This window comes from Chryseobacterium sp. SN22 (assembly GCF_008329705.1).
GTDB lineage: Bacteria > Bacteroidota > Bacteroidia > Flavobacteriales > Weeksellaceae > Chryseobacterium.
In genome coordinates this window covers 1-57,671 of record NZ_VTSX01000016.1, presented here as the reverse complement: position 1 = coordinate 57,671, position 57,671 = coordinate 1, and the positions used below count along the sequence as shown (strand labels likewise).

53 protein-coding genes, 2 pseudogenes and 1 riboswitch (1 of these 56 running past the window's edge) are annotated in these 57,671 nt (G+C 41.3%); of the genes and pseudogenes, 24 read left to right on the top strand and 31 right to left on the bottom strand.

Going from position 1 to position 57,671, the window contains the following annotated elements:
* Positions 1–422 carry the 3' portion of a hypothetical protein gene (locus tag FY557_RS12145; protein ID WP_149247515.1) on the top strand. It extends 37 nt beyond the left edge of the window, so only the last 422 of its 459 coding nucleotides appear in the window; its start codon lies off the left edge, out of view; it ends in the stop codon at positions 420–422.
* A gap of 374 nt (positions 423–796) precedes the next feature.
* Here FY557_RS12145 and FY557_RS12140 read toward each other — a convergent pair whose 3' ends face one another.
* Both FY557_RS12140 and cphA read right to left on the bottom strand, forming a co-directional pair.
* Positions 797–1,216: a hypothetical protein gene (locus FY557_RS12140; protein ID WP_149247514.1), complete on the bottom strand. Its 420-nt coding sequence runs from the start codon at positions 1,214–1,216 to the stop codon at positions 797–799.
* 75 nt (positions 1,217–1,291) lie between these two features.
* Positions 1,292–3,922, bottom strand: a complete 2,631-nt coding sequence (gene cphA / locus FY557_RS12135) for a cyanophycin synthetase (RefSeq protein ID WP_149247513.1) — start codon at positions 3,920–3,922, stop codon at positions 1,292–1,294.
* 197 nt (positions 3,923–4,119) lie between these two features.
* Between cphA and FY557_RS12130 the strand changes: the two genes are divergently transcribed.
* The 3 genes from FY557_RS12130 (at position 4,120) to FY557_RS20370 (ending at position 6,328) form a co-directional block, all read left to right on the top strand.
* The gene (locus tag FY557_RS12130; protein WP_149247512.1) at positions 4,120–5,010 is read left to right on the top strand and encodes a cyanophycinase; all 891 of its coding nucleotides are present in this window, start codon (positions 4,120–4,122) and stop codon (positions 5,008–5,010) included.
* Positions 5,011–5,084: 74 nt separating this feature from the next.
* Positions 5,085–5,927, top strand: coding sequence for an isoaspartyl peptidase/L-asparaginase (locus tag FY557_RS12125; protein ID WP_149247511.1), 843 nt, complete (start codon positions 5,085–5,087; stop codon positions 5,925–5,927).
* Positions 5,928–6,025: 98 nt separating this feature from the next.
* The gene (locus FY557_RS20370; RefSeq protein ID WP_228451783.1) at positions 6,026–6,328 is read left to right on the top strand and encodes a YtxH domain-containing protein; all 303 of its coding nucleotides are present in this window, start codon (positions 6,026–6,028) and stop codon (positions 6,326–6,328) included.
* A 47-nt stretch (positions 6,329–6,375) separates the two neighbouring features.
* Here FY557_RS20370 and FY557_RS12115 read toward each other — a convergent pair whose 3' ends face one another.
* From FY557_RS12115 to FY557_RS12085, 7 genes are all read right to left on the bottom strand, one after another.
* On the bottom strand, positions 6,376–7,173 hold the full coding sequence (locus tag FY557_RS12115; RefSeq protein WP_149247510.1) for a class I SAM-dependent methyltransferase: 798 nt from the start codon (positions 7,171–7,173) through the stop codon (positions 6,376–6,378).
* A 15-nt stretch (positions 7,174–7,188) separates the two neighbouring features.
* Positions 7,189–7,920, bottom strand: a complete 732-nt coding sequence (locus FY557_RS12110) for a hypothetical protein (protein ID WP_149247509.1) — start codon at positions 7,918–7,920, stop codon at positions 7,189–7,191.
* 71 nt (positions 7,921–7,991) lie between these two features.
* On the bottom strand, positions 7,992–8,912 hold the full coding sequence (locus FY557_RS20365; RefSeq protein WP_149247508.1) for an SHOCT domain-containing protein: 921 nt from the start codon (positions 8,910–8,912) through the stop codon (positions 7,992–7,994).
* A 164-nt stretch (positions 8,913–9,076) separates the two neighbouring features.
* Entirely contained in the window at positions 9,077–9,736 is a 660-nt protein-coding gene (locus FY557_RS12100; protein WP_228451782.1) for a GNAT family N-acetyltransferase, read from the bottom strand.
* Positions 9,736–11,088: a histidine--tRNA ligase gene (gene hisS, locus FY557_RS12095; protein WP_149247506.1), complete on the bottom strand. Its 1,353-nt coding sequence runs from the start codon at positions 11,086–11,088 to the stop codon at positions 9,736–9,738. The genes FY557_RS12100 and hisS overlap by 1 nt, the downstream gene beginning before the upstream one ends.
* Before the next feature lie 146 nt (positions 11,089–11,234).
* Positions 11,235–11,687 (bottom strand): HRDC domain-containing protein, encoded by a 453-nt coding sequence (locus FY557_RS12090; RefSeq protein ID WP_149247505.1) that lies wholly within the window; start codon positions 11,685–11,687, stop codon positions 11,235–11,237.
* A gap of 17 nt (positions 11,688–11,704) precedes the next feature.
* Positions 11,705–12,037: a single-stranded DNA-binding protein gene (locus FY557_RS12085; protein WP_149247504.1), complete on the bottom strand. Its 333-nt coding sequence runs from the start codon at positions 12,035–12,037 to the stop codon at positions 11,705–11,707.
* Positions 12,038–12,199: 162 nt separating this feature from the next.
* Between FY557_RS12085 and FY557_RS12080 the strand changes: the two genes are divergently transcribed.
* From FY557_RS12080 to FY557_RS12020, 13 genes are all read left to right on the top strand, one after another.
* Entirely contained in the window at positions 12,200–12,802 is a 603-nt protein-coding gene (locus FY557_RS12080) for an HPP family protein (RefSeq protein WP_149247503.1), read from the top strand.
* Positions 12,803–13,150 carry a DUF2116 family Zn-ribbon domain-containing protein gene (locus tag FY557_RS12075; RefSeq protein WP_185151716.1) on the top strand — a complete coding sequence of 116 codons (348 nt, stop codon included), beginning with the start codon at positions 12,803–12,805 and terminating at the stop codon, positions 13,148–13,150.
* 20 nt (positions 13,151–13,170) lie between these two features.
* The gene (locus FY557_RS12070; protein ID WP_149247502.1) at positions 13,171–14,076 is read left to right on the top strand and encodes a TIGR01777 family oxidoreductase; all 906 of its coding nucleotides are present in this window, start codon (positions 13,171–13,173) and stop codon (positions 14,074–14,076) included.
* Positions 14,077–14,094: 18 nt separating this feature from the next.
* Complete coding sequence (gene nudK / locus FY557_RS12065; RefSeq protein ID WP_149247501.1) at positions 14,095–14,676, top strand: GDP-mannose pyrophosphatase NudK; 582 nt, start codon at positions 14,095–14,097, stop codon at positions 14,674–14,676.
* 31 nt (positions 14,677–14,707) lie between these two features.
* Positions 14,708–15,286: a hypothetical protein gene (locus tag FY557_RS12060; protein WP_149247500.1), complete on the top strand. Its 579-nt coding sequence runs from the start codon at positions 14,708–14,710 to the stop codon at positions 15,284–15,286.
* A gap of 244 nt (positions 15,287–15,530) precedes the next feature.
* Positions 15,531–15,728 carry a hypothetical protein gene (locus tag FY557_RS12055; protein WP_149247499.1) on the top strand — a complete coding sequence of 66 codons (198 nt, stop codon included), beginning with the start codon at positions 15,531–15,533 and terminating at the stop codon, positions 15,726–15,728.
* Positions 15,725–16,063 carry a hypothetical protein gene (locus tag FY557_RS12050; RefSeq protein ID WP_149247498.1) on the top strand — a complete coding sequence of 113 codons (339 nt, stop codon included), beginning with the start codon at positions 15,725–15,727 and terminating at the stop codon, positions 16,061–16,063. The genes FY557_RS12055 and FY557_RS12050 overlap by 4 nt, the downstream gene beginning before the upstream one ends.
* 151 nt (positions 16,064–16,214) lie before the next feature.
* Complete coding sequence (locus FY557_RS12045) at positions 16,215–16,508, top strand: hypothetical protein (protein WP_149247497.1); 294 nt, start codon at positions 16,215–16,217, stop codon at positions 16,506–16,508.
* 16 nt (positions 16,509–16,524) lie between these two features.
* Entirely contained in the window at positions 16,525–17,067 is a 543-nt protein-coding gene (locus FY557_RS12040; protein WP_149247496.1) for a hypothetical protein, read from the top strand.
* Positions 17,068–17,140: 73 nt separating this feature from the next.
* A riboswitch (cobalamin riboswitch) is annotated at positions 17,141–17,326 on the top strand.
* A 362-nt stretch (positions 17,327–17,688) separates the two neighbouring features.
* Positions 17,689–19,995, top strand: coding sequence for a 5-methyltetrahydropteroyltriglutamate--homocysteine S-methyltransferase (metE, locus tag FY557_RS12035; RefSeq protein WP_149247495.1), 2,307 nt, complete (start codon positions 17,689–17,691; stop codon positions 19,993–19,995).
* Between the two features lie 81 nt (positions 19,996–20,076).
* Entirely contained in the window at positions 20,077–20,406 is a 330-nt protein-coding gene (locus tag FY557_RS12030; protein ID WP_149247494.1) for a hypothetical protein, read from the top strand.
* A 1-nt stretch (position 20,407) separates the two neighbouring features.
* The gene (locus tag FY557_RS12025; protein WP_149247493.1) at positions 20,408–20,908 is read left to right on the top strand and encodes a hypothetical protein; all 501 of its coding nucleotides are present in this window, start codon (positions 20,408–20,410) and stop codon (positions 20,906–20,908) included.
* Positions 20,909–20,992: 84 nt separating this feature from the next.
* Positions 20,993–21,439 carry a KTSC domain-containing protein gene (locus tag FY557_RS12020; protein ID WP_146939660.1) on the top strand — a complete coding sequence of 149 codons (447 nt, stop codon included), beginning with the start codon at positions 20,993–20,995 and terminating at the stop codon, positions 21,437–21,439.
* A 352-nt stretch (positions 21,440–21,791) separates the two neighbouring features.
* Here the strand turns inward: FY557_RS12020 and FY557_RS12015 are convergent, their stop codons facing one another.
* The 4 genes from FY557_RS12015 to FY557_RS12000 form a co-directional block, all read right to left on the bottom strand.
* Positions 21,792–24,980 (bottom strand): efflux RND transporter permease subunit, encoded by a 3,189-nt coding sequence (locus tag FY557_RS12015; RefSeq protein ID WP_149247492.1) that lies wholly within the window; start codon positions 24,978–24,980, stop codon positions 21,792–21,794.
* 6 nt (positions 24,981–24,986) lie between these two features.
* Positions 24,987–26,048, bottom strand: a complete 1,062-nt coding sequence (locus tag FY557_RS12010; protein WP_149247491.1) for an efflux RND transporter periplasmic adaptor subunit — start codon at positions 26,046–26,048, stop codon at positions 24,987–24,989.
* Between the two features lie 9 nt (positions 26,049–26,057).
* Positions 26,058–27,410 carry a TolC family protein gene (locus FY557_RS12005; RefSeq protein WP_149247490.1) on the bottom strand — a complete coding sequence of 451 codons (1,353 nt, stop codon included), beginning with the start codon at positions 27,408–27,410 and terminating at the stop codon, positions 26,058–26,060.
* A 96-nt stretch (positions 27,411–27,506) separates the two neighbouring features.
* Positions 27,507–28,100, bottom strand: a complete 594-nt coding sequence (locus tag FY557_RS12000; protein WP_149247489.1) for a TetR/AcrR family transcriptional regulator — start codon at positions 28,098–28,100, stop codon at positions 27,507–27,509.
* 392 nt (positions 28,101–28,492) lie between these two features.
* On the opposite strand from FY557_RS12000, the gene FY557_RS11995 reads away from it, so the two are divergent.
* Positions 28,493–32,407 carry a T9SS type B sorting domain-containing protein gene (locus FY557_RS11995; protein ID WP_149247488.1) on the top strand — a complete coding sequence of 1,305 codons (3,915 nt, stop codon included), beginning with the start codon at positions 28,493–28,495 and terminating at the stop codon, positions 32,405–32,407.
* Positions 32,408–32,450: 43 nt separating this feature from the next.
* Here the strand turns inward: FY557_RS11995 and FY557_RS11990 are convergent, their stop codons facing one another.
* The 9 genes from FY557_RS11990 to recQ all read right to left on the bottom strand — a co-directional run bounded on the left by FY557_RS11990 (position 32,451) and on the right by recQ (position 41,105).
* Positions 32,451–33,275 carry a S1 RNA-binding domain-containing protein gene (locus FY557_RS11990; protein WP_149247487.1) on the bottom strand — a complete coding sequence of 275 codons (825 nt, stop codon included), beginning with the start codon at positions 33,273–33,275 and terminating at the stop codon, positions 32,451–32,453.
* A gap of 47 nt (positions 33,276–33,322) precedes the next feature.
* Positions 33,323–33,805 (bottom strand): hypothetical protein, encoded by a 483-nt coding sequence (locus FY557_RS11985; RefSeq protein ID WP_149247486.1) that lies wholly within the window; start codon positions 33,803–33,805, stop codon positions 33,323–33,325.
* 25 nt (positions 33,806–33,830) lie between these two features.
* Entirely contained in the window at positions 33,831–34,715 is an 885-nt protein-coding gene (locus FY557_RS11980) for a DUF4476 domain-containing protein (protein WP_149247485.1), read from the bottom strand.
* Between the two features lie 99 nt (positions 34,716–34,814).
* Entirely contained in the window at positions 34,815–36,218 is a 1,404-nt protein-coding gene (gene lpdA, locus FY557_RS11975; RefSeq protein WP_149247484.1) for a dihydrolipoyl dehydrogenase, read from the bottom strand.
* A 119-nt stretch (positions 36,219–36,337) separates the two neighbouring features.
* The gene (locus tag FY557_RS11970; protein WP_149247483.1) at positions 36,338–36,694 is read right to left on the bottom strand and encodes a DUF2489 domain-containing protein; all 357 of its coding nucleotides are present in this window, start codon (positions 36,692–36,694) and stop codon (positions 36,338–36,340) included.
* A gap of 134 nt (positions 36,695–36,828) precedes the next feature.
* Entirely contained in the window at positions 36,829–37,176 is a 348-nt protein-coding gene (locus tag FY557_RS11965) for a hypothetical protein (protein ID WP_149247482.1), read from the bottom strand.
* A gap of 76 nt (positions 37,177–37,252) precedes the next feature.
* Positions 37,253–38,335, bottom strand: a complete 1,083-nt coding sequence (locus FY557_RS11960; protein ID WP_149247481.1) for a glycosyltransferase — start codon at positions 38,333–38,335, stop codon at positions 37,253–37,255.
* A 10-nt stretch (positions 38,336–38,345) separates the two neighbouring features.
* Positions 38,346–38,549 carry a hypothetical protein gene (locus FY557_RS11955; protein ID WP_149247480.1) on the bottom strand — a complete coding sequence of 68 codons (204 nt, stop codon included), beginning with the start codon at positions 38,547–38,549 and terminating at the stop codon, positions 38,346–38,348.
* A gap of 351 nt (positions 38,550–38,900) precedes the next feature.
* Complete coding sequence (recQ, locus tag FY557_RS11950) at positions 38,901–41,105, bottom strand: DNA helicase RecQ (protein WP_149247479.1); 2,205 nt, start codon at positions 41,103–41,105, stop codon at positions 38,901–38,903.
* Positions 41,106–41,261: 156 nt separating this feature from the next.
* On the opposite strand from recQ, the gene FY557_RS11945 reads away from it, so the two are divergent.
* The 4 genes from FY557_RS11945 (at position 41,262) to FY557_RS11930 (ending at position 47,353) form a co-directional block, all read left to right on the top strand.
* Complete coding sequence (locus FY557_RS11945) at positions 41,262–42,221, top strand: SIS domain-containing protein (RefSeq protein ID WP_149247478.1); 960 nt, start codon at positions 41,262–41,264, stop codon at positions 42,219–42,221.
* A gap of 221 nt (positions 42,222–42,442) precedes the next feature.
* The gene (gene tatC, locus FY557_RS11940) at positions 42,443–43,270 is read left to right on the top strand and encodes a twin-arginine translocase subunit TatC (RefSeq protein WP_185151715.1); all 828 of its coding nucleotides are present in this window, start codon (positions 42,443–42,445) and stop codon (positions 43,268–43,270) included.
* Positions 43,271–43,667: 397 nt separating this feature from the next.
* A complete protein-coding gene (locus FY557_RS11935; protein WP_149247477.1) occupies positions 43,668–45,290 on the top strand; it encodes a M1 family metallopeptidase in 1,623 nt (540 codons plus the stop codon).
* 206 nt (positions 45,291–45,496) lie between these two features.
* Positions 45,497–47,353, top strand: coding sequence for a PDZ domain-containing protein (locus tag FY557_RS11930; protein ID WP_149247476.1), 1,857 nt, complete (start codon positions 45,497–45,499; stop codon positions 47,351–47,353).
* Between the two features lie 330 nt (positions 47,354–47,683).
* On the opposite strand, the gene FY557_RS11925 is transcribed toward FY557_RS11930, so the two are convergent.
* The 4 genes from FY557_RS11925 to pepE all read right to left on the bottom strand — a co-directional run bounded on the left by FY557_RS11925 (position 47,684) and on the right by pepE (position 51,816).
* Positions 47,684–48,841: a sensor histidine kinase gene (locus tag FY557_RS11925; protein WP_410495955.1), complete on the bottom strand. Its 1,158-nt coding sequence runs from the start codon at positions 48,839–48,841 to the stop codon at positions 47,684–47,686.
* Positions 48,842–48,847: 6 nt separating this feature from the next.
* Positions 48,848–50,218 (bottom strand): D-alanyl-D-alanine carboxypeptidase/D-alanyl-D-alanine-endopeptidase, encoded by a 1,371-nt coding sequence (gene dacB / locus FY557_RS11920; protein WP_149247475.1) that lies wholly within the window; start codon positions 50,216–50,218, stop codon positions 48,848–48,850.
* 48 nt (positions 50,219–50,266) lie between these two features.
* On the bottom strand, positions 50,267–51,022 hold the full coding sequence (locus tag FY557_RS11915; protein ID WP_149247474.1) for a hypothetical protein: 756 nt from the start codon (positions 51,020–51,022) through the stop codon (positions 50,267–50,269).
* Between the two features lie 101 nt (positions 51,023–51,123).
* Positions 51,124–51,816, bottom strand: coding sequence for a dipeptidase PepE (gene pepE, locus FY557_RS11910; RefSeq protein WP_149247473.1), 693 nt, complete (start codon positions 51,814–51,816; stop codon positions 51,124–51,126).
* Between the two features lie 178 nt (positions 51,817–51,994).
* On the opposite strand from pepE, the gene FY557_RS11905 reads away from it, so the two are divergent.
* Both FY557_RS11905 and fsa read left to right on the top strand, forming a co-directional pair.
* The gene (locus FY557_RS11905) at positions 51,995–52,546 is read left to right on the top strand and encodes a hypothetical protein (protein ID WP_149247472.1); all 552 of its coding nucleotides are present in this window, start codon (positions 51,995–51,997) and stop codon (positions 52,544–52,546) included.
* Positions 52,547–52,946: 400 nt separating this feature from the next.
* Complete coding sequence (gene fsa, locus FY557_RS11900) at positions 52,947–53,600, top strand: fructose-6-phosphate aldolase (protein ID WP_149247471.1); 654 nt, start codon at positions 52,947–52,949, stop codon at positions 53,598–53,600.
* A 57-nt stretch (positions 53,601–53,657) separates the two neighbouring features.
* Here the strand turns inward: fsa and FY557_RS11895 are convergent, their stop codons facing one another.
* The 5 genes and pseudogenes from FY557_RS11895 to FY557_RS20360 all read right to left on the bottom strand — a co-directional run.
* Complete coding sequence (locus FY557_RS11895; RefSeq protein ID WP_149247470.1) at positions 53,658–54,230, bottom strand: sugar O-acetyltransferase; 573 nt, start codon at positions 54,228–54,230, stop codon at positions 53,658–53,660.
* 106 nt (positions 54,231–54,336) lie between these two features.
* Positions 54,337–55,239, bottom strand: a complete 903-nt coding sequence (locus FY557_RS11890) for a GLPGLI family protein (protein ID WP_149247469.1) — start codon at positions 55,237–55,239, stop codon at positions 54,337–54,339.
* A gap of 131 nt (positions 55,240–55,370) precedes the next feature.
* Positions 55,371–57,257, bottom strand: a complete 1,887-nt coding sequence (locus tag FY557_RS11885) for a M56 family metallopeptidase (RefSeq protein ID WP_149247468.1) — start codon at positions 57,255–57,257, stop codon at positions 55,371–55,373.
* A gap of 5 nt (positions 57,258–57,262) precedes the next feature.
* A pseudogene (locus tag FY557_RS11880) lies at positions 57,263–57,544 on the bottom strand (BlaI/MecI/CopY family transcriptional regulator); the annotation flags it as partial.
* Positions 57,490–57,671 (bottom strand): annotated as a pseudogene (locus tag FY557_RS20360) (hypothetical protein); the annotation flags it as partial. The pseudogenes FY557_RS20360 and FY557_RS11880, both read right to left, overlap by 55 nt.

The following is a 57,671-nucleotide window of genomic DNA, read 5'->3' as shown; positions in this document are numbered from 1 at the left end:
AAGGAAATTTTACAAGGAGAAGAAATTTATTACCCCTGTGGATCAAAATATTTTTATGGTTCTTTTTGATCGGAGGCTCATTCGCCGCTATTTTTTTAATTATCGGACCATTTCTTACTAAGATCGACTTGTCACTTTACGGAATTACCGCCGTTCATCCTTATACTGTACCGGGAATTATTACCACCTTGCTGTTAATATATAAAGGAATTGTTGCCTACGGGCTTTGGTTTGAACAGAAATGGGCAGTCCAGGCTGCTATTATCGATGCCATTACCGGTATTGCCGTCTGTATCATCATGATGGTTATTGTTCCGTTTACCGTTCCGAATATCAGTTTTACGATACGGCTGGAATTGATCCCCTTGTATTTTTATCTGGTTAAAATGCGGGAAATAAAATCAACCTGGGAAAATCTTTAAATATCAAACCTCCGAAAATCCGGAGGTTTTGTTTTATTGTGAATTCAGGATGCCCAGTATCTGCTTAAAACATAAAACCTTTCTTCGTACTCAATAACAAAACAGTTATCATACAATGATTCGATCTTTTGGACCGAAGCAATTTCTTTCACGAAAACAGCACTAATTAATCCCGCAAGAGTCCGTGCATAATCATCAAACCGGTTTCCTGACCGCTTCCCTGTTCCAAATGCTCTGGCTATAAATTTCAGAAGTTCATCTTTATAATGAGTTATCGGAATGAGTACAGGCTCGCTTATTTTCTTTTCCAGCAGATCGTCCAGCGAATTCCTTTTATAAAACTCCAGCCCTTCCCGGTAGGTATCGTCCCAAAACTATTCGTACAGATACTGATCGATAAATAACAAAGCGCCTTCAATACGGCTTAGTTTATTATCTTCATTAAGCATGCTTTTCTCATAATCTACAGAAACCGGATACGTTTTATCTCCGAAATAGCTGACGTTTTCATAGGGATTATTTATCTCCCAACAGTTTTTGAGATCCTTCCGCGAATGATTCATTTCGCTTTCCAGATAAAATTCTCCTCCCGAATTCAAATCATCCCTTCGTACATAACCATCGGTAGTATCATCAACAATATCAAAATGTTTAGGGGTTACGTAGCCGATAGTAAAATTATCATCAGCAATGAGATAAAACCGCTCTTTATTTATATGAAGACCAAGCGCTATTACCAGATACTCGTCCAGATTTTTATAATTTGGCAGATCTTTTTTAAACCGTACTTTCACCTTTTTGTTTAATCATATTCAAAATTCCGGCGGCATCTGAGATGCCGCCGGAATTTGTTGTATATCCTATTTTGTTTACTGAACCTTATTGTCTTCCATCAGTTCCCTTGCCTGGTAATCCTGGACCAGATCAATGGCATTAGAAATTACATCGCTCAGTGCGGTAATGAAAGTTCCTTCTTCCGCCATGCCCATAGCGTGTTTCAGGGCTTCGATTTCTTTAGGAATGATCTCGTAGCTCACATCCCTTCCGGAAGACTGCATGCCTTCAATAATCAGCCCGTTGATCTCGTCTTCTGTTCTGCCGCGAAGGTGCTTTTCATTGCGGATAATAATATGGTCGAACATTCTTCCCGCAATTTTTCCGCATTCACGGATATCATGGTCCCGCCGGTCACCAACGCCTGAAATGATGCCGATTTTCTTGGTAGATTCCACATTTTTCAGGTAATCTTCAATCGCTTCGTAACCGGCCGGATTATGGGCAAAATCAATTAAAACCTTAAAGCTTTTGAATTTAAAAACATTTAATCGTCCCGGAGTAAGCTGTGCGCTTGGGATGAAAGTCCGCAGGGAATTTGAAATATCTTCAATTCCGAAACCGTGAAGATAAGATGCCAGACTGGCAGCCAGTACGTTTTCAATCATGAATTTCGCCTTTCCTTCCATCGTAATCGGGAAATCTTTGGCTTTTCCGATCCTGATCTTCCAGTCGCCTTTTTTAATCGTTACAAAACCTTCTTCATAGACACAGGTAATTTTTCCTTCCTTCGCAAATTTCTTAATATGCGGATTGTTCTCATCCATACTGAAAATGGCAACGTTGGAAGGCAGATCGTTAATGATCCTCATGGAATATTCGTCATCGGCATTCATCACGCTCCACCCGTTTTTCTTTACACTGTCGAGAACCACCCTTTTTACTTTAGTAAGATCTTTCAGGTTGTGGATGTCATTTAATCCTAAATGATCCTCCTTAATATTGGTTAAAACCCCAATATCACACTGGGAGAACCCTAATCCGGAACGCAAAATCCCGCCTCTGGCCGTTTCCAGAACTGCAAATTCAACGGTAGGATCTTTCAGGATAAATTCTGCGGAAAGAGGGCCGGTGGTATCCCCTTTCGTCAGCATCGTATTCTGGATATAAATACCGTCTGAAGTGGTAAAACCTACCCGGTACCCGTTGCTTTTAACGATATGGGAGATTAATCTTGTGGTTGTTGTTTTCCCATTGGTTCCCGTTACCGCAATAATCGGTATGGTAAACGGTTTCCCCTGCGGGTAAAGCATATCCACCACCGGGGCAGCTACGTTTCTCGGCAGCCCTTCGCTCGGAGCCAGGTGCATTCTGAATCCCGGGGCAGCATTCACTTCAATGATGGCGCCGCCGCTTTCTTTCAGAGGCTGGGTAAGGTTCTCCGCCATAATATCGATTCCGCAGACATCAAGGCCGATAATTTTTGAAATCCTTTCTGCCATCGTAATATTTTCCGGATGAACCATATCGGTTACATCAATGGAAGTCCCTCCGGTAGAAAGATTAGCCGTTGATTTTAAATAGACTATTTCGCCTCTCTGAGGAACGGTTTCAAGCGTGTAATGCAGTTTTTCCAGCAGTTCCGTGGTATCTTTATCGATCAGGATTTCCGTTAGGACGTTTTCGTGGCCATATCCTCTTCTCGGATCTTTATTTTCTTTTTCGATCAGCTGCTGAAGATTCAGTTCGCCGTCTCCTACGACGTGTGCAGGAACCCTTCTTGCAGCGGCCACCATTTTATTGTTGATGACCAATACCCTGAAATCGTAACCGGTAATATACTTTTCGACAATGACTTTGCTGGAATATTTTTGGGCATGCTCCAGACCAGTTTTTGCAGCTTCCCAGTCGTTCACATTAATTGAGGAACCTTTTCCATGGTTGCCGTCCAAAGGCTTGATGACCACCGGATATCCTATTTTTCTGACTACGGCATCCAGGCCTTCTTCATCGGTGATCAGGTCTCCGATCGGAACAGGGATCGCCGCGTCGTGCAGCATTCTTTTTGTTAACTCTTTATTACATGCAATATCTACGGCAATGGAGCTGGTATTTCCGGTAATGGTTGCCTGGAACCGCTGCTGGTTTACGCCGTACCCCAGCTGAACCAGAGAATTTGTTCCCAGACGGATCCATGGAATTCTTCTTGAAACCGCTTCTTCCACAATACTTCCCGTAGAAGGGCCGAGGCGTACCCTCTCCCTGATCTCTTTTAAAGTTTTGATACAGGCACTCAGGTCATATTCTTCTCCTTGAATCAGTGCTTCGGCAATGGCGACAGACTGTTCCGCCGCATAGATTCCGGCATTTTCTTCGATATAGTTGAATACGACATTATATACGCCCGGTGTTTTTGTTTCACGGGTTCTCCCGAAACCGACATCCATTCCCGCAAGTGTCTGGATTTCCAACGCGATATGTTCGATCACGTGGCCCATCCAAGTTCCCGTCTCGATCCGGTGGAAAAACCCACCTTCCGTACCTTCGGAACAGCGGTGAGAAAATAAGGAAGGAACAAGCTTTTCAATCCTTTCTCTGAAGCCTTCTATTTTATTGGTAGGGAAGTTTTCCATTTCTTCAAGGTCCAACCTCATCTGTATCAGCTTCTTTCTCCTGATACTCCAAATATTCGGGCCGCGCAACGCCTGTATCTTCTCAATTTTCATAGTCTATTTGCATTTTTAATAGTTAACAATAACTGCATTTAGTATCAAAGATAATGCAAAACCTTAAATGAAACTATACCACAATTAAACATTTGTAAAAAATAAATGAAAATCTTAAACAAATAGTGAATCGCGATGATTAATTTCAATACAAACGAATTTTTCTACCTATTAATAATTTTCTAACTTTGCAGCCTATGACTAAACCAGTTGGAAAATTAATTGTGATCGGGGGCGCTGTTAATAAAGGCAGTTTTGCCGAAACCGATTTTGATCAGAACATAGAAAAAAACCTCAACTTTTTTGAAAGAGGGATTCTCAGAAAAATCATTAACGAATCCAAACGCAAGGAAGATTCGGTTATTGAAATTATTACAACGGCCTCTCAGATTCCGCAGATTGTAGGATCCGAATATAAAAAGGCTTTTGAATTTCTGGGTGCCCGGAATGTCAATATACTGGATGTCCACAATCGGGAAGAGGCAAACTCGGATGCCATTGTGGCAAGAGCGAATGCAGCTGACGTGGTCATGTTTACAGGCGGAGACCAACTGAGGCTGACTTCTATTCTCGGAGGAACAAGATTTCATGATACCATTCTATTAAAGTACCAGGAACAGGATTTTATTTATTCCGGAACATCGGCCGGAGCTGCGGCAGCTTCTGAAAACATGATTTATCAGGGAAGCAGTTCTGAAGCATTGCTGAAAGGCGAAATTAAAACCACACAGGGCCTGGGATTAATTGATAATGTAATTATCGATACGCATTTTGTACAGCGGGGAAGAATCGGAAGGCTTTTCCAGGCAGTTGTGAATAATCCGAGAACATTGGGGATCGGTCTGGGTGAAGATACCGGGCTTTTCATTCACAACGACGTTATGACGGCGGTAGGCTCCGGACTTGTAATCCTGGTAGACGGAAGGTTCATAAAAGATACCAATCTTACCAACATCAATCTGGGAGAACCTATTTCTATCGATAACTTAACGGTTCATGTATTGTCTATGAACGACCATTACGATCTGACAACAAAAACACTGACGATTGAAAATTCACAGTTCAACCCGATTCCGCAGGACCGGTAATTATAAATGATAATTGATTAATTGGAAATTGTTCGTTATCATTACATGCCAATAAACCATCAATCATAAAATATATGAAAATAATCATCCACGGCGGCTTTTTCTCAGAAAGCGACCAGAGCCACGAAGTGAAAACTGCCAAACAGAATTCTCTTAAAGCGATTGCTGAAAAAGCATTTGAATATTTACAGACTCATTCGGCCTTTGAAGCAGCAGCCTACGCAGTTTCTCTACTGGAAAATGATGAATTGTACAATGCAGGAACCGGCTCCCAGATTCAGGGAGACGGAATCATCCGGATGAGTGCAGCCATTATCAATGGGGAAACCGAAAAGATGAGTGGCGTCATCAATATTGAAAATGTAAAAAACCCGATTCTTGTAGCGAAAGCACTTATTGGCGAAGACGACCGGGTCTTAGGCGGAAGCGGAGCAAAAAAATATGCAACTGCACATGGCTTTGAAAACTACTCTACTGAAATTCCCCAGAGAAGAAAAGAGTATGAAGAAAAACTGAAGAACGGCGGAAAAGGAACCGTGGGCTGTGTAGCCATTGATCAAGATGGAAAATTAGCGGCAGCTACTTCCACCGGAGGGAAAGGTTTTGAAATTCCGGGACGGATTTCCGATTCTGCAACAGTTGCCGGAAATTACGCCAATTCTTTTTGTGCGGTAAGCTGTACCGGCGTAGGTGAAGATATTGTAAGCAATGCCACGGCGGCTAAAATCGTAACCCGCGTTACGGATGGGATGAATTTGGAAAATGCATTCACTAAAACTTTTGAAGAATTAAAAGCGATTAACGGTTTTGCCGGAGCCATCGCTATTGATAAGGCAGGAAATATCTTTCATCAGGACTCAAATCCTACCATGGTCTTTGCCAGTTTTGACGGACAAAATTTTGAAGTGTTCAATTAATTTTAACATTATTTTATAAGCCGGTCATTTTTTTTGGCACGTATTTTACATAATGATTACTATCAAACTTTAATATTAACATTTAAAAAATAGAAATCATGGGAAATAAAACGAAAGGTTTATTAGCATTAGTAGGTTTAGGAGCATTAGCATACTGGAAATACAAAAACTCTTCTGATGAAGATAAGCAAATGGTAAAAGATAAAATCAATACCGCTAAAGATAACCTGAATAAATGGAGCAACGACTTTAAAGACAAAGCGAACAATGTGGCGTCTCAGGTTAAAGACAGAGCCAATGATGTAGCCTCTCAGGTAAAAGACAAAGCCAATGATGTAGCTTCTCAGGCTCAGGATAAAACTGAAGATCTTAAAAACAGAACTCAGGAGGTTGTAAGCTAAACAAGTTTATTTTAACATTCATATACAAAAAGTCATCGTAATTAAAACTACGATGACTTTTTTATGGCTTCAACAGCATATACCAATGGGATTTTGTTGCCCAACTGCGGGATCCTCCATTTTCCTTTTTCAAATTCATCTACATGCCGGAAACAGGGATACGGCGACCAGTCAAATTCTTTAAACTGCGTGATTTCCACCTGATTCAGAATCAGGTTCTGAAGCACATCGGCAAGGGAGTGATTCCACATGACATAATCCTGAACAAGATCTGCCGACTGATCGGCATACGTTCCTTCATAGGTTTCGATGATCGGCTTTTTGTTAAAATAATTATACTTTACTCCTTCGAAATCGTCGTCAAACATCCAAACAACCGGATGAAATTCTGCCATTACAAATTTTCCTCCCGGCTTTAAAAACCGGTTGATGATTTCAGCCCATTTTTTTAAATCGGGAAGCCAGCCTATAGTGCCGTAGCTTGTAAAGACGATATCGAATTTCCGGTTCAGAATATTGGGCAGGCTGTATAGATCGGTACAAATAAATTCTGTGTCCGTTCCCGCTTTCCGGGCCAGATCTTTTGCAGCTTCAACCGCTTTATCAGAAAGATCGATTCCGGTAACCTGAGCACCGAGTCTCGATAGAGAAATGGAATCCTGCCCGAAATGACATTGCAGATGCAGAATACTTTTACCGGAAACTTCTCCCAAAAGCTCCAGTTCAATAGAATTTAAAGATGTTCTTCCTTTCAGAAACGCATCCACAAAGTAAAAATCAGATTTCAGATGAGGTTCTACTTTGGCATTCCATGATTTTTTGTTGATTTCCAGATAATTTTCCATAATTAAGTTTTTAATTTAGTTCCCTTGAATTATATAATTTTTCACCAATAATTTTCTTTCAGGCATAGAAGAGTCTTCAGGCCGGAACCATACTTCTACCCTGCTCCCGTAATAATTTCCCCAGTCACCTTCTTCGACGGTAAATACCTTATCGGATTCAAATTCTTTCAATTCATCAGCCGGATTTTCCACTTCAAGCCGGGAATCCTTTTCAACCTGTTTTGCCGAAAGAATTCTGTTGGTCGTAAGATCAAAAAATTTCAGGTACACTTTTCCTTTTTCGATCTTATTGAGAAATACTTCGTATTTATAATGTCCGGGCTGCTGGTAATTGTATAAAATAATATCTTCGCCTTTCACCTCGACCAAGGGTTTCTCATCAAGCCCCTTAAAATCCAGCGGCATATTGACTTTTACATTATTGGGATTTACAATATCGCCTTTGTATTCTTTATACGGGCTTTTCGGCGTAAGTATGGTAAAAAATACAGCAGCAATAAAAGTAAAAATAATGGAAAGCAGGATCTGGATAAATCCTTCTCTGTAGTTCTTTTTAAATATTTTGGAAATGCCCAGCAAGATGTAAACCAGACCCGTACCTATCGGAATGATAAAACAGATATTCCAGATTGTTTTTGTTACGGGAAGTATCCACAGCCAGAACCAGCAGAAGATACTGATGGAGGTAATAAAAAAAGGTGCAGACCATTTTCCGTTGATGATTTTGAGAATAAATGTTTTTATCATAATGACGTAACTGATTTTCTTTTTGAATTTTCTATTTATTTAATTGTTTAAGCTGATTGAGTCCGACAGTTTCAAAGTCTTTCGAGTAGTTTCTTTTTCTGTTCGGTAAACTCTTGCTCCGTTAAAACGCCCATTTCTTTTAATTTTCCCAGCTTTTCCAATTGCTGGATGATAACTTCTGCCGATTCTTTTTTTTCGTTAAATGAATTTTGAGGGATCGTTTCATGACTGCTTGTCCGATGAAATGGTGATTCCTGATCCGGAAGATTATAAAGATTGAAAGAAGAAGCCTGAATGTGTTGTTGTTGTTGTTGTTGTGAAGCGGATCGGCCTGTATTGCCATTCAAATAGTTATTGAAGGCATGGCTGAAGTTTCTGCCGTCGCTTTTATTATGAAGCTTGAATTCTGCTGAAGCACCGTTTTTAGAAATAATTCTGAGGGTTGAATAGAAAAGGCTTTCCACATGATCAACAGACCGGATATTGTGATATGGGTATTCATCGATCTGCACATTTCCCAAAAGCTTTTTATCGATGAAAACCACTCTTTTGTAGCTGGAAAAAATAAGCCCTTCTATTTTTCCGGGAATGGTTAGTGCTTCTGCAATGGCAGTAAGCTTTTCATTCCTTTCTAAAATATTGACCAGTTCTTTCACTTCACCATTCGCCAAAATACTTAATCTCGCATTCAGAGCAACAATCTGATCCTGAATTTCATCAAGCCTCGTCGGTATACCGCCAAATCCGAAAGTCGGCGACTCTGTATTCTGAAAACCTGAAGGATTTTCAGATATACCAATTTTTCCCTGAAGAATAATTCCTCTGATTTCAGGAAGAAAAAATTGGTTGAGATTATTAATGACATCTCTGTTGAGGGCAGCAGCCTGGTTCAGACAGCTGTTGCATAACCAATGGCCATCTGCCAGTTTATTTTCACCTGCCGTATCCATTGAAGTTAATGGGTTACCACATAATCCGCAAATCGTATTCATACATTATTAGTTTTAAGTTTTTCAGTTACAAATTACAAAATCATTTTGTTTTACAGTCTTTAAAGAAAAATAAATAATAGTCAGGTGGATCGTCGATGGTAATATCGACCGGAAGACTTTCCTTCATCCAGCTTCCATTATCCAACCATTTAAAGTTACTTTATCTAAACCTCCCTTTTAATGTTTTCCTCGATCACAATGGAAGTATAAAGACTGTATATTTTCCAGCCTAAAGATTCATATAAAAGCTTTCCATGTTCTGTAGCCACCAAGAAATTTTCCGAAACTCCTTTTGATACAGCAATACGACGAAGTTCATTTATCAACTGCGTAGCGAGTCCTTTCCGCCGGTGGCCTTTTTCCGTTTTTATGCGGTCATAAATGGCAAGTCCGTCAACAATGATCAATCGTCCGATGGCAGCCTCTTCCTTATCTCCGGTATTGATTTTTACGACAAATGAATCCGGCTTTTGCTGAAGAGTTTCCATTGAATAGCCCTCCGGAAGCGGTTTTTCATGAGTCACCATTTTTTCCGGACCATACATCATGTAACCCTGCGGCTGAATTTTCCATCGTTGAGGGATAAGCATGCTGAATTCTTCGGGAGATGCGCAGACCTTAAGGTAGATCCACGGCTCATAGATTGATTCCGAAAGCCTGATAAAATCTTCATTTACCTGCGGAAATACATATCTTGCTTTCTGCTTCTGTTCTCCCACAAGAACCCTATATCCGGATTTCCAGGCTTCCGGCAAAGGCTTGCCCCTCGATATGGACCAGCCTTTAAGCCATCTTTCCAAAAGCTCTTCCGAAACCCGATCCATTATGTATTTAAAAAGTCTTCCAGAGAAACGGTCTTCTGTTCCCCTGTCTCAAGATATTTATAGGTAACCGTTCCATTTTTGATTTCCTCCTCCCCTAAGAAGACAAGATTTCTGATGCCTTTCTTCTCAGCATAAGTAAACTGCTTTCCGATCTTGGCATTTTCAGGATAGATCTCGGCAGAAATTCCTTCTTCTCTCAGCTGTCTGATGAGTTTTAAAGCTTCAAGGGTTTCATCTCCTCCGAAATTGGCAAACAGATATTCCGTTTTGGAAGTTGCTTCTTTCGGGAAAAGCCCTAATTCTTCCATTACCAGGTAAATCCGGTCTAACCCGAAGGAAATCCCGATTCCCGGGATGTTTTTAACGCCGAAAACTTCCGTAAGGTTATCGTATCTGCCGCCGCCGCCGATGGAACCCATCTGCACCTCATCCGCTTTCACTTCGAAGATGGCCCCGGTGTAATAATCCAGGCCTCTGGCTAAAGTAATATCGAATCTTAGGTTCTGAATATCCACCCCAAGATTTAAAGATTGGGTAATAACGGTTTCCAATTCCTCCACCCCTTTGAGTCCGGTTTCGTTTCCGGCAAATTTTTCTCTAAGTTGAAGCAGGTTTTCCAGTGCATCTTCAGATTGCGTAAACAGAAAATCCAGCTTATCGATCGATTCCTGAACGATTCCTCTTTCCAGCAGTTCTTTTACAACACCTTCTTTCCCGATTTTATCCAGTTTATCCAGAGCTACGGTAAAATCAATTAATTTATCGGTAATACCTGCATATTCCGCCAGACCGGAAAGGATTTTCCGGTTGTTGATATGAATGGTTACGGACACGCCAAGTTCGGCAAATGATTTCAAATACAGCTGAACCAGATCCACTTCCTGTAAAAGGCTTTCGCTTCCTACCACATCGGCATCACACTGATAAAACTCCCTGAACCTTCCTTTCTGAGGACGGTCGGCCCTCCACACCGGCTGGATCTGGTAACGCTTGAACGGAAAAGTGAGTTGATTATGATTCATGGCTACAAATCTTGCAAAAGGTACGGTCAGGTCGTAACGGAGGGCTTTGTCTGAAATCTGGGAAGTCAGTTTCTGATGGTTTTTATTTTCCCAATCTTCCTGATTCACCTTTGCAGTATAATCCCCTGAATTTAAAATTTTAAAAATCAGACGATCTCCTTCTTCCCCGTATTTTCCCGTTAAAGTAGAAAGGTTTTCAAAGCTTGGCGTTTCCAGCGGCTGAAACCCGAACAATTCGAAGTTTTTCTGTAGTGTATTGATGATATATCTTCTTCTGGAAACTTCCAATGCGGTAAAATCTCTCGTTCCTTTTGCTAAGCCTGGTTTCATTTTATAATAGATAAATAATGATTAATATTTGTAAGCAGCAAAAATAAGGAATTGGACGGACTTTTAAGACAAACAAAAAGCCGGAGAACAATAATCTCCGGCCCCGGGTAAAAATAATACTCCATCACTTGTGTTTCTACCTAAAATTAAATGCTTTCTAAAAGTTCCAGAATTTCCTCGCCATAATTTTCGATTTTATGCTTTCCGAAGCCTTTAATGTCCAGAAGTTCCTCCTTCTTTGCCGGTTTGTATTTGGCTACCGACATCAATTCTTTATTGGTAGCAATAAAATAAGACGGCAGATTCTGCTCTTTTGCTTTTTCCGACCGCCAGTATTTCAGGGCTTCCAGAATTGCTGCTTCGTCGGAGGTCAGCGCATCGTCTTCCGCAGAATACTTTGCATGTTTCGGCTCTTTCACAGAATCCTTTACCATTTTGATTTCGTCAAAATACATGATAACGGACCAATAGTTTTCATCATTTACAAATGCCGTTTCCACTTTGATGATGTCGTGCGATTCCAGAAAAGCGTCCAGCATTCTCTGATCTTTATGAAGGTATTCTTCACTTATTCTTATTTTAAAGACTTTTACATTCATGGCAGTAATTTTTATGATTATTTACCTCCCAATAAAAGGATTTCTTCTACCCTGATCTCAGTAATAAATCTCTTCACCCCGTCTTTATCATCATAAGAACGGTAGGTAAGTTTGCCTTCCACGGCAAGCTCTTTTCCTTTCGGGGAATATTTCTGAAGGATTTCTGCCGTTTTACCAAAGGCAATCAGATTGTGCCATTGGGTCTCTTCTACTTTCTCTCCTTTTGCATTCGTGTAATGATCGCTAGTCGCAAGAGATACGGTGGCTTTTAAGGTTCCGTTTTCAAAGGTCATTACTTCTACTTCTTTTCCTGTGTGACCGATCAATGTAATTTTGTTTCGTAGTGACATAATGTGTATTTTTAAAGTTAATATTCAGACTGGAGACGTTCACTGTTTTCTCAAATCTCTGTTGCAAAGATTGTCAGATTCCATTACCTGAGTCGGGAGAAAATTATTTAAATTCGTTTGTAGTCGTTTGTAAACGGATAAATTACGTATATTTGAAAAAATATGAAAAAGACAATAAAAAGAACCTTCCGGGTTTCAAAATATGTGATTTACAGGGAAACCCTGGTAGATTACAAAGAGCATTTCTGGTCGTTTCTGGGAGCATTTTTCGGAATCGGGATCATTGCTTTTATCCAATCACACAGTCTGGCGGAAACAGAAAATATTTTTCTCATCGGTTCCTTCGGTGCATCAAGTGTATTAATTTATGGTGCCATCCAGAGTCCTCTTGCTCAGCCGCGGAACCTTATCGGCGGGCATGTGCTTTCCGCTTTGGTAGGCGTTGCCGTTTACAAAATCGTTCCCGATATTATCTGGCTTTCCGCACCGTTGGCTGTTGCCTTTTCAATCGTTCTGATGCAATACACCAAAACCTTGCATCCGCCCGGCGGTGCTACCGCATTAATTGCCGTAAGCTCTACAGGCAAAATTCCTGAACTTGGATTCTGGTATGTGCTGTCGCCTGTACTTTCAGGCTGCCTGATTTTACTGCTTGTAGCGCTTTTTTTTAATAATATAACGCCTAACCGAAGCTATCCGGCGCACAACCGGTTGATGAAACTCCTCAGAAAAAAACACACCCACATACACCAACTGAAAAAATAAATGATGGAATGTATCGAATGCGGCGAAAAAATTATCGGAAGATCAGACAAAAAATTTTGTAATGATGCCTGCCGTAATGCCTACAACAACAAACAGAATAAGGACTCCAACAACCTGATGCGGAATGTCAACAACAAGCTCCGCAAGAACTACAGGATCCTGACGGAAGTGAATACCGACGGTAAAACAAAAATTACAAGGTCCAGACTTGATGGCTTGGGTTTTGATTTTGACTATTTCACGAATCTCAAGGTTTATAAAAATGGTTCCGAATATAAATTCATCTACGATTATGGCTATAAACTTCTGGATGACGACTTTATCCTGATTGTAAGAAATCAGTCGTGAAATACCTCTAATACTGTAACATGAAAGAAATTGTCCTGATTACCGGAGCCAACGGTTTAATTGCCAAAGAATTATCAAAAAGACTTGAAAAAGAATATACCGTCCGGTTTTTGACACGGAAGAAACAGCATGAAAATGATTTTGAATGGAACCTTAAAAACGGCACCGTTGATGAAGCTGCTTTTGAAAACATTTCTCATGTAATCCATTTGGCTGGAGCAGGTGTCGCGGAAAGGAGATGGACCGATGAAAGAAAAAAAGAAATTATCTCAAGCCGGGTAGATTCTGCCCAGCTTATTTTAAAGACTCTACAAAAGAACAATCAAAAACTTAAATCTTTTGTTTCCGCTTCAGGAATCAACTATTACGGAACTGAAACCACGGAAAAGATATTTACAGAACAGGACGGACCAGGAAAGGATTTCCTGAGTGAAGTAACAATTCTATGGGAGCAGGCTGCCGATGAATTTAAGAACCAGCAGGTTTCTGAACGGGTCGTAAAACTGAGGACGGGTGTTGTTCTTTCCGAAAAAGAAGGCGCCCTGAAAAAAATGCTTCCGACCATAAAGGCAGGCATCGGATCTCCGCTAGGTACAGGAAAACAATATATGCCCTGGATTCATATCGAAGACATCTGCTCGATGTATGAATCTGCCCTGAAAAATCCCGAACTGCATGGTGCTTTCAATGCCGTTGCTCCGGAGCACGCCACCAACAGGGATCTGACGGAAAAAGCGGCGCACGTCCTGAAAAAACCTTTATTTATGCCAAATGTGCCGGGATTTGTCTTAAAGCTGATCTTCGGTGAGTTATCGGTAGCGGTCCTCGAAGGATCAAGGGCTTCCTGTGAAAAAATACAAAGCGCAGGTTTTCAGTTTAAATTTCCTCATTTGCAGGAAGCACTAACAGATTTATTAAAAAATTAAAACTAAGGTCATACAATTATGCACGATACAAAAGTAACTATTGAAAAAACGGAAATCCTATCCGACAACTGGTATACGCTGAAGAAAGTAACGTTCAGTATTCAGAAAAAAGACGGGACATTTGAACAGCAGAGCCGCGAAGCCTACGACCGGGGAAATGGCGCCGTTATTCTGTTGTATAATAAAAATTCGGAAACGGTAATTTTAACACGACAATTCCGGCTGCCTACTTTTATCAATGGAAATGCGTCAGGCATGATGATCGAAGCCTGTGCGGGTCTCCTGGACAACGACAATCCGGAAGAATGTATCAAAAGGGAAACCGAAGAGGAAACCGGGTACAAAATTTCCCACGTCGAAAAAATCTTTGAAGCTTATATGTCGCCGGGATCCGTAACGGAAATCCTCCACTTTTTTATTGCAGAATATTCGGAGGAGCTGAAAATCAACGATGGCGGCGGACTGGCAGATGAAGGCGAGAACATTGAAGTGCTGGAACTTCCGTTTAATCAGACATTAGCCATGATCGATTCAGGAGAGATTAAAGATGCCAAAACCATCATGCTGCTTCAGCACCTGAGAATTAAAAATATTTTATAAATTCAACCGTTCCTATTATAAATCCTATCCAATGAAACTCCTGTATACCTTAAGCTTTTCCTTACTCCTATCGGTTTCTGCTACTGCCCAGAAAACAGCAAAGGCCGGACCTAAAGATAAAGCAGTGATCGAGCATTTTAAAAATGACTATAAAAAGAAAAACTATAAAAAGTTTACCGGTCAGATAACTATCAGTAACAAGCAGATTGTATTTGACAACAAAACAGTTTTCTACAATCCTGCCGATAAAATAACCACAATGCTTTTGAAAGAAGGGTTAATTTACCCACAGCTTCTTGCCGATTTTCAGGTGGATAAGTTTGAAAATGAAGACAGCGACAGGACCCAGAAACGATTCGCCAGGCTGCAGAAGAACTGGAAAGATGCTTTTGACGTCAACAACATCAGCATGAGCAATGCTTCAGAACAGGCATTTTTAAGTTCGGATCCTACCGTGAGAAGATTCAAAGTACTGTGCAAAGACCCGAAGTTTCCGAATATGATGGCTTATTATTTTGAACTGACCGATAAAAAAGCAGATCTTAATATGTCGACGGAAAATTTTATTAAAAATGCGAAGCTCACGCATATTTACCAGCGAACGGAATAATCGTTAAAATTTCATATATCATCCAACCCGCCGGAACAGGAATATCGGAACTGAAAATCAGGGATTCAGCAAAAACAATAAACTTAAAATTGCTACGCCTTACGGAACCCTGAAATCTTTTTATGAAAGAATAGGAAAACATCATCAGGAACTTAGGGTCATTAATGGACATGAGTTCTTATTTGTTGTTGAAGAAACCCGGAAAAATTGTTTTCATTCCTGTTCAATAAATGATATAGTAAAGATGATTACGCATATTCCATCAGAAGATTACGGCGATCTGAGATTTATTATTTTACGCCAGCCCAAAAGAAAAGAGGAAATCATCTCTCCGGTCTGGGGAAGGCTGATTTACAGTTTTGAATTCGAACACGAATATGCTCCCGCTATTATCTTAGATGCTGTTGATATCCATAAAAAATCGTCTGGTCTAAAAAAATGACTGTTGAAGATCAGAGAGAATTCATCAGGTTACAGGAAGATCAGCATGCTTTTACCGATAACAAAAAAGCCTATGTTTCACCGATCTGTACTGAAGCTTCGATGAATACACAACTCTACAGGACCTTGCTTCATGAGCTTGGGCATTATGTTCATTATCTCGAAGTTGTGGAACGTCCCGAAAGTGAAAAGAAAGACGACGAAATGAAAGAGGCAAGAGACAATTTTTATTTCCGGCTGCCGCAAATGGAAAAAGAAAAATTTGCCCATCAGTATGCCGATTGTCTGAAACAGAAATTAACGGAAGAGAAAGTTATTCCCTTTGACCGAAGCTAAACCTTTGAAATTAAATTTTAGTATGATCAGATTAAACAGTCTAAACGCAAAGAAAATATTCAGAGCCGGAGGATATACCGACAGAATAAATAATTTTTGCAGAAAATATATTCCCGAATCATACCGTGAGAGAAAACATACTTTTCAAAAAATGAAATCGGAATGCCTGGCTCTGAACGAATTTTTACAAATTCATTTTGAGGAAAGGAAGGAGGCTATTCAGATTTTAATGAATGAACTTATTATCGAAATTGAAAATCTGGAAGTAAAGAATGAAATCACTCAGGAAGGTCACTGTAACGTTTGCAACAGTCCACTAAAAACCTACGACACCCTGGGATCAGATAAAACTCCAAGGTCTATCACGGTCTGTCCAAATTGTCCGGAGAAGATCAATCATCTGCTAAATAAACTGGACTGGGCTACATCAACCGTATTTATCTAATTTCATTATCTTTTATATGAAAAACCGCCAAATCACCGATTATTTCAACGCCATCTGCGAATTCCGGCAGGTACATCCGGTTGTGAAAGGACAGCCTTTGCGCACCAACGATGCCGGGATGATGACAGTACGTGATGCACTGAACGGCTTTAAAGATAGTCTGCAAAACAAATACAGAGAGTTTAGTGGCACAAATCTGTCCGTTGAAATTTCACGCGGGATCACCAATTTACCTCACGTCCTTTATGCCTGCATCCTTCCGCCGGGCCAGCTGGTCCCAAACGGAATTTACACCGTGATTTGTTTTGATGTTTTGGGAAGAGGCGCACTGGTGGGCTGCGTGGAATCCAAAGTGACTTCCAAAGGTCTCAAAACCGTACTGCGTAAAAAAGGTCCCGGCCTTTTACCCATTGATGTCGATGGTGCCAGCGAACGCACGAAATACAACAATGTATTCGTCAATCCGAAAGAATTTTATTACCCGCTGGAAGACAGTGAAATGCTGGAACGGCATATTGCGGAGTCGCTGGAGTTGGCGTTTACCCTGTTAACGTTATAAACGTTAACAGGGTAAAACGTTAACAGGGATAAAAAATATTTCCTACATTTGCCCGGAAATAGTTCTTTAACATCCTTCATCAAACGGAAAAGGTTTTACGTAAAGTAGATTAATAGGGAATCGTGTGAGAATCACGAGCTGTCGCGCAACTGTAAGTAATACCCCAAAGGTTTTTGTCCGAGTAGATCCACTGTGCAAACGGGAAGGATGACAGAAACTGTTACAAGTCAGGAGACCTGCCTGTTCCGGATTGACAATGCTCTCGCGGTCTGGAGCTTTTGAGTCATACAGATGATACTTTTGAACGTATTTTGGTTTGATTTTTTTGACTGGATTTATCTTAAAGACAGCGGTTTTATTTAAACGGCGGAATTATCGGTTTGGAAATTAATGGATCACCGATTTTTCAGGTTCGATTACCTGTTCTTTTATTTGATAAAAATCTGAGTTAATCAAAAACTTTGTTTCTGAAAACAGAAATTTTCAAGCCACTCCCATGACCTGATGGGAAAATTACGTCTTTGCTGTATCTCTTTTACTCCTTAAAATTCCTTTCCCGTATGCATTGCGAAGCATCTGAAGAGCTTTAAAATTATTGTTTCATTTAAAAGTTTTAAGAACATGCAAACGCACATTCTTGGCTATCCGCGTATTGGTAGCAACAGAGAACTCAAAAAAGCCTGCGAGCAGTATTGGACAGGCAAAATTGATGTCAATGGTCTTTTGGAGACCGGCAAAACCATTAAAAACAAACATTGGAAACTCCAGCAGGAAGCAGGCATCGACCTGATCCCGTGCAACGACTTTTCGTTTTACGATCAGGTATTGGACATGACCCTCACCTTGGGTGCCATTCCGGAACGTTACCGGGAAATTGCTGCCCGGAAACACGAAACTGATCTTTATTTCGCGATGGCCAGAGGATTCCAGAAGGAAAGCATGGACATTACGGCGATGGAAATGACCAAATGGTTCGATACCAATTACCACTACATTGTTCCTGAATTTCAGAAAGACCAGGAATTCAGCCTGTTTTCCGAAAAGATCATCGAAGAATTCACCGATGCCAAAGAAGCCGGGATCCGTGCAAAGCCGGTGATGATCGGTCCGGTAACCTATCTTTTGCTGGGAAAAGAAAAAGAAGAAGGTTTTGACAAGCTGGATCTGGCCGATAAACTTCTGCCGGTTTATCTGCAGATTTTAAAAGAACTGGAAAATCAGGGAGCGGAATACATCCAGTTTGACGAACCGTTTTTAGCATTGGATCTAAGTGAAAAAGCAAAAGAAACCTATCAATGGGTATATGCTGAAATCAGGAAACACTTCCCTGATCTTAAACTTATTCTTGCTACGTATTTTGAAGGATTAAATGATAACCTTACTTTGGCATCTTCCCTATCTGCAGATGTTTTACATATTGATCTTGTACGCTGTCCTGAACAGCTGGATGACGTTTTACAGGCAGTTCCAGAAACATTGAGCCTGTCTCTGGGAATTGTCGACGGAAGGAATATCTGGAAAAATGATTTCGGGAAATCGTTAAATTTCATTGAAAAGACCATACAGAAAATAGGTTCCGAACGGGTGCTTATTGCGCCTTCATGCTCACTGCTCCACATTCCTGCCGATCTCGATGCGGAGAACAACGAAGAAATCCTGTCCGGTGAAATCAGGCAATGGATGGCTTTTGCCAAACAAAAAGTTAATGAGATTGTTACTCTCAGCAAACTGGCTTCAGGAGATACAGATGAAAATACGCAGCAGCAATTTGATGACAATAGAAGAGCCATCGAAAAACGCAGAATATCGACACTCATTCACAACCATGACGTTAAAGACCGGGTGGAAGTCACCACTGAAGAAGATGCCAAAAGGTCCTCTCCGTTTAAAGCAAGAAAAAGATCCCAGCAGGATATCCTTCAGCTGCCCTTATTCCCTACGACCACGATCGGTTCTTTTCCTCAGACCAAAGAGGTGAGAAACTGGCGTTCGAAATTCAAAAAAGGAGAACTAAATGCCGATGAATATGATGCTTTGCTGAAGCAGGAAACCGAAAGAACCATCCGCTGGCAGGAAGACATCGGCATCGATGTATTGGTTCACGGTGAATTTGAGCGCAATGACATGGTGGAATATTTCGGGGAACAGCTGGCCGGATTTGCCTTCACCCAAAACGGCTGGGTACAGAGTTACGGAAGCCGGTGTGTGAAACCGCCGGTAATTTATGGAGACGTTCACCGCCCGGCTCCAATGACGGTTTACTGGTCGGAATATGCCCAGTCGCTGACGAAAAAGTGGGTAAAAGGAATGCTGACCGGCCCGGTGACGATTCTTCAATGGTCATTTGTCCGCGACGATCAGCCGCGTTCTCTGACCTGCAAGCAGATTGCCCTGGCGATCCGTGATGAAGTAACCGATCTGGAAAAAGCAGGCATCCGGATTATCCAGATCGATGAGCCGGCGATCCGTGAAGGGCTTCCGTTAAGAACCTCAGAATGGCAGAACTACCTGAAATGGGCCATTGAAGCGTTCCGGATTTCAGCCAGTGGTGTAGAAGATGCCACGCAGATTCATACGCATATGTGCTATTCTGAATTCAACGATATCATCCAGAACATTGCCGATATGGATGCGGATGTGATTACGATTGAATGCTCCCGAAGCCAGATGGAACTCTTGAATGCCTTTGCCGATTTTAAATATCCGAATGAGATCGGTCCGGGCGTATACGACATCCACTCGCCAAGGGTTCCGCCGAAAGAAGAAATGATGGAACTGCTGAAAAAGGCACAGGCTGTAATCCCGGCAGAACAGCTTTGGGTAAACCCCGACTGCGGCCTGAAAACCCGGCATTGGGAAGAAACCGAAAAGGCCCTTATCGCCATGGTAGCCGCTTCAAAAGAAATGAGTAAAGTGCCGGCTTTATAAACGCTTTAACTATTGATATTTATTTTCAGGGGTCTTTCGGGGCTCCTGTTTTGTTTATCTTTACAATAAACTACTCTTTAAATGACCACCGAAGAATTTGTAAAAAACTTTTATCAGGAAAAACAGAATATTCTCAGTTCATGTTTTGATCATCAATCGGAACACAGAACGCTTGTTTCAGCAAAAATAGAAGGATTGAATTTAGATAAAATTCAAAATGAAAAACTAAAAAATATCGTTTCTGATCTTATGACAGATGCTTTTTATACTGTATTACTTGGCCTGGACGGATCGGCAGCGATCGGAGATTCACAGGAACGTTTTAAAATCTATGATGAGAATAATCATTTAATTTCTGAAGGTGGCGATTTGGAAGGGTTAGCGTATGAATATTTCCATGAAAATAAATAAGATGAGAATTTTACTTTTATCTCTTCTCATTTCAATATCATTATCAGCACAGTTACGTGATGATGTACAAAATGAAATAAAATTTAAACATTATTGCTACCTGGATAACATTAATGTTTATTCTAAAGAATATCCTACCCAGCTTATAGAAGGTTCAGGTTCGATTAGAAACCGCAACTATAAAAACATCGGATCAATAGGTTTTTGCACTGAAATAACGCGAGATAAAAACGATAAAGTAATCCGTATTCGAAAATCCGAATCTCACCATTATGAAAAGTCTCGGGGCAAGCCTCAAAAAAGTGTCATTAATGAAATTACCATTTACTTCAATGATTCTCAGCAACCCGATTTAGCAAAATATATTTCCAAAACTTACATTTCTGATGCATTGGTAACAGGTAAAAATAAGCTGTTTTATTTACAGGACAACCATGATGATGATCCGGACTTTCATCCTGTAAAAACAGTATGGGATGAGACAAAAAAGTACGTTAAGTAAAATTGTTTTTAATTAATAATGAACAACTTACCATTTATCAATTTAAAACCTTAATTTTGCACCCCGAAATAAGGATCCAACCATATGAAAAAATTAGGCGAATACAGAAAGCTGCTGGAAGTAGATAAAAACGTAACGTTAAAAGAACTGAAAACCATTTACAGGAATACGATGAAAGACACGCATCCTGATAAATTCATAAACGACGAAGCCGGAAAGCTGGAAGCGGAAGAGAAAAGCAAATCGGTGATCGAGGCTTATCACTTCCTGGTAAGCATCAATCCGGAAACGCAGGAAAAGTACAAAGAAGAATATACGGAAACCATCACCACTTCAAATATTCAGGATTTTTATCTGGAAAAATCCATTCTTACGGTGCAGCACCTGAACGGAAATATTTATGAATACCTGAGTGTTCCGAGAAATACCTACATCAAAATGGTGAATGCCGATTCGCCGAGCCGTTTTGCCAGAAGACATATTTACGGAAGCTTCGTTTACCGCAAAGCCGGTGAAGTAATGGCCGATTAATTTTCTAAAGATATTTTAAGTAAGATTTCCAGGTTTTCCTGGAAGTCTTTTTTATTCTGGTATTTCCGGAACAAAACACAAATAACACGAATTTCTCACACGGATGCTGACGGGGCTTCAAATGACCTCAGCCACCGGCATGGTTATTCTTTTAAATCCGGGGAAGCATAAAATCTTTGATTTTTTGTGTGCTTTATTTCCATTCGATATTTAGCTTTTACCAAAAACACCATCGATATCTTTTGTCCTCTTTGGTGGTTAAAAATCCCAGCGTATTAAATCTTAACATCCAATAAAAAAGCGCATCATTGCTGATGCGCTTTTGGGTTAATTAAAGGTTGGTTAATAATAGTTAGTCTATATGTTTCGGGGTAAATCCGTCTTCACTTAGGTCTCTGTGTTTGTAATCGGCTTTCATTTCCGCTTCATAGTCTAACGGTTCGCCTTTGCCCATTCTTCTTAAGATCGAATCGAACAGAGAATATACTACCGGTACGATAATCAAAGTAAGGAATAATGATGAGGTCAGACCGCCGATGATTACCCAGGCAAGACCGTTGTTCATCTCTGCTCCTGCACCTTTGGCAATTGCGATCGGGATCATCCCGAAGATCATTGCAATAGTTGTCATCAGGATCGGACGGAGACGGGCATGGTTGGCCTGGATCAGTGCGTCGTGGGTATTGGCTCCTGCTGCTTTTCTCATATTGGCAAAGTCGACGATCATAATCGCGTTCTTCGCTACCAGACCGATCAGCATGATCATCCCCAGCATGGTAAAGATGTTCAGCGAGTTTCCGGTGATGGCCAGGATCACCATTACCCCGATCAGTGCCAATGGAATAGAGAACAGTACCACAAACGGATAGACAAAGGAGTCATACAGGGAAACCATTACCAGGTATACCAATACGATGGCTGCCAGCAAGGCAATTCCCAATGTACCGAAACCTTCCGTCTGGTTTTCCATATCCCCGCTCCAGATGTACGATACCCCTGCAGGTTTTGTTTTTTCGTTATCCATGAACATTGCAGCCCATTCGTTGGCTACATCCCCTACCGGACGGCCTACGACTTTGGATTTTACTTTTACCGAAGGCGCCTTGTCCCTACGTTCCAACAAGCTTGGCCCGGATCCCATTTTTACATCGGCAAACTGGCTCAATCTGATCTGCTGACCTTGAGGATTGGTGAACATCAGGTTCCGTACATCATCAATTGACTGTCTGTTGGCATCACCGAAACGGATGTTGATGTCGTATTCATATTCCCCGGCTCTGAATTTCCCGTCGGTATTTCCGCTGAATGCCGTCTGCATCGTCTGTCCTACGCTGGAAAGATTCAGGCCTAAAGCCGCCATCTTATCCCGGTCAATATTTACCTGTACTTCCGGGTTTCCGCTATCGGTGGACAATTCGGCATCCACTGAACCCGGCACCTTTTTAAGCAGATTCAGGATCCTGTTTGCTTCTTTGTTTGCCGTTTCATTATCCTGAGCGGTTACCACCATTTCGATCGGTGCGTTGTCCGCTCCCATCAATCCGATCGGCGCCGTCTTGAATTCAACACCGGTGAATTTTTCCTCCAGGGCTCTTTTGATCTTGGCAGATTTGATATCGGTACTTTCGTTACGTTCCGATTTGTCTACTAAGATTACCTGGATCTCCGATTGGTACAGGGTTGCCTGTGCCCCTCCGAATCCTGAAGACTGCTGCCCTACCGTGGTAATCATGTCCACGACATCTTTATCGTTTCTCAGGTATCTTTCAACTTCCAGGGTTACCTGGTTGGTTTTTTCTACGGAAGCATCTTTCGGTAATTCCATCTGGACAAGGAACTGGCCCCTGTCCATTTTAGGGAAGAATTCCCCTCCGATGAATCCGAATGCAACCAGCATGAAGGAAGAAATCAGAATAATGAAGGTTACCACAACCGTCATTACTCTTCTCAGGGTTGTTTTTAAAGCCCATTCCAGAATTCCGGTGATCCAGTGCGTGAATTTCTCCAATTGTTTTTCGAACCAAAGAATAAATCTTTCGAAAACATTTTTTCCCGTAAGGTGTACCAGTTTCCCGTATCTTGAAGAAAGCCACGGAATGATGGTAAATGAGGCCAATAATGACAACATTGTTGCAATAACCACCGTTACACAGAACTGTGCTAAAATATCGGATACCAATCCTGAGCTCATCGCAATCGGTAAGAATACCACCACAATTACGAGGGTAATCGCCGTTACGGTAAACCCGATTTCAGAAGCTCCGTCGTAAGCTGCACGGATCCTGCTTTTTCCCATTTCCATGTGCCGGTATACATTTTCCAGTACCACAATCGCGTCATCCACAAGGATACCTACCACGAGGGAAAGTCCCAGTAAGCTCATCAGGTTCAGGGTATAGCCCATCAGATACATTCCGATTACTGTGGCAATCAATGACATCGGGATCGATACCATTACGATGAACGCGTTTCTGATGTTATGAAGGAATAATAACATTACAATTGCCACAAGGATAATCGCCAGAAACAAGTCGAAAATTACGTGGTCTGCCGCTTCCAGGGTAAAGTCGGTGGAGTCATCCACGATATTCACCTGAAGTCCCTGAACTTTATAGTCGTTCTGTACCTGGGCAATGGTCTTCTGAACCAGCTCCGATACCGCTACTGCGTTGGCATCCGACTGTTTCTTTACCTGAAGCAAAATCGTAGAATTCTGGTTGTACCTCGCGATTTTTTCAACATCTTTCTGTGAATCGAAAACCGTAGCAATGTCCGAAAGTCTCACCTGAGCACCGTTTTTGCTGGAAATCACCAGATTGTTCAGCTCTGCTACATTCTTATATTTTCCGGAAAGACGGATCGTCGATCTCGAAGTTCTTGTTTTCAAAGCTCCCGTCGGGAAATCCAGGTTGGAAGAAAGGATGGCCTGCTGTACATCACCGATAGACAGTCCGTACCCCTGCAGTTTCTTTTCATCTAAATTAACCTGAATCTCTCTTTCCTGTCCGCCGACCAGATCCACCTGGGCAACTCCGTTGACACGGGAAAAGATCGGTTCGATTTTCTTATCCAAAAGATCATAAAGCTGTTTATTGTTCAGCTTGTTGCTGGTAATACTCAGCGTCATGATCGGAAGATCGTCTAATGAGAATTTGTTCAATGACGGCGGATCGGCATCGTCCGGAAGATCTGCCAGAACTGCATTTACTTTTCTCTGGGCGTCATTCAATGCATAATTCACATCGGCACCCGTGTTCAGCTGAACCATGATCACCGATAAACTTTCGTAAGATGAAGATTCCACCTTTTTTACGTTCTCCAGAGAACCTACGGCATCTTCAATTTTCCGGGTCACGGAAGTTTCCACCTCTGCAGGCGAAGCTCCGGGATAGACCGTAGAAATGGTTACCATATTGGTTTCAAACTTCGGAATCAATTCATACCCCATCATGGAGTAGCTTAATAAACCGCCCAGCGTAAGGATCGTAAAGAGTACGATGACCAGGGACGGCCTTTTAATGGATATTTCTGCTAACTTCATCTGCTCTTACTTTACGATATTGATTTTGGAACCGTTATCCAGGTTGATCTGTCCGCTGGTAATCACCTGCTCCCCTCCTTTCAGTCCGCTTACGATCTGAACTTTATCACCATATACTTTTCCGGTCTGCACCGTGATCAGCTTGGCCGTTCCGTTGTTTACGATAAACAACTGCCCTGAGCTTACCCCGTTGACGAAAGCTTCCGCCGGAACCGTCAGCATGTTCTGGGTTTCCGCGCCGTTGTTGGTTTTGAAGGTTGCCGTTGCATACATCCCGGCTTTCAGGTTTCCTCTGTTCTGTACTTCAATTTCCACCGGAAAATTTAAGGACGCATCACTTTTAGGAGCGATAAAGGTAATTCTTCCCAAGAAAGACTCGTCCGGCAATACATTGACTTTAATCGGAACTTCCTGGCCCAGCTGGATTTTCCCAATCTGGCTTTCATCCACCAAAACGGACAGCTTCAGAGAATTGATGTTTACGATTTCAAATAAAGCCGTTCCCGGCGCCACAACCATTCCCGGTTCCACCATCTTTTTGTTGATGGTACCGCTGATTCCGGCACGTACGCTGGTATCGTTTACTCTTACGCCCTGTGCACGAACCGCCGCCTGTGCATTTTTCAGCTGCAGCCTCGAATTATCAAGCTGCTGCTTTGTGACCCCTCCGGTTTTGAAAGCATTTTCGTAACGCTGATTATCGATGATGGCATTCTGTAAGTTGTTCTGCGCCTGGGCAACATCCACTTCAATCGCATCTTTCTTGATAGTGGCCAATACCTGGCCTGCTCCTACCCTTGAACCTTCTTTTACCAGAACGCTTACGATACGCCCTGAAATCTCGGAAGACTGGTTGGATTCCTGCTTTGGAATAAAGGTTCCGTTAGCAGAGTAATCGGTGTTGATATTTTCTCTTGAAACGGTTACCACGTTCACATTTATTTTGTCCACCTGCCGGGCCACCTCCTGTACCTCTTTGGTCTGCTTTTCTTTGTTACCGGCAATTTTATAGGCTGCCAGACCAATCAGCACAGCAGCCACGATGATATATATTAGAGTTTTTTTCATTGTAGTTTATTATGGGTTTTGTAATGTATTCAGTTCACCTTTTGCTTTAATCAGCTTAATTTCCGCCTGTTTGTAATCCAACAGCGCATTGGCATAATTTTGTTTGGCATCCGTTAATGCATTTTCAGAATCCAGCACTTCCGTAAGTGTTGCCAGGCCATATTGGTAATTGGATTGTGTATTTTTCTGAACCCTTTCGGCCAGGCCTACATTATCTTTTGTATTCTCAATTTTTATCAGTGCATTTTCCATATTGGTCACGGCATTCCGGTAATCCAGGCTCAGGCTCAGCTGTGTGTTCTGGATGTCCTGGTCCAGATCCTGAATATCGATTTCCGCCTGGTTGATCTTGGCTTTCGTGGATCCTCCGTTGAAAATGGGAATATTGATATTTAATCCGATCGCCGAGTAATCGCTCCACAGCACCCCGTTGTTGATTCCGTTGGTTAAAGGGAACTTGGCTCCTGTCGCACCCCAGCCATAGTTGGCCACGAGATTGACTGTAGGGTACCGATAGGCTTCCGTTGCTTTCTTATTATAAACCAAAAGCTCCCTGTTTTTGCTTAAAACTTTTACTTCGGTACGTTCATCCAGGTTTACCGTACTGGCAACCAGTTCAGGTCTCGGTTCGATGGTTTTCTCTTCGAGTTCGATATCGGTACTGATCGGAACGCCCATATAGAATTTCAAAGCATTCTTTGACAGCTCTACCGCATTTCTCAGGGTCTGCCTGTTGGATCCGATGTTGGTCAGCTGAACATTGGTCCGGTCGAGGTCGATCGATTTTGCCAATCCGTTATCGACCAGACTTTTAATCACATTTCTTACTCTTTCCGTATTGGCATAGCTGGCGTCTACCGTTTTCAGGTTTTCTTCCTGGACAAACACCTGGTAATAAGCCGTGGCTACGTTCTCGATAAGCTGTTCGTTGGTAAGCTGGGCGTTTAAAACATAAAATTCCCTGGTGGATTTCGCGGCCTTAAGACCGGTAAAAACCCTTTGGTCGAAAATGGCCTGCTGCAGCTGTACGGAAGCTGTGGAGCTCCATGGCTGTCCCAGCTGGGCCCTGATCCTCTGTCCTCCGAACTCCAGCAATGATTCCTGGATAATCGGGTTGTAGGTAAGCCCCGCAGTCGCATTGATCTGAGGCAATGCCCCGGCTCTGGCTTCATCGATTTTGTATTCGGCTTTTTTGATCTGTAAAGCAGCTTTTTTTGCTTCTGCCTTATTCTGGAGCGCCTGCTTAATGGCTTCCTGAAGGGAAACCTGCTGCTGGGCGGACACCGATGAAAAACCGAACATCATAAATGCAGCAGCTATTCCTATTTTAAGCTTTCTTGCAGTTATACGTTTACTTTTCATAATCTTATACTTCGTTTATTATTTTAATGTAATTGCTGTTTCAGTGATTTTATTTTTAAAGGACGGATCATTTTAAAAATTACTTTAACCTTTTATTTAATTCTTAAATAGCATATTCAGGATAATCCCTTTTCGCTCGGAAATAATTTTATCAAATTCCGTTTCATCAATCATCAGGTTTTCCATGAGCAAAGGCCGTACGGCGCTTGGAAAGACCAATAAAGAAATCATATTCAAAAGAAACTGAATGGGCTTCATTTGTTCGATATTTCCCAATTCCATTTCCGTTTCGATATCTTTATAGAGTTTTTCCAGTTCACCCTGTTCAATATCTTTTTTGTGACAGTTTCCTTTGTTAATCTGTGAAACAATGTAGGTTTCCAGGTACGGATACTGAAGACTGGTAGACAGGCTGCTTTCTATAAACTGGCTTATTTTTTCTTTGAAAGGCAGGTCTGAATTCATGATGATCTCCGATTTTTCGTGCTCTACTTTGTGCGCTTCATCAAAAATAATCTGGATCAGATTATCCCTTGAGCGGAAGTAGTAATTGATCAAAGTTCTGTTGACACCGGCCGCATCGGCAATTTCCTGGGTGGTAGCGTCAAACTTCCCTTTCACAAAGAATAAATTCTTTGTGGTTTCTTTAATAAGTTCCTGTGTCTGGTCTTTTTTGATTTGATTTGACATTTTTGTTAAACAACTTTGTGCAAATTTAAATCAATCAATTGTTTTGACAAAATTGTTAAACAAAATAATTAAGGAAATTACTATGATATGCATCAGGTTTTTTTTCTAAGATTTGATATCCTTTCAAGGTTAAGATTGATCATTACATTAGGTAATATCCTAAGTCTCTTACGATGCCTGTGAGGCATTAAATGGATTCTTGCTCCGAAGCAAATAAAATTTTTTAGCGATGATGGAATTATTTCTATGAAAGCAACCGAAGATTTTCTCATTGAATTGATGAATGAATTTCAACAGTGAATCGCTGTTCATTTTTTCTATGGAGAATATTAATTTTAAATTCATTCCGAAACCTCCCTGTTTTACTATATTTGCCGGAAATTTAATAACCGATGCGAAAACTTTTATTTCTACTCAACATCTTCTGTTGTATTTCTATTTTTTCACAGAAAAAACCTCCCGAAACCCCTGATTATTTCTTTTATGAAAACAAAGGCCAGATTGTAGACCAGGACGGAAAAGCTAATCCGGATGTAAAATATCTGTTTCACTCAGCAGGATTGAATGTACAGCTCAGGACTTCGGGATTTTCTTATGATGTTTACGAAACAAAAAAGACCGCAAATCCAAATTCATCCAAATTAAAAAAGGACAGAGCACTCGATGGCAGAACCTTTCAGGAAGATGAATTTTTATACGAAAACCAGTTTCACCGGATTGATATTGAGTTAATAAATTCAAATAAAAACGCATCTGTTGCCGCCGAAGGCAAATCTCCGGATTACAGCAACTATTACAATATTCCCGGCAGACCCAAAGGTATAATATCCGTTCACCGGTTCCGGAAGGTGGCCTACAAGAATATTTACCCCAATATCGATCTTGTATTTTTTAAGCCAAAAGACACTTTGAAGCCTATTGAATATAACTTCATCATCCATCCCGGAGGAAAAATTTCGGATATTAAAATGAAATTCAATGGAGTTCCCACTGCAATTAAGGATAAAAAGCTGCTGATGAAAGTGCGTTTCGGTGATCTGTTTGAAAACATTCCTAACAGTTGGATCGAGGGAAATACTAAAGAAGATATCGACGTTTCTTTTAAAGATCTCGGAGATCAGGTATTCGGATTCAATGCACCGGTTGAAACAACCAATCGTAAAATAGTTATTGATCCAGTGCCAACAAGAGTATGGGGAAGTTATGCAGGAGGAAACGGTGACGATTACGGAGGTATAAAAACTGACATCCAATCAAGAGGATATGTTTTCGGAACAAGCAGCAGTTATAATAATATTGCGACGTCAGGAACTTTTCAGCAAAACCTTTCTCTTGGACTGGATGCATTTATTATGAAACTTACCAAAGATGGTCAAAGGCTTTGGGGTACCTATTATGGCTTTAACATGACTGACGTATTTCAGGATGTAGATTTTGATGAAAGCTTTAATATTTATGCAGGAGGAACTGTTGAAAGAGGGTTAAACAATACGAATATAGTTGTTGTTAAATTCAACAGCAACGGAAACATGGTTTTTCAAAAAGAATTTATATCCAGCAGGAAAGATAAACTTTACACCATCTCATATAATCAAAATGAAGTATTTATCGGAGGCGATGCTTTCAGTTCGGATTTTCCTACCGTCAATGCTATGCAGCCTTCAAAAGCCACTCCTATCGGATATACTGATGGTATTCTTGCTTCCGTAAATTCAATTACGGGAATTGTAAACTGGGCAACCTATTTCGGACAGAGTGACGGTTCTACTTCTATTTTTGAGATTATGTCTTCGTCGGACAATCTGGAAATCGTAGGAGCCACCCAATCGGCAAATATCCCGATGGTTAATGCTTTCCAGCCAATGAAAGGAGGCGGTTCAGACGGAATTTATATAAGGTTGTCAAGATCAGGAAATACCATTCTGAAATCAAGCTATTACGGAAATACAGGCGATGAATTTGTTGTGAAAGGCAGAATTGTAAATAATGTACTGATTCTCCCGGGAAAATATTCTACTCCCGCTTTTCCACTGGGTCAACCCGGAATATGGAGAGTCAATTTATCTAATCATACCATCACCAAAAATTATTTCAATTTCAATGGAGATCCCCAACTATTAGCTTATCCTGACGCTTCCGGAAATGTATTTTTTACAGGACTCCATTCCAATGGCCAGCCTGATATTTCAACACCTGGAGCTTATATGGGAATGCCTTCTCCATATATATCTACTTTCTTAATCAAGTATAATCAAAATGACATTAAGGAATGGGGGACCTACTATACCGGAAATGGAGCGACACAGCAAGGAATGGCAACTAAAGATAATGAGGGAGCCATTTATCTTACAGGGATGTCAAGTGGAAATACCACAGGAATTGCTACTTCAGGAACATTCCAACAATTGAATGGTGGTCTAAATGACATTTTTATTGCTAAATTCCAGGATTGTAACTCTTCTGCGGTGATTTCTTCCAATTCCCCGGTCTGCATCAACTCTACGCTGCAACTGAATGCGTCAGGCGGAGCAGTGTATAGTTGGACCGGACCAAACGGATTCAATTCGACGCTGCAAAATCCTGCAATTCCAAATTCAACAACAGCAAATTCGGGAATATATACTTGTCAGGTTTCAGGATCTTTAAATGGATGTGACGGTAATTTTTCGGTACATGTGATTGTCGGGGATATTACTCCACCCGTTCCGAATGTCACTACCCTTCCCCATATCACCGGGGACTGCCATACCGTGGTTTCAAACATTCCGACAGCAACAGATAATTGTGCCGGGGCAGTAACGGCAACTACGACAGATCCACTTTCTTATTCAGTACCTGGAATATATGTGATCCACTGGACATATAATGACGGCAACGGGAATATTTCGGCTCAGAACCAGAATGTAACGGTAACATCTCCTGCACTTCCGACGACGATGAACACCCAACAAACCTTCTGCGTAAGCTTTCACCCGACCCTGGCCGATGTTCAGATTACCGGACAGAGCATCAAATGGTACGATGTGGCGGGAATTCTTTTAGCGGGAACTATGCCATTGGTCAACGGGCAGACTTATTTTGCTTCCCAAACCATCAACGGCTGCGAAAGCAATAAGCTTTCGATTCAGGTAACGGTACACAACACACCGAAACCAACGGGAAATTCCGTTCAGGATTTCTGTATTTCTGCTGCTCCGACTTTAGCTAACCTGGCAATTACAGGAACTTCGCTGAAGTTTTACGATGCCGCCGGATACATTTTGCCACTGACGACTCCGCTTGTTGACGGAACAACTTATTTTGTAACGCAGACGCTGAACAGCTGCGAATCTGAAAAGCTTGCGGTTATAGCTACCCTTTCCGCCAATAATGTCCCCGCCAACGATTATTCCGTGGCATTGTGCAACACCACAACCGGAAATTCAATGAGCGTTAATTTAACTGCTTATCAATCCAATATAATCATTAACCCGGGAAGTTACGCTTTCGCTTATACGGATAGTTTGGGGAATCCGATTGCCAATCCTGTCAATTACCTGCTGAATGTAGGATCAACGGTGATTCACGTTAAAGTTTCCACACCCGACGGATGTTTTAAAATCGTACGATTAAATATTGCCCTGAATCCAAAACCGGAATTCAATCTTCCTGAAAAAATCGATTTCTGTAAAGGAAAGACCGTAACGCTTGATGCCGGAAGCGGCTATGCCTCTTATCTGTGGAGCAACGGAGCAACATCACAGACCATTACGGTTTCCGCTCCGGGGAATTATTCCGTAACGGTAACGAACAGCTTCGGGTGCCAGACTACGGATAACATTCAGGTAAGCTATACGGTTTTACCGGAAATCGTATCCGTAAACGTAAGCAACAATTCCGCAACGGTTATTCTTTCCGCAACAGGAAATTTTGAATATTCACTGGATAATTTCACCTGGCAGGATTCCAATACATTCATTAATTTAAAGATCGGTGAATACATGGTTTATGTAAGAACAAAGGGAGGTTGTTCCATAGGCCAGAAACCGTTCTCTATTTTTAATATTCCGAATACCTTTACTCCGAACGGAGACGGCTTTAACGATCAGTGGAAAATTACCGGACTGGAAAATTATCCGGGGACCGAGGTCTGTGTATACGACCGTAGAGGCCTTCCGGTTTTCAGAGAAACCATTTCTAAAAAACCGTTGGCCTGGGATGGTAAGCTGAACGGAAGCCAGGTCTCTACAGGAAACTACTGGTATACCATAAAAGTATCGGACGGCAGGGTCTATACCGGCTGGCTGCTGATCAAGAACAGGGAATAATACAAAAAAGCAAAACGAGCGGAAATTTCCGCTCGTTTTTTATTTAGAGTAAACGAATTTTATCGTCCAGGATATCGATGATCTTATCTTTATAGAGTCCTCCGATGGCTTTTTTGAAGTTTTTCTTGCTCATCTGCACCTCATCTTTAATTTCTTCCGGTGTAGATTTGTCTGAAAGGTGAAGCAGTCCGTAATTCTCTTCCAGCTTGTCTAAGATTTTCTTTTTAAACTCATCGATGTTTTCAAATCCTTCGGGCTGCAGGGAGACATCAATTTTCCCGTCTTCACGAATGGCTTTGATGTATCCTGTCTCCTCGGACAAAGGGTATAACTTTTTGAAAACATCGGAAGCGTAGATCAGTCCGATGTATTTTTTATTGATCACCACATTCCAGCCCAGTTCACTTTCATTCATCATGATCAGGTCTGCTTTATCACCTTTCTGAAAAGGAAGATCCTCGTACTGCGGGTTTCTTTTAAATTTGGTGGTTCCGGTAATCAGTCCCAGATCCTCATCGATATAAATATGGACCAGGTATCTTTTGCCTTCAATGATTTTGGTTTTCTGCTGCTTGTACGGGATAAAAAGATCCTTAATGATCCCCCAATCCATAAACGCGCCGCTCGGCAGGCTCTGTACACAGCTCATTACCGCAAACTCATCCACTTCCGCCAGTGGTATTTCTGTGGTGGCTTTTAATTTACCATCATCCTGATAAACAAAAACTTCTATTTCATCATCAATTTCCTTGTCGTCGTGGGTAAAAATCTTTGGCAGAAATGCCTTTTCACCGGATTCGTCCGTAAGGATCCATCCTGAATTGTTTTTATCTGAAATTTTTAAAGTCTGGGTTTTTCCGATTTGCATGGATGATAAAATTAGTCGACAAAGGTACGGAAATTGCCGATTTCCACCTATTGATAATTTTCCAAATCTTTTTTCAGCACGGCCGCTTCTTTCGGATGATCCTTTTTTTCCTCGTCTTTGCCTGATACACCGGTAGTTTTAATAAGCTTTCCATTCACGTAATAATATCTCGATTCCGACACCAGCACCGGCTGATTCAGAAGTCCGCTCCCGCCTGAGATCCTGTATTTTTTATAATGGACAAAGACCGGCTGGCCACGGTCGAAAAAATATTCCGTCAGATATCTCCAGGCCGATACACTTACTGAATATCCCATTTTCTGAAGTTCTCCTTTATAATAAAACCCTTTAAGCTCGCTGCCATTATCGGTTACCTGCCCTTTCTCAACGAAATATTCATTAGGTACTGTTTTTACCGTATAATTTCCGGTTCTGTTGATCTGTTCAACGGTTTTCCGGATGGCGGTAACATCCTGTCCGAAAGCTGAGCTACAAATTAGGACTGACAGATAGAAAAATAAATTCCGCATCTTTTTAAATTTAAGATTAAGAGAATTACAGATTAGAGATGTAATCCATCACTTCCTTCCTGCTGCTTTCAAAATCCATAGCATCTCCTACCATAAAGTATCGATGCTTGTCAACGCAATGCGGAAAGAGCAATTTGGCCAATGCAATTTTATTTTTATCAAAACTTAAATCTTTTACAAGCGTGCCGATCTGTTTTGAAGTAAACATGGCGTGGCGGCCCTGCGTTTTAATAAAGGCTATCTTTTTATCATCGAACCAGGCATCTTTCTTCATGGCTGAAAAAAACCGCTGAAAATCCTGGTTGTCCATGACATTCAGGTAATTTCCACTGTTGTCCACATCGCCCTGGCTTCCGTAAGGATTGTTCCAAACGTCATTCCAGCTGTTGAAACCGTATGACCGGTTCGGTACAGGATAGTTATCCAGAAGATACAGGCCTTCTGTTGTGAAAAAATCCAGGACCATCCTGCTGTTGTTCCGCACATTCAAAGTTGTTCTGTAAACAAGATATCCGCTTTCATAAATGGAGACGGGGATTCTTCCTGCCGGCAGATCGAAAAACCGGTACCGTCCGGAATTGTTGGACATATACTGATCTCCTATTTCCACGCTGAAAAATCCCTGCTCCGGAATTCGGAGGAAAACCTCTGAATACCCGTAATCCGGATTCCATTGGTAGTTTGGGTTTTTAATTCTTAAACCGTCGGTATTCCGGTTTCTGAATCCTGAGTTATTATTGTTGTTATTGCTTTTGTTGTTGTTGTTGCCCTGTACCCTGGCTTTGGAATCCGAGGATCCCAGTTCGGAAACGGATGCTTCATTTTTCAGCCGTTCTCCTGCTTTTCCGGCTTGCTGCGCTGATGCATAACTTCCTGCTACAAGAGCCAATCCGATGATTATCTTTTTCATATCCTGTTTTATTTTATGATTTTATCCTTTAAAAAAAGGAGAGGCCAATGCCTCTCCCAATTTACAAATATTTTAAATGACTATCTGTATGATCAGATATTACATGTGAATCGGTCTTTTTGCCGTTGCATCCAATGCCGCTTCTTTGATTGCTTCCGCATACGTCGGGTGTGCGTGTGAGCTTCTCGCAATGTCTTCTGCACTCGCACGGAACTCCATAGCAATTACCGCTTCTGCGATAAGGTCAGCCGCTCTTGCGCCTACGATGTGCATTCCTAAAACTTCATCGGTTTTTTCATCAGCAATGATTTTCACCAATCCGTCTACATCACCACTGGCACGGCTTCTTCCCAAAGCCCTCATCGGGAAAGAACCTACTTTGTAAGCCACGCCTTCTTCTTTCAGCATTTCTTCAGTTTTTCCTACCCCTGCTACTTCCGGCCATGTATATACAACTCCGGGAATCAGGTTGTAATTGATGTGAGGCTTTTGCCCGGCCAGAGTTTCAGCAACGAAGACGCCTTCCTCTTCTGCTTTATGAGCCAGCATGGCCCCTTGGATCACGTCTCCGATGGCATAAATGTTAGACACATTCGTCTGAAGATGGTTATTTACCTTTACTCTTCCTCTTTCGTCAAGTTCCACACCTGCTTTTTCAAGGGCAAGCCCATCGGTGAAAGGTCTTCTTCCTACGGAAACCAGACAGTAATCACCTTCCACGACTACTTCCGCTCCTTTTTTATCTTTGGCTGTAATTTTTACGGTATCCCCGTTTCTTTCCACTGCAGAAACCGCTGTAGAAAGCATGAACTTCATGCCCTGTTTTTTAAGAACCTTTGTTAGCTCTTTACTCAAAGCACCATCCATTCCGGGAATAATTTTATCCATGAACTCCACTACGGTTACCTGGGCACCTAACCTCAGATAAACAGAACCTAATTCAAGACCGATTACCCCTCCGCCGATCACAACCAAATGTTTAGGGATTTCTTTAAGATTTAAAGCTTCTGTAGAAGTAATTACCCTTTCTTTATCCAGTGTGATAAAAGGTAAAGTAGTCGGCTTGGAACCGGTAGCGATAATGGTGTATTTCGATTCGATGGTTTCTGTAGAACCGTCGTTTTTAGTTACTTTGATTTGGCTGGCGGATTCGAAGCTTCCCACCCCTTCAAAAACAGTGATTTTGTTTTTGTTCATCAGGTAGCTGATCCCGTCCGTATTTTGTTTGATCACCTCGTTTTTACGTTCGATCATCCTTGCAATATCAGCCTGAGGCTCGTTGATGATGATTCCGTGGCCTGCAAAATTATGCTTGGCGTTCTCGAAATGCTCAGAGCTGTCTAAAAGTGCTTTCGACGGGATACATCCCACGTTAAGACAGGTTCCGCCCAAAGTCGGGTATTTTTCAATAATTGCTGTTGTGAAACCTAATTGCGCGGCACGGATTGCAGCAACATAACCACCAGGACCGGAACCGATTACGGTAACATCGAATTGACTCATGTTATTTATGAATTTGTTTATTTATTATCTCTTTAGTTCTTACAAATTTAACGATTAATTGCCATACCCCCAAGTGAGTTTTGTCAAGTTTTGAAAACGGAGCACACCTGCATAAAAAATCAGCAAAAATCTTTGATGTCTTTAAACTTCTCGATGATCTCACCGCATTTTTCAGTAAGGGCATCCAGATATCTTTCATCAATCCGTTTTAGCTTTAAATCAAGTTTATCCAAAAATTCTTTGCTGTAGAGTTTTCTTTCATCCCCAATCGGGTGAGTCTGGATCTCATTGTAGTAAGTTTCGAAGATACTTAGATCAATATTTTCCAACACTTTAATATCGTTGATTCTCCCCAGAAGATAATGCATTTTGAAATATCCCGAATGAATTCCGATCTGATTTGTAGCAATGGCAATGGAATTCGACCGCAGTTTCTTTATAAACCGGTTACGTTTTAATTCATCAAATTTATTCATTGCATTTTGTTCTCATAAAGCTGGAATCCGATATCATCTGATATTCAGAGTTCTCGGTAATAATTCTGTCAGAAAACTTCCGGCATCCGACATCCTCTTCCAACCCGTTTCCTGAACTTATATTGCAGGATCAATTAATCCAGATCAATTTTTCCTGCGCCAAATGCTGTCGTATTTTTAAAAAATCCGCCGCCGTAAACATACCATTCAAGACTTTCAAGATACTCCAGTGCGTTTTCAGGCGTAATCTGCGGGCGGTCTTTTTTGGAAACCATTCCTTTGTACCATTTACCGGATTCTGGCGTAACGTCTGCATTAAAAGCATACCGGATCCATATCCTCTGGCAAAGCTTGCACTGCTGAATGCTTACCTCAGCATTTTTTCCGTGTGTATTATCGATGCCCAGTGCTGAAGTCCTGAATTCCGTATAGGATACAGTGGGCTTTTCGCAGGCACATCCTAATTTCTGCATTTTAATCATGAATGAAAATTGATTTTATAAATAATTGAAAGGGTCAAAAGTAAGAAAACAGATCCCGGCAGGCAAACATTCAGGATTACCGATTTACGAGATCCAGCAAGACTTTTTCATACCGGTCCAGGATAATATGTTTTGAAAACCTGGATTTGATGCAGCTTTCGATCGCTTCAGGATCATGGTGCTCGTGCAGGATGCTCATGATTTTCTGTGCAAAATCCTCATGGTTCCCGATATCGGAAATCTCTCCGTTGATATTTTCCAGAATAATCTCATTAATTCCTCCAGGACAGTTGTTGGCTAAAGAATAGGTTCCGCAGGCACCGGCTTCCAGCAATACATTCGGAAAGCCTTCATATCTTGACGAAAGAACAAACAGATCGGCATGTTTCAGGAACCGGTACGGGTTTTCCTGCCGTCCGTGGAAAATAACATTCTCCAATCCTAAAAATTCCTTCATCTGATGCAGCAGATCACGGTCCTGCCCGTCCCCCAGAATATGGAGCAGGACATTTTCGTTTTTAAGCCTGGAAAAAACTTTCAGCAGGTTATCGAAGCCTTTCCTTGATGACAGGTTTCCGATGGCAACCACATTTTTATAATTGTATTTAAAGCTTTCTGGTTTTTGGGAATTGGTAAGTTTTTCTTCAATAAAATCAAAATCTACCGGATTATTGATCTTAATGACTTTTTTGGATTTTATCCGGAAATTCCCGGTGAGATCTTTCAGCATATCATCGCTTTGGGCAATGATCCTGTGGTAATTATTGTAAAAATTATAAAAGAATTTTATTTCTTTCCGCGTCACGTGCTTCGTCACCACATTGGTTTCGCGGGCAATAAATTTGGTATTGGGAAAAAGCTTGATGAATAAAGAAAGGTATGCATTTACCTCTCCGAAACCCGAAAACACGATATCCGGTTTTCTTCGGTAGATTTCTGCCAGAATAGGCTTTAATGAATGCCTGATTCTTTCGGTATTGATGTCGATGATTTCCACGTCTTCTTTCACGAAATTAAGGTACCCGCCCTGCTTTCGCAAAAGTAAAATCTTGGGCTCAAACCGGTCCCGTGAGAGATGGTTCGCAATGGTGGTTACGATCCTTTCCGCGCCGCCGGTTTCCAAGTCCGGCAGGATAAATATGACAGAGATCTTTTTCATCCCTGTAAAATTAGTAAAAAGTTTTGGTAACCTTCAAACCGAGTTCTTCAAAAACCGGAATAATTTCATTAATATTTTCCACACTCACAAAAGCATACTCGTCTTCTTTAAAACTCATTCCAGATCTGCTAAAAAATGGGAATGGCTCATCGCTTCTGCCAAAAATACCCTCAGGCTCTCCAAATATGATATTGCCGAAAAAACTGCCGTTCATTTGCGCGTTGATTTCATTTATTTCATGCAGTTCCTTATATTTAAAAACGTTTTCTTTCGTCTTATTTGCAACAATAATCCTCTGATTTGTAATCAGATAGTAATTATTCAGTATTTTAATATATTTAAAGATCCATCTGAAAAAAGTAATATATAAAGCTGAGCAGAAAATAATAACCGTTATAATCTGAAATATAAAGAAGCCCAGCTTTTTGCTATTCAGTAATAGAAAAAAGGAAGTTACCAGATAAAAAAAGGAAAAGACAATTCTGATCTTTTCTGTGGTATTAAAAAAGAAATTCTTCCGGGGAAGAATTTCTTTAAAATTATTTCATTATTGTTGAGCATCATTTTAATTGGCAACATCACTGATGAATTTTATCCTTAGCATCCTCACCTCTTCATCTGAAAGTTCGTCCCCGAATTCGTCCAAAAGAACCTTCATGCTGTCGCTTTCGGATTCGTTCATAAATTCCATAAAACCATCCACGATATCTTCATCAAAATTATCTTCGATGTAATAGTCGATATTCAGCTTGGTTCCCTGGTAAACGATGCGTTCCATTTCTTTCAGCAATTCATCCATCGAAAGGTTTTTAGCGCGGGCAATATCTTCAAGGTCGATTTTCTTGTCGGTACTCTGAATGATGAAAACCTTGTGGCTTGATTTATTGGCTACCTGCTTCAGCACCATATCCTGAGTACGCTCGATGTTGTTTTCTTCCACATATTTGCTGATGAAATCGGCAAATTCTTTTCCGTATTTTTTGGCCTTTCCCTCGCCTACACCATAGATTTTGGCGATCTCATCTACTTTTACCGGATACTGAACCGTCATGTCTTCGAGACTCGGATCCATAAACACGGTGTAAGGCGGAATGCCATGCTTCTTGGCAACTTTCTTCCTTAATTCTTTCAGCTGATTGAAAAGATTCTGGTCCAGACCACCGCCGGACTGCATCTGCACCTGATCGCTTTCCGCTTTTGTCTGCGTAAGATCGAATTCCCGGTCTTCTGCAATCATAAATGAATGCTCAAGTTTTCCGTCCAGTACCAATCTTCCTTTTTCTGAAATCTTTAAAACCCCATAGGTTTCTATGTCTTTCAGTAAAAAATTCTGAACCGTCGCCTGTCGAAGGACCGTTTTCCAGTGGTTGTCCTTCTCTTCTTTCCCGAATCCGAAATAAGGACTCTGATCCAGCTTATATGATTTCGTAACAGCCGTCTCTTTTCCGGCAATTACGGTAATCAGATCCTTCGACTTGAATTTTTCACCGGTATCCCTGATGAGCTCCAAAGCCTTTTTCAGATCATCCGTTGCATCTTTCAGCTTGGGCGGATTGGAAGAATTGTCGCACATTTTAGCGCCGTCCCCGTTTACAGGATCGAAATTTTCCCCGAAATAATACAGGATATACTGCCTTCTGCTCATACAGGTTTCGGCATAGCCTACGACTTCGTTCAAGAGCTGCAATCCGATTTCTCTTTCGGAAACAGGCTTCTGGGCAAGAAATTTTTCAAGCTTTTCAATATCTTTAGGATCATAATAGGCTACACAATGGCCTTCTCCGCCATCCCGTCCGGCACGTCCGGTTTCCTGATAATAACTTTCCAGGGATTTCGGAAAATCGTAATGGATCACGAAGCGCACATCCGGCTTATCGATTCCCATTCCGAAGGCAATCGTCGCCACAATCACGTCTACTTCCTCCATCAGGAATTTATCCTGATTGGCGACCCGTACTTTCTGGTCGAGACCGGCGTGGTAAGGAAGGGCATTGATCCCGTTGACCTGGAGAAGCTGGGCAAATTCCTCCACTTTCCTCCGGCTCAGGCAATACACGATTCCCGATTTTCCTTTATGACGGTTGATAAATCTTACAATTTCCTTATCGACATTTACCTTTGGCTGTACTTCATAGTACAGGTTCGGCCTGTTGAAGCTTTCTTTAAAAACCAATGCATTGGTCATTCCCAGCGTTTTCTGGATGTCATCCTGAACTTTTGGCGTTGCCGTTGCCGTCAGGGCAATTACCGGCACATCGGCAATTTTATCGATGATGGATTTCAGGTTTCGGTATTCCGGCCGGAAATCATGTCCCCATTCTGAAATACAGTGCGCTTCATCAATGGCACAGAACGAAATTTTCACATCTTTCAGAAAGTCAAGGTACTCTTCTTTAATCAGTGATTCCGGAGCTACATACAGCAGCTTTGTTTTTCCATTTTTTATATCGTCAAAAACCTGTTTGGTCTGGGTTTTGTTTAATGATGAATTCAAAACATGGGCAACCCCGTCATCAGAAGAAAGACCATTTACGGCATCCACCTGGTTTTTCATCAATGCGATCAGGGGAGATACCACAATAGCCGTGCCTTCCGAAATAAGTGCCGGAAGCTGGTAGCATAAGGATTTACCTCCGCCTGTAGGCATCAGAACAAAAATATCCTTACCGTTCATAAGGTTTTCGATGATCTGTTCCTGCTGGCCTTTGAAAGTGGAAAACCCGAAATATTTTTTCAATTCGCCTGATAAATTGGCTTTTTTTGCGCTCATCTAATTTTCTATTGCTAAATTTGCATCTAATCCAAAGTTATGAATTTTTCGCTTAAAATAAAAGCGAACGGATTTATAAAAAATAAAAATTATATTAAATATCCTTTTTAAACAGAACGTATTTAAAGGGAATTTTTGTATACCCATAAAATGATAATGGAAAAAGCCGACCTTATTTCAATCGCGAAAAGCACCCTGGAAATCGAAATCGCAGAACTCCAGAAACTAGCCTCAAGATTGGGTGACGATTTTATAAAAGCAGTGGAAATCATCCATGCGGCAAAAGGAAAACTTATTGTGGTGGGAATCGGTAAATCGGCACATGTAGGCAATAAGATTGTGGCTACTTTAAATTCTACCGGTACTCCTTCCCAGTTCTTACATGCTTCTGAAGCCATTCATGGAGACCTTGGGGTAATCCAGAAGCAGGATGTGGTTTTGTGCATTTCCAATTCCGGCAACTCGCCGGAAATTGTGAACCTGGTGCCTTATTTGAAAGACTATTCACATGCATTAATCGGCATGACCGGAAATCCTTCCAGCAAGCTGGCGGAATTTTCCGACCTTATCCTGGATGCCCACGTCGATACGGAAGCATGCCCGAACAAACTGGCCCCAACGAGTTCAACCACCCTGCAGATGGCTCTGGGCGACGCTTTGGCTATTGTTTTAATGGAAATGAACGAATTCAAAGCCAACGATTTTGCCAAATTCCATCCTGGAGGCAGTCTTGGGAAAAATTTAATCTCAAAAGTTGACGATTTCCTTTCCTCACAGAAACCTCAGGTTACGGAAAACGCTACCGTGAAAGACGTCATTATCTCCATCAGCAGTTCCAGGCACGGGATTACCGTGGTGACGGAAGAAGATGAAATTATCGGGGTAATTACCGACGGAGACCTGAGAAGAATGCTGTTAAAAGGAGACGACATTTCGAAAGTCCTGGCAAAAGACATTATGTCTGCCCGTCCGAAAACGATTGAGAGAACGGCCTTAGCCAAAGAAGCCATGCAGATTTTAAAAGACAACAACATTGGACAGCTTGTGGTGACGGAAAACGGAAAGTATTTCGGGATTATCGACCTGCATAAGCTGTTGGACGAAGGAATCAATTAATGTAAATCCAAGGCAGAAATCCTATTGATCGGCAGGAAGGAGGCTGATGCCGGAAGCTTCTCCTTACGATATCAGGTCTAAAAGTCTTTAAATATCAAATGATCTTGCCGTGCTGTTTATATTTTTTTCAATTTGATAAATAAACTTCCATCTTCCTGCTTCCGACATCCCACTTTAGTAAAACTTTTTTCCTAAATTTGGAATCTTAAAAATATTATTCTGTGAGTGATGCTAAAGACATGTCCTTCTGGGGGCATATTGGCGAACTGAGAGGCCACCTCATCCGTTCGATTCTCGCCATAGTGGTTGCTGCGATCGTTATCGGTTTCAATATCAACTGGATTATGGACCACGTGTTCTTCGGTCCTACCCGAAATGATTTCGCCACTTTTGAAATGGTCAACCATTTTTCAAAAATGATTCTGGGCGAAGACAGCATCCATCTGCCAAAAGATTTTCCGGTGCGTGCCAGTAAGCTTTACCAGCAGTTCAATGTCATGATGGCCGTTTCCATTTTCGGCGGAATTGTTCTTGCCTTTCCCTATATCGTATGGGAACTGTGGCGGTTTATCAGTCCGGCCTTACATCCCAACGAAAGAAAAAACTCCCTTTTCGTTATCAATTCGGTTTGGATTTTATTTATGACCGGTGTTTTATGCGGGTATTACCTGATCCTTCCTTTTGCCGTTAACTTTGGGGTAATTTTCAAAATATCAGACATTATTATCCCGTTGTATGATCTCAGTGACTATACGACGCTGTTTTTACAGGTGGTTTTGGGAATGGGGGTTATTTTCCTTTTCCCTGTACTGATTTATTTTCTTACCACCATCGGAATTTTGACTCCGATATTCATGAGAACCTACCGTCGTCATGCTATTGTTTTGATTATGGTAGTTGCTGCGATCATTACGCCGGCAGATGTCCTCAGTATGCTGATGGCAGCGCTTCCGTTGCTTTTGTTATATGAATTCAGCATCATTATGTGTTCATATACCTACAAAAAAGTACAGAAGGCAGCGGCCAATTTACCGGTCGTTCAGAAATAAGTACTTAAACACTAAAATACATTCCCGCTGATTTTTTCTGCGGGATTTTTTTATGGAAGTGCTGATCTCTTTAACTTTGAATTTCCGCCACCCCTCCAACTTTTTGAGGGGAATAAAGGTTAAGAATATTCTTTGCTGTTTTATGATCGGGCTGTATGCATTCATGAAAGAATTTAATATTTAGAATATTAAATTTAATAAGTCAAAAAAAAACAAACATGAAATCAAATCACTTTAAAAATTGACAAGCGGAGCGAATTGGCAATTCACTATTCACCATTCACTTTCCAGAATGTAACAAAACCTCGGATCTTCCGTCTTATTAAAGAGATTTTATATTTTAAATTTAGTTCAGCATCGATTAATTCTTTATTTTAGACCATTAATTTTATTTCAGATGAAAAAACTTTCATATACGCTTTTATTTGTTTCAGGATTGATTTTCGGTCAGACCCGTGAAACAGATACTTATACGGTACTGGATACTTTAAAAGGATCCGATACTAAATACCGGAATTTCTGGGATGTAAAAAAATACGATCTTTCCGTAGAACCGGATTTTGTAACAAAAAGCATTAAGGGAAGCAACATCATCAGTTTTGAGATCACGAAAGATGTTACCAATCCTACTTTTCAGATTGATCTTCAGGAGCCTATGAAAGCCGATAAGGTAGAAGCCGGTTTTCCGGTAGCGGAATATAAACAGGAAGGAGATTTTATCTGGATTAAAACCAATAAAAGCTTTAAAAAAGGAGAAAAATATACGATAAAAGTTATGTACTCCGGAAATCCCACCATCGCTAAAAATGCGCCGTGGGACGGAGGCTGGGTATTTACCAAAGATAAAAACGGGAATCCATGGATGAGTGCTGCTGATGAAGGCATCGGGGCTTCGATCTGGCTGCCGGTGAAAGACATCTGGAGCGATGAACCGGACAATGGAATCGTGATGAAAATCATAACACCGAAAGATCTTGTGGGGGTAGGAAACGGAAGGCTGATCAGCAAAAAAGCGGAAGGCGGTAAAATGGCCTATACCTGGGAAGTGAAAAACCCGATTAATGCCTACTCCATTATTCCCAATATCGGTAAATATGTGAATTTTAAAGATACTTTCAGCGGAGAAAAGGGAAAGCTGGACCTGGATTACTGGGTGCTGGATTATAATATAGACAAAGCTAAAAAACAGTTTCAGCAGGTGAAGCCGATGCTGTCGGCTTTTGAATACTGGTTTGGCCCTTACCCGTTTTATGAAGATTCGTACAAGCTGGTAGAGTCGCCTTATCTGGGAATGGAACACCAGAGCAGCGTAGCTTACGGAAACGGATACCAGAACGGATACCGGGGAAGAGATCTTTCCGGAACCGGTGTCGGACTGAACTGGGACTTTATCATCATCCATGAAAGCGGCCACGAATGGTTTGCCAATAATATTACGGCTCAGGACCAGGCGGATATGTGGATCCATGAAAGTTTTACCAATTATTCCGAAGTGCTGTTTACCGAAAAGTACATGGATAAAAAATCGGCAGAGCTCTATGCTCAGGGAATCCGGAATATCATCCAGAACGACACACCCATTATCGGAAAATACGGCGTAAGAAACGAAGGCAGCGGCGATATGTATCCGAAAGGAGCCAGCATGATTCATACAATCCGCCAGGCAATCAACGATGATGGAAAATTCAGGCAGATCCTGAGAGGCCTCAATAAAGAGTTTTATCATCAGACGGTAACGACCGGACAAATTGAAGATTTTATTTCAAAAAAATCGGGAATTGATTTTTCCGGCGTCTTCGACCAGTATTTAAGAACGACCAAAGTTCCTGTTCTGGAATACGTTCAAAAAGGAGATGAACTGAAATTCCGCTATACGGATACCGTGAAGGATTTCAAACTTCCGATCATTGTCGAAGGCACAACCATCAACCCTACCGATCAATGGCAAACCGTAAAACTGAAGGTAGGAAAGCCGGTTGAATTCAACAAAAATTATTACATCAACTTTAAAAAGGTTTAATATATGAGACAGGCAAAACGGTGAAATGCGGTTTTGCTTCTTTATTTTTTTGAATTTAAAACAGAAAATTATTTTCAAAACAGGCAACATAAGCTCCTGTTAATTAACTACTTATTTAAGAATAGAATTTAATTTAACAAAGTTTAATATACATTTCCGTAACAAATTCAGTCGATCAGCAACTATTTAACTATAAATTGAACTCAATGAAAAAAGCAGCTTTAAGTTTGGGGATTTTAACCGCTTTTATGGTGAATGCCCAATCTATAAAAACCACCATTGACCTTGTTAATGTAAAAGACGATAAGGTGCCGGTAACGATGGAATTCCCTAAAATGAAATCCGGTGACGTCAAATTCCATTTTCCGAAAACGGTTCCGGGGACCTATTCCGTAGATGATTACGGACGTTTTGTGGAAAGCGTTAAATTCACGGACAACAAAGGAAAAGAAATTCCTTTTACCAAAGTCAATGACAATACCTACGCGCTGAAAAACGCACAGAATTTAAGCAAAGTAACTTACCTGGTAAATGACAGCTTTGATGACGAAATGGATGAATCGAAGCATAAGGCCGTATTTTCGCCTTCCGGAACGGACATTGAAGCCGGAAAAGTATATCTGATCAATACCCACGGCTTTATCGGGTATATCGATAATATGCAGGATGTACCTTATCAGCTGGTTGTGAAGAAACCGACGGACTTCTACGGAACCACCGCATTGGTTGATCAGGACAAATCCGAATCTACGGATACCTTTACCCTGGCCAATTATGCAAAAGTAACCGATTCACCGCTGATGTATACCAAACCGGATTACATCACCTTCAACGCGGGAGGAATGAACCTGGTACTGGGTGTGTATTCCCCGACCGGCAAATACAAAGCGGCCGATTTTAAAGAGAATCTTGAAAAGATGGTGCTGGCCCAGAAGAAGTTCCTGGGCGATATGAACACCAATAAAAAATATGCGATCATGCTGTATCTGGCCGGTACACAAGGGCCGCAGATCAAAGGATTCGGTGCCCTCGAACATCACGAATCCACAAGTGTTGTGCTTCCTGAGATGATGCCGAAGGAAGCAATCGATAAAGCCATTACCGATGTGGTTTCCCACGAATTTTTCCATACGGTGAATCCGCTGAAAACCCATTCCGAGGAAATCCACTACTTCGATTATGCAGATCCGAAAATGTCGCAACACCTTTGGATGTACGAAGGCGGTACGGAATATTTCGCCAATCTGTTCCAGATCCAGGAAGGCCTGATTACCAGAGACGAGTTTCTTCAAAGAATGAGCGAGAAAATCGCCAATTCCAAAAACTACAATGATACAATGCCTTTTACGGTAATGAGTAAAAACATCCTTAAAGATGAATACAAAGATCAATACCGAAACGTTTATGAAAAAGGTACCCTCCTGGCAATGTGCCTGGATATCGAACTGAGAAAACTGTCGAACGGGGAAATGGGCTACCGCGATATGATCCGTAAACTGTCCCAGCGGTTCGGCGAAAACAAACCGTTTAAAGACGACCAGTTAATTGATGAACTTGTTGCCGTTACGGGATATCCTCAGATCAAAGATTTTTACAATAAATACATTGCCGGGGATCAGCCTACCCCTTATGCACAGTATTTAAATATGGCAGGCGTGGAAATCAAAAAACAGGAAACGCCGCCGATGTTCTGGTTCATCAAAGATCCGCAGCAAACGGGTTATGACGAAAAGGATAATGCTTTTGTATTCGACGAAAGCTCTGCCCAGTCGCCTTTTGCCAAGAGCATCGGCCTGAAAATCACGGATAAGATTGTTGCCCTGGACGGAAAGACCATCAACGTCCAGAATATCCAGTCATTTATTGAATACTCAAGAACCATCAAGGAAGGACAGAATGTAACCGTTACCGTTTTGAGAAAGAACGGAGACAGGACCGACAAAATCGATCTTAAAGGAAAAGCACTTCTGGATAAGATGACGGTTGAAACCCTCGCGTTTAAAGCCAACCCTACGCCTGCCGAAAAGAAGCTGCAGGATCAGTGGCTGACCGGAAAGAAATAGTTTTAATTAAGATAAATTATATAAGCGGGGAAATTTTCTCCGCTTTTTTTATTGAACACAAATTCTTCGACTTTCGGAAGTAATCTAAATACAGACCTATCCAAACGATTCTCTATTATTATATCCGGATCCTATGGGATGGACAAACGGGATATTTAGGATATGACTTTTTAGATGTTAATAATTAATGTTTCCCCTGTAAGACCGGTTTCACCCGATGCTGTTATTGTTTTTTGCCCTTTTAGGGCATCATTAGGATTAGAAAGCAGCTTCCAAAAAAGTGATATTACGCAGTATGATCTGTAAAACCTGTGTTATCTGGGAAAAAAACTATACTTTACGGATGGTAATCCTGAATGTCGTTCCCTTCCCTATCTCCGTCTGTGAAATTTTGATGTCCCCGTTGTGGTATTCCTGGATTACCCTTTTGGCCAGAGACAGCCCCAATCCCCAGCCCCGCTTTTTGGTGGAATAGCCGGGTTTGAACGCGTTAGCGGCCTGCTGTTTCGTCATTCCGCTCCCGGTATCCTGTACCTGCACCACAATACTTTTGTTTCTTTCAATAACCGTCATTGAGATCGAGCCTTCACCTTTCATCGCATCAACGGCATTTTTTACCAGATTTTCAATTACCCAGCTCATCAGGATTTTGTTGTGGGGAACCGAGACCGTATGATTCGGCAGATGCAGGCCGAAGTTGATCTTTTTGGAAATCCTTGTTTTTAAGTAATCATAATTTTCCTGAATAGTGGCATTGAAATCCCGGTCGTTAAGTTCAGGAACGGAGCCAATCTTCGAAAACCTTTCGGAGATGGTCCTTAGCCGTTCAATGTCTTTTTCGATTTCATGCACCCCTTCGGAATCAGGCGTATCCAGCTTCATAATTTCCATCCAGCCGATCATCGAAGACAGGGGCGTTCCGATCTGGTGTGCCGTTTCTTTGGCCAAACCGGCCCAGAGATAACCTTCATCCGTTTTTTTTATGGTGCGGAAAAACCAGAAGGTGAATCCGAAATAGGAAAGAATAAACAATCCCAGAATATACGGAGAATACTGCAGGTTGTTCAGCAGACGGGAATTATCGTAATATACAAACTGCTTGTTGCCTTTCAGGATATTGATTTCGATCGGAGGATAGCTTTTTGCCATTTTTTTTGCCAGTGCAATGATCTCTGCCGAATTGTTTTCGATATCCTGCGGAATATTTTTATGCTCGATGATCTGGCCGCTTTTATCTAAAATAATCAGCGGGATGGTGGTATTGGAGCTGTAGATCTGCAAAAGCAACGCCTGAATTTCCAGATTGGGGTTTTCTGTTTCCTGCTGGAATCTTAAGGCACTTACCAGAATATCTACCCGCCGTACTTCTTCCCTCCGGAGAAAATTGATCAGAATCGTAGAGGCAACCACGGTCGTCAGCACAACAATGGTCATAAGGGTAAAAATGATCCAGTTATTCAGTCTTGCAAACAAGGATTTCTTCAAAATGTTGATTTATTTTAAAACATTCAGGATCTTCTGCAGTTCTGTGCTGCCACTGCCCTGGTAATTGTTGATGATGATTGAAAATACGTATTTCTTCCCTTCTTTTGAAGTGTGGAAACCCGCGTAGGATTTGGTGTCTCTCATGGTTCCGCTTTTCATTTTGATGCCGTTGTCCTGGGTAGGAAAACCTTCGTAATATACTTCAAACCAAGGCTGTTTTTTAGCATACAGCAGAGCCTGTACTTCCGCTTTTGCCGAAACGTAATTCTGAGGAGAAAGCCCGCTTCCGTCTGCAAAATTGATCATCGCCGGATTGATTCCCTTACCTTTCCAGAATTCTTTCAGGTAGGCAACCCCCGTTTTAAAGCTTGGATTCCCTTTCTTTTCTTTGGCTAAAGTTTTAATTAATGTTTCACCGTACATATTGATGCTTTTCCTTAAAAACCAATAGACGATTTTATCTAAAGTCGGTGATTCGTAGGTAAGGATAAGGTTCTGTCCAGGGAATTCCAAAGGTTTCTTTCCTTCGATTTCAAGCTGGGAATTCGTAACTACTTTCCCTGAAAGATCAATTCCTGATTCTTTCAGCCATTGCCCGATCTCCATTCCCAGCTGCAGAGGCGGATTGGGAACAGCTCCGGAAACCGTTACCAGTTTTGAGGGCAGGGTTCCGTTAATCAGCGCTACAGGGGAATAAGGTGCGGTAAAAACTAAACTCTGGTCCGAGCTCCCTCCTGCTTTCAGGTCATTCAGCCAGCTGACGCCTTCCAGAGGGTAGGAAAAACTTTTGAATTCCGTTCCGTTGATGTTGATATCGAACTGGTTTTCGCGCCAGTTGACGCCCCAGGCGCCGGCTCCGTAATAGTTCCCCAGATCATCCCACGGCCATCCTCCCGGAATGGTCTGGTGGTCGAAATATGAATCGTCAACGATCAGGTCGCCTGATATTTTTTTGATGCCCGATTTCCTGACGGCCTCTATGAGTTTCTGCTTAAAATTTTCCGGTTTATACGAGTCGTACCTCCAGCTTCCCAGGGTTGGATCACCGGTTGAGCTGATGAACAGATTGCCGTTCAGGTTCCCGTTTGAAATTGTTCCGGAATAGGCCGACGTTGTTTTATAGGTATAATTTTTACCCAAAACTTCCAAAGCTGCCGCTGCTGTGAATATCTTCTGGGTCGAAGCAGTGGAAAGGCCTTTGTTTCCCTGATAATCATAAACGGGATTCCCGCTTTCATCCGAAACATAAAAGGATAAATTAGACGAAACCGCACCGGAGGATTCCATCAGGTTTTTGGTGGCAGCATCCAATTTAAGAGCAATATTCTGCGCCATGACCATTTGGGTTGAAAGGAGAAATATCGGGAAAACGTTTTTCATGAAGGATTGTTTATTCAAATATAATTTAAAATTACGGCACTTTTTGCCTTACCAGTCTTTTTCGAATTCTTTAAATTCTTCTTCATTAAAAAGAATCCGGTAATTTTCCGTCTTTTCAAATGACCGGTCACAGAAATCGGAAACTTCTTCATAGCTGTCCTGATCCATAAAAAGTAACATCTGGGATCGCTTTACATATTCTGTTTTATCTTCATAGTCTTCCAGTAAAGATTCCTGCCAGGGTTCTTCATTACATCTTAAACAGTGGTCTTTCCAAAGGGCTTTATATCCGCAGATTTCACAGTCTTCCAGATTTTCAAACATTAATCTGATCTTATTCCCGTCTTCTTCCGAAAACAGATGTAACGGGAGGGATCTTAACAACAGATAATAGTTGGGGTTTCTGACATTTAATGAAATATATGTTTCATCGCCGGATAAATATACCTGCATCCCCCTAAAAGAATTGAGTGTGTCTATCTTTTTTATTTCACTTAGCTTAAACAGAAAACCGTCATTAAGAAAAACAGAGTCATCTTTAATATGAATAACAGATATGTCTTTTATATAATGGTTAATGCACAAAGTTATATCCCAGCCATTGACCACTCTTAATTTGCCCGCACTGCCGCATTTCTCGCAGGTTTTAACCGATAAGTATTCATATTTTCTTATTATTTCCTGAATTTCAGTATTGAGTTTCTCGTCTTCTGAAAAGGCATAGCACCGCAACCCGCCAAATTTTTCTTTTCCTCCGACTCTGTCATCAAGATTCCAGCCCGCCAGGCAAAATTCGTAGAGCATATCACGGATTAGTTTATGCCAACCCTTACCGTTTAGCTGAAAATTGAGTAGATAGGTTTCAACAAACTGATCGGTTTCCCGTTTTGAATATTTCATAACTGCTACAGCTCAGAACCCGACTCAATCTCGTACGGCTCTTTATTTTTTTCAAAAATCCTCGTCATTTCGGTGCCTTCTACCGTTATCCGGTCGCCGGTTCTCCTGATCCAGTTTCCTTCGCGAAGGCCTACGACTTTAAGATCGTTCTGTGTTAAAAATTCTCTGATTCTCGTTTCCCTTGTTTCACCGTTATGCTTCAGATCGGGGTTCGGATCGAGGTAATGCGGGTTGATGTTGAACGGAACCAGTCCCATGCACTCGAAGCTCGGAGGATATACAATCGGCATATCGTTCGTGGTTTTCATATTCTGTCCGCCGATGTTGCTGCCGGCGCTGCAGCCCAAATACGGCTTTCCGCTCTCTATACTTTGCTTCAGCACATTCATCAGCCCTTCTTCATGCAACGTTTTAACCAACAGAAACGTATTTCCGCCGCCTGTAAAGAAACCTTTGGCCTGGTTAACCGCTTCAGCCTTATCAGCAAATTCATGAAGCCCTGTTATTTTAATATCAATGCCATTAAAGAAAGACTTTGCTTTTTCCGTGTAATCCTCATGAGAAATCCCACCGGGCCTTGCAAAGGGAATGAAGATGATTTCATCAATTCCCTCGTATAGTTTAATGATTTCTTCTTTTAAGTATTCCAGATACTGCCCGCCGAAAAGTGTGGAGGTAGATGCGAGTATAATGTTCATAAATTTTACACTTTGTTGTCACTTACAAAGATAATCCAAACTGCTGCGAATCTAAAATTATGATAAAAAAATAGTTGGTCCCGTTAATGTTTTCTAAAAAACCTTAAAGCTTCTGAATTTTATTTTTTCATAAAAATGGAATTTTCTACCTTTATAACACGTTTAAAATGTAGGAATTATGAAAATGACAAAAATGAACAGAAACCTTTTATTAGGTTTGATATTGACAGGAGCCGTAAGTTTTGCCAACGCACAGACAACTCAGACGGACAGTGCCACTACGACCACCGCAACCGTTCAGGCAACGGGAAATCCAGCCATCGATGCGCTTAAAAAGAAAATCGAAGCCAATCCTAAAGATACGGAATCCCTTGCTCAGTTAGCTGGAGCTTATCAGGAAGCATCTGACTGGACCAATGCGATTGAGACCTGGAAAAAAATATCGGTATTGCTGCCGGACTGGGCGCCTTCTTACTACAGCCAGGCCTATGCCTATCAGTCTGCTAAAGATGATGCCAACGCCAAACTGGCTTATGAGAAATATATTGCGACCGTAAAGCCGGAAGAGGTAGAACAGAATAAAAAGAATCTGGCCTATGCCTATTTCTATGTCGCTTTCTCCGAACAGCAAAGCAACCCTGACAAAGCGAAAGAACATATCGCCAAATCGTTGCAGTATGATCCAAGCAATCAGGACGCCGTAAAATTAAGCCAGGCTTTAAATTCATAGTGTTGAAAGACCCGATTCTTCCGGGTCTTTTTTCTTTGCCGTTTATTGATGTCAATGGTGAATTTGCTGATACAAGTGAATGGTGAATTTTGCATGGCAAATGAATGGTGAATTTAAAATTGACAAGCAAAGCGATTGACTATTCACCATTTAAAATGCGGGTTCTCAAAACCACCCCGTCAAAAATTCCTTCGGAATTTTCGCCACCCCTCCAAGGGAGTGGAATTGCGGTTAAGGTATGCTTTGAGGTTTTATGATTGAAAATCCAAACTTTATTTAAATTGACAAGCGAAGCGGATTGACCATTGACCATTCACCCTTCACTTTTTAACCTTAACCAAAATTAATTTCCTCCTCAAAAACGGAATGACTATCTTTGTATAAATAAATCTCAAAACAAATGAAATTTTTTATTGACACGGCCAATTTAGAGCAGATCAAAGAAGCAAAAGATCTGGGAATCCTTGATGGGGTAACGACGAATCCGTCATTGATGGCGAAAGAAGGAATCCGGGGAGCAGAAGCAATTAAGAATCACTATAAAGCGATCTGTGAGATCGTAGACGGCGATATATCGGCTGAAGTACTTTCTACCACATATGAAGAAATGATTAAAGAAGGGGATGAGCTGGCGGCCATCCACCCGAACATCGTAGTAAAAATCCCGATGATCAAAGACGGGATCAAAGCGTTAAAATATTTTTCAGATAAAGGCATCAAAACCAACTGTACCTTAATTTTCTCTCCGGGACAGGCGCTTCTTGCAGCAAAAGCAGGTGCTACTTACGTTTCTCCTTTCTTGGGAAGACTGGATGATATTTCAACCGACGGATTAAACCTGATCCGGGAAATCCGGTTGATTTTCGATAACTATATGTATGAAACAGAAATTCTGGCAGCTTCAATCCGTCATGCGATGCACATCATCGACTGTGCGAAGATCGGTGCTGATGTGATCACGTCACCGCTTCCTCCGATCTTGAGCCTGCTGAAACATCCTTTAACGGATAACGGATTGGCTCAGTTTATTGCAGATTCTCAGAAATTGGCATAAGCACTGATTATAATATAAAGAAAAACAGGCGCGGAAACTTTGTTTCCGCGCCTGTTTTTATACCTGATTATTTTCCGTAATCGTTTTAATAACCCTACAGGGATTTCCTACAGCGACCACATTATCCGGAATATCCTTCGTTACAACGCTTCCCGCTCCGATCACCGTGTTATTCCCGATGGTAATCCCCGGAAGCACGACGACATTTCCTCCGAACCATACATTGTCTCCAATCTCGATCGGATGGGCAGATTCCAGTCCTTGATTGCGCTGCCTGACATCGATCGGATGACTGGCTGTATAAAAACTGCAGTTCGGGCCGATGAAAACATTACTTCCGAAAGTCACTTTTGCACAATCTAAAATTACGAGGTTGTGATTGGAGTAAAAATTCTCCCCCACTTCAATATTATATCCGTAATCGCACCAGAAGGCTGGTTCAATCCAGATATTTCCGTCTGTTTTCCCTAATATTTTTTTGAGTAAGGCAGTCCGGCCTTCAGAATCTGAATTTTTCAGGTTGTTGTATTCCTGGCAAAGATCTTTTGCTGTTATTCTTTCATTGATGAGTTCCTGGTCATAATTTGCATTATACAGAAGCCCCTGCGCGCACTTTTCTTTTTCTGTCATAGTTTGTTTATTGGTGATGATTTTGGTTGATCATTTAAAGATAATAAAAAGAAAACAGGATGAAAAATGATTTTCACCCTGTTTGATATGAATATTACGGTATGTATTACTTCAACAGTTCCGGTTCAATGGGATTATTATCTTTGGCCAGCCTCTCTCTGGTATTTTTTTCCCTGGCCCGCATCACCTGGTTGGGATCAGAAATTTCTTTTCCGCTAGCATCCTTGAATTTAAATGACACTTTAACATCACCATTCCCTCCCATCATCTGTTTCATGTTTTTAGTAGGATCATTCACATAGTCTTTCCAGACTTTTCTGAACTGGTTCTCTGTCACTTCGAGTTCTTTTCCTCCCATTCCCAAAACCCTGATGTTCTGCGGCAGTTCGGGCTCCTTGTCTGATGCTGAAACTTCAGCAATTTTTTTGTTTCCTACCAAAGTCATGATATGCGACCCTGTGGTATCTTCAATTTTTACAATTAATCCCGGCAATCCATAGAATTTATATGGGCCATCCTGAAAGGGAATATCCGTTGAAAACCATGCCACCCATTCTCTTCCCCCAAAACTCGTAGTCGCCTTTTGGGTATTGTATTCTCCTATCTTCTGCTTATCCGAAAGGATTTTCCATTCCGGCTTCTGGCCTTCTTTTATCTTGTACCGGTCCGAGGAAATATTCCTGAACAGATAGGTGTTAAAATCGGGATATGCCTTGGTCACTTTATAGGATACCTGTCCCTGTTTTTCTTTCCGGTTAATATTCATATTTCCGGAATTAGACTTCATCTGTTTCTGAATTTCGACATTAGTGATGGAATCGGAGACAAATTTATCACGGCTATAGTAGGTGGACCCTTTTTCGTCTATATCAAGGTACATCATTTCATTTTTTACGTCTTCCTTATTGTTGGAATCCGGTATGAATTTGTACTCGTAGAAAAAACGGTTGATCTGTGCCTGGGCAAGAATGCCTAAGACAAGGCATCCGAAAGCTAAAAATTTTTTCATGATTAATTTAATTGATTATAATTTTCACTTTTTCATGTAAGACCGATACTAAACAATCAGTCATACACTTCTGAATTTCAATAAAAGGCCCTGCCCGATTTTCAGTTCATCATATCAGGGCCTTTTGGTGATTATTTTGTTTCAATCCTGATCTCGCCGGTGGTTTTCGATCCGTCGGTGGAGGTTTTATTGATGTTGACGGTCTTGATATTTTTGGCATCCAGGGCCTGCATCTGTACATTTGTGGATTCTTTCCCGTTGATGTAGATTTTAAGATTCTCTGTATTGCCATCAAGATTTTTTATTCCTGAACCCGCCAAAGACTGGTCTTTCATATTAATTCTGATGTTATCCGTATTGACTCTAAAAATTTTGTCGGTTGGTAATTTTTTGGAAACATTGCTGTACAAATATACTTTGCGGTCACCGTTCAATGCTCTCCGCTCAACTTCCAGTTTTACCCTCTCGCCTTCCAGCTTGGCTCTTTTTTCTTCCAGTCTGGCCCTTTCCTTTTCCAGCTTAGCCCTTTTTCTGGCCATAGATGCGGTTTCTTTAGGTTTCTTTTCGGATATTCTGATGGCTTTTTCCATTTCGGGAGACCATTTCATATCTTTTGAACCGTTAAAAGTATAGACTTTCACTCTTGGAACAACCGGTGCATCAGGAGCATCGGGTGCTTGCCGGATATCCGGAAAATCGAACTTGATTTCGGGCATATCAGGCATTTCAATATTAAGCTCCTTAAGGTTTTTTACTTCATCCTTCCACTCTTTCGATCTGAAATAATCATTGATATTGATATCCTTTCCGTTCATCTTAATGACCATTGCAGAATTAAGATAATCCTTTGTACTCGCTATTTTCCCGATTTCACCGGAAAGCTTTCCGATCTCTTCAAGATTTTTATAGTATTCATCGCTTTTGGGTTCAAGTTTCTGCAGCATCTCTGTTTTCTTCTGAAGTTTCTGGCTTAAATTTGCGATCTTCTTATCATCGTCGGCTTTTCTGTACACTTTCGGGGCAGCCATACTTCTTTTCGGATCCGGAACAATCGTATCTTTTTTTATATCAACCGTATCTTGTTGACTAGTGATCTGATCTCCCTTTCCGATCCGGGCAACCGCTTTTTCAATTTCCGTATTGGTGGCTTTGATCTCCTGGTTTTTGGCATTGACTAAGTAGGTAAATGCAACTGTAAATACGACCGGTAACGCTAAAATTCTACGCGCATATCCGAATTTGGTTTTGGGTTTCTGTAACATTTTTAATCGTTTTTTTAGATTGGAACTGAGAAACGGACTGGTGGCAGGCAACGGGTTTCCGGAAAAGTGGCTTGCCAAAAGCATCTGCGCAAATGCTTGGGTATCCGATTGTTTGACGGCCTTTTTATCGGCCAGGTATTCGTGAATTAAACTGATTTCTTTTTTGATGATATGAAAGAACGGATTGAACCAGAACACAGAAGTAATGATTTCAATAAAAATTTTATCGAAGGAATGTTTCTGCTCAATATGCACCATCTCGTGTTTTAGGATCTGTTTTCCGATATTGGAATTCAGTGTGATGGAATTCTTCCAGAAAAGATTCTTAAAGTAAGAAAACGGGGCCTCCGAAAGGTCGGTCCGGTAAAAATTGATGCCGTCGAAAGTTTCCTTTGGGAAACTTTCCTTCAGCTGGCGGATCCTGAAGATCCCGTAGGCAAATCTTCCTAGAAAACAGAAAGAAACAAGTCCCAGAGCTGAAAAAATAATTCTAAAATAAATGTCGTCATAATCTGAGTTTTTGATGGTATTGAAATATTGTACCTGATCTATCAACTTATAAACATCACTGCTTACTTCAATGGTAAAGTCTTCAACCTTTATCAGAGGAAGCAGAAGTGAGAGGAGCATCGCAGACAAAAGATAAAATCTGTTGTAGTGATGAAACGTCCTGTCTTTTAAAGACAACTGATAATACAGAAACGTTACACCGGAGCATAAAATAACTTTACCGAAATAGAAAAGTACAGTTTCCATAGGAATTAGTTTTTCTTTTTAAGTTCGTTTAAAAGCATTTCAAGGTCCTCCACCGTCATCTCATTTTTCTCTACCAGAAAAGAAACGGCGCTTTTGTAAGAACCCTTGAAATAATTTTTCACCAGGCTCTTCATGGTTTTGCCGGAATACTGCTCCTTGGTTACCCGCGGAAAATATTCATGCTGCCTTCCATATACGTTGTAATCGACGAATTCTTTTTCTTTCAGCACTTTCAGGATGGTAGAAACGGTATTCGTATGAGGTTTCGGCTCAGGAAAAAGATCAAGCCTGAAGATTTGTAAGCCGTTCCGAAATCTTCCTGAAGAAGCATGACATCTGCCCCGGAATTTTTCAAATAATTTTCGACTTCAGCCCTTGCAACGATTCCTGACTTTGTATTGAAAGATATGACTT

Bases quoted from the DNA above. Each gene is read 5' to 3' on its own strand.
- FY557_RS12055 (WP_149247499.1), top strand. From the start codon at position 15,531: ATGATTACGCATATTCCATCAGAAGATTACGGCGATCTGAGATTTATT.
- FY557_RS11965 (WP_149247482.1), bottom strand. From the start codon at position 37,176: ATGATTAAAATGCAGAAATTAGGATGTGCCTGCGAAAAGCCCACTGTA.
- lpdA (WP_149247484.1), bottom strand. From the start codon at position 36,218: ATGAGTCAATTCGATGTTACCGTAATCGGTTCCGGTCCTGGTGGTTAT.
- fsa (WP_149247471.1), top strand. From the start codon at position 52,947: ATGAAATTTTTTATTGACACGGCCAATTTAGAGCAGATCAAAGAAGCA.
- FY557_RS12015 (WP_149247492.1), bottom strand. From the start codon at position 24,980: ATGAAGTTAGCAGAAATATCCATTAAAAGGCCGTCCCTGGTCATCGTA.
- nudK (WP_149247501.1), top strand. From the start codon at position 14,095: ATGCACGATACAAAAGTAACTATTGAAAAAACGGAAATCCTATCCGAC.
- FY557_RS11955 (WP_149247480.1), bottom strand. From the start codon at position 38,549: ATGAACGGCAGTTTTTTCGGCAATATCATATTTGGAGAGCCTGAGGGT.
- cphA (WP_149247513.1), bottom strand. From the start codon at position 3,922: ATGAAAATTGAGAAGATACAGGCGTTGCGCGGCCCGAATATTTGGAGT.
- FY557_RS12050 (WP_149247498.1), top strand. From the start codon at position 15,725: ATGACTGTTGAAGATCAGAGAGAATTCATCAGGTTACAGGAAGATCAG.
- FY557_RS11885 (WP_149247468.1), bottom strand. From the start codon at position 57,257: ATGGAAACTGTACTTTTCTATTTCGGTAAAGTTATTTTATGCTCCGGT.
- FY557_RS11930 (WP_149247476.1), top strand. From the start codon at position 45,497: ATGAAAAAAGCAGCTTTAAGTTTGGGGATTTTAACCGCTTTTATGGTG.
- FY557_RS12000 (WP_149247489.1), bottom strand. From the start codon at position 28,100: ATGTCAAATCAAATCAAAAAAGACCAGACACAGGAACTTATTAAAGAA.
- FY557_RS12100 (WP_228451782.1), bottom strand. From the start codon at position 9,736: ATGGATCGGGTTTCGGAAGAGCTTTTGGAAAGATGGCTTAAAGGCTGG.
- recQ (WP_149247479.1), bottom strand. From the start codon at position 41,105: ATGAGCGCAAAAAAAGCCAATTTATCAGGCGAATTGAAAAAATATTTC.
- FY557_RS11995 (WP_149247488.1), top strand. From the start codon at position 28,493: ATGCGAAAACTTTTATTTCTACTCAACATCTTCTGTTGTATTTCTATT.
- FY557_RS12030 (WP_149247494.1), top strand. From the start codon at position 20,077: ATGACCACCGAAGAATTTGTAAAAAACTTTTATCAGGAAAAACAGAAT.
- FY557_RS11890 (WP_149247469.1), bottom strand. From the start codon at position 55,239: ATGAAAAAATTTTTAGCTTTCGGATGCCTTGTCTTAGGCATTCTTGCC.
- FY557_RS20370 (WP_228451783.1), top strand. From the start codon at position 6,026: ATGGGAAATAAAACGAAAGGTTTATTAGCATTAGTAGGTTTAGGAGCA.
- FY557_RS12110 (WP_149247509.1), bottom strand. From the start codon at position 7,920: ATGATAAAAACATTTATTCTCAAAATCATCAACGGAAAATGGTCTGCA.
- FY557_RS12115 (WP_149247510.1), bottom strand. From the start codon at position 7,173: ATGGAAAATTATCTGGAAATCAACAAAAAATCATGGAATGCCAAAGTA.
- FY557_RS12075 (WP_185151716.1), top strand. From the start codon at position 12,803: ATGATGGAATGTATCGAATGCGGCGAAAAAATTATCGGAAGATCAGAC.
- FY557_RS12070 (WP_149247502.1), top strand. From the start codon at position 13,171: ATGAAAGAAATTGTCCTGATTACCGGAGCCAACGGTTTAATTGCCAAA.
- FY557_RS11905 (WP_149247472.1), top strand. From the start codon at position 51,995: ATGAAAATGACAAAAATGAACAGAAACCTTTTATTAGGTTTGATATTG.
- FY557_RS12020 (WP_146939660.1), top strand. From the start codon at position 20,993: ATGAAAAAATTAGGCGAATACAGAAAGCTGCTGGAAGTAGATAAAAAC.
- FY557_RS11915 (WP_149247474.1), bottom strand. From the start codon at position 51,022: ATGCTCTACGAATTTTGCCTGGCGGGCTGGAATCTTGATGACAGAGTC.
- FY557_RS11985 (WP_149247486.1), bottom strand. From the start codon at position 33,805: ATGCGGAATTTATTTTTCTATCTGTCAGTCCTAATTTGTAGCTCAGCT.
- FY557_RS11945 (WP_149247478.1), top strand. From the start codon at position 41,262: ATGGAAAAAGCCGACCTTATTTCAATCGCGAAAAGCACCCTGGAAATC.
- FY557_RS20365 (WP_149247508.1), bottom strand. From the start codon at position 8,912: ATGAATACGATTTGCGGATTATGTGGTAACCCATTAACTTCAATGGAT.
- FY557_RS11980 (WP_149247485.1), bottom strand. From the start codon at position 34,715: ATGAAAAAGATAATCATCGGATTGGCTCTTGTAGCAGGAAGTTATGCA.
- metE (WP_149247495.1), top strand. From the start codon at position 17,689: ATGCAAACGCACATTCTTGGCTATCCGCGTATTGGTAGCAACAGAGAA.
- FY557_RS11970 (WP_149247483.1), bottom strand. From the start codon at position 36,694: ATGAATAAATTTGATGAATTAAAACGTAACCGGTTTATAAAGAAACTG.
- FY557_RS12125 (WP_149247511.1), top strand. From the start codon at position 5,085: ATGAAAATAATCATCCACGGCGGCTTTTTCTCAGAAAGCGACCAGAGC.
- pepE (WP_149247473.1), bottom strand. From the start codon at position 51,816: ATGAACATTATACTCGCATCTACCTCCACACTTTTCGGCGGGCAGTAT.
- FY557_RS12025 (WP_149247493.1), top strand. From the start codon at position 20,408: ATGAGAATTTTACTTTTATCTCTTCTCATTTCAATATCATTATCAGCA.
- hisS (WP_149247506.1), bottom strand. From the start codon at position 11,088: ATGAAACCAGGCTTAGCAAAAGGAACGAGAGATTTTACCGCATTGGAA.
- FY557_RS12040 (WP_149247496.1), top strand. From the start codon at position 16,525: ATGAAAAACCGCCAAATCACCGATTATTTCAACGCCATCTGCGAATTC.
- FY557_RS11895 (WP_149247470.1), bottom strand. From the start codon at position 54,230: ATGACAGAAAAAGAAAAGTGCGCGCAGGGGCTTCTGTATAATGCAAAT.
- FY557_RS12060 (WP_149247500.1), top strand. From the start codon at position 14,708: ATGAAACTCCTGTATACCTTAAGCTTTTCCTTACTCCTATCGGTTTCT.
- FY557_RS12080 (WP_149247503.1), top strand. From the start codon at position 12,200: ATGAAAAAGACAATAAAAAGAACCTTCCGGGTTTCAAAATATGTGATT.
- FY557_RS11960 (WP_149247481.1), bottom strand. From the start codon at position 38,335: ATGAAAAAGATCTCTGTCATATTTATCCTGCCGGACTTGGAAACCGGC.
- FY557_RS12045 (WP_149247497.1), top strand. From the start codon at position 16,215: ATGAAATCGGAATGCCTGGCTCTGAACGAATTTTTACAAATTCATTTT.
- FY557_RS12010 (WP_149247491.1), bottom strand. From the start codon at position 26,048: ATGAAAAAAACTCTAATATATATCATCGTGGCTGCTGTGCTGATTGGT.
- FY557_RS12005 (WP_149247490.1), bottom strand. From the start codon at position 27,410: ATGAAAAGTAAACGTATAACTGCAAGAAAGCTTAAAATAGGAATAGCT.
- FY557_RS12090 (WP_149247505.1), bottom strand. From the start codon at position 11,687: ATGAATGTAAAAGTCTTTAAAATAAGAATAAGTGAAGAATACCTTCAT.
- FY557_RS11935 (WP_149247477.1), top strand. From the start codon at position 43,668: ATGAAAAAACTTTCATATACGCTTTTATTTGTTTCAGGATTGATTTTC.
- dacB (WP_149247475.1), bottom strand. From the start codon at position 50,218: ATGAAAAACGTTTTCCCGATATTTCTCCTTTCAACCCAAATGGTCATG.
- FY557_RS12085 (WP_149247504.1), bottom strand. From the start codon at position 12,037: ATGTCACTACGAAACAAAATTACATTGATCGGTCACACAGGAAAAGAA.
- FY557_RS12130 (WP_149247512.1), top strand. From the start codon at position 4,120: ATGACTAAACCAGTTGGAAAATTAATTGTGATCGGGGGCGCTGTTAAT.
- FY557_RS11990 (WP_149247487.1), bottom strand. From the start codon at position 33,275: ATGCAAATCGGAAAAACCCAGACTTTAAAAATTTCAGATAAAAACAAT.